Source organism: Streptomyces sp. NRRL WC-3742 (assembly GCF_000720635.1).
Lineage (GTDB): Bacteria > Actinomycetota > Actinomycetes > Streptomycetales > Streptomycetaceae > Kitasatospora.
Window position 1 is genome coordinate 1 of the sequence record NZ_JOCF01000038.1, and the last position, 54,628, is coordinate 54,628.

55 protein-coding genes, 4 tRNA genes and 1 pseudogene (1 of these 60 cut by a window edge) are annotated in these 54,628 nt (G+C 72.2%); 37 read left to right on the plus strand and 23 right to left on the minus strand.

Translation table 11 applies throughout. The features are described 5' to 3' along the window. From IH61_RS48670 to IH61_RS0121520, 3 genes and pseudogenes are all read left to right on the plus strand, one after another. Positions 1-276 (plus strand): annotated as a pseudogene (locus IH61_RS48670) (ATP-binding protein); the annotation flags it as partial. A 52-nt stretch (positions 277-328) separates the two neighbouring features. Then, positions 329-559, plus strand: a complete 231-nt coding sequence (locus IH61_RS0121515; protein WP_031072233.1) for a hypothetical protein — start codon at positions 329-331, stop codon at positions 557-559. A gap of 81 nt (positions 560-640) precedes the next feature. Further along, positions 641-1,885, plus strand: a complete 1,245-nt coding sequence (locus IH61_RS0121520; RefSeq protein ID WP_051837619.1) for an amidase — start codon at positions 641-643, stop codon at positions 1,883-1,885. On the opposite strand, the gene IH61_RS0121525 is transcribed toward IH61_RS0121520, so the two are convergent. Further along, positions 1,882-2,523 (minus strand): TetR/AcrR family transcriptional regulator, encoded by a 642-nt coding sequence (locus IH61_RS0121525; RefSeq protein WP_031072237.1) that lies wholly within the window; start codon positions 2,521-2,523, stop codon positions 1,882-1,884. The genes IH61_RS0121520 and IH61_RS0121525 overlap by 4 nt on opposite strands. Positions 2,524-2,673: 150 nt before the next feature. On the opposite strand from IH61_RS0121525, the gene IH61_RS0121530 reads away from it, so the two are divergent. From IH61_RS0121530 to IH61_RS0121630, 18 genes are all read left to right on the plus strand, one after another. Next, positions 2,674-3,591 (plus strand): alpha/beta hydrolase, encoded by a 918-nt coding sequence (locus IH61_RS0121530; RefSeq protein WP_063763240.1) that lies wholly within the window; start codon positions 2,674-2,676, stop codon positions 3,589-3,591. Further along, positions 3,588-4,232 (plus strand): TIGR03086 family metal-binding protein, encoded by a 645-nt coding sequence (locus IH61_RS41190; protein WP_051837621.1) that lies wholly within the window; start codon positions 3,588-3,590, stop codon positions 4,230-4,232. The genes IH61_RS0121530 and IH61_RS41190 overlap by 4 nt, the downstream gene beginning before the upstream one ends. Before the next feature lie 306 nt (positions 4,233-4,538). Then, positions 4,539-5,360, plus strand: a complete 822-nt coding sequence (locus IH61_RS0121545; RefSeq protein ID WP_031072245.1) for a protein phosphatase 2C domain-containing protein — start codon at positions 4,539-4,541, stop codon at positions 5,358-5,360. Positions 5,361-5,613: 253 nt separating this feature from the next. Beyond that, positions 5,614-5,877, plus strand: coding sequence for a hypothetical protein (locus tag IH61_RS0121550; protein WP_031072247.1), 264 nt, complete (start codon positions 5,614-5,616; stop codon positions 5,875-5,877). A gap of 240 nt (positions 5,878-6,117) precedes the next feature. Further along, positions 6,118-6,837, plus strand: coding sequence for an ABC transporter ATP-binding protein (locus IH61_RS0121560; RefSeq protein WP_051837625.1), 720 nt, complete (start codon positions 6,118-6,120; stop codon positions 6,835-6,837). Continuing rightward, complete coding sequence (locus tag IH61_RS0121570) at positions 6,834-7,628, plus strand: ABC transporter permease (protein ID WP_158845142.1); 795 nt, start codon at positions 6,834-6,836, stop codon at positions 7,626-7,628. Before IH61_RS0121560 ends, IH61_RS0121570 begins: the two co-directional genes overlap by 4 nt. Before the next feature lie 99 nt (positions 7,629-7,727). Then, on the plus strand, positions 7,728-7,877 hold the full coding sequence (locus tag IH61_RS47065; RefSeq protein ID WP_158845145.1) for a daptide-type RiPP: 150 nt from the start codon (positions 7,728-7,730) through the stop codon (positions 7,875-7,877). A 32-nt stretch (positions 7,878-7,909) separates the two neighbouring features. Continuing rightward, the gene (locus IH61_RS47070; RefSeq protein ID WP_158845148.1) at positions 7,910-8,053 is read left to right on the plus strand and encodes a daptide-type RiPP; all 144 of its coding nucleotides are present in this window, start codon (positions 7,910-7,912) and stop codon (positions 8,051-8,053) included. Between the two features lie 58 nt (positions 8,054-8,111). Then, the gene (locus IH61_RS47795; protein ID WP_199823359.1) at positions 8,112-8,261 is read left to right on the plus strand and encodes a daptide-type RiPP; all 150 of its coding nucleotides are present in this window, start codon (positions 8,112-8,114) and stop codon (positions 8,259-8,261) included. A gap of 58 nt (positions 8,262-8,319) precedes the next feature. Further along, positions 8,320-8,469: a hypothetical protein gene (locus IH61_RS47800; protein WP_199823360.1), complete on the plus strand. Its 150-nt coding sequence runs from the start codon at positions 8,320-8,322 to the stop codon at positions 8,467-8,469. A 115-nt stretch (positions 8,470-8,584) separates the two neighbouring features. Then, positions 8,585-8,737, plus strand: coding sequence for a hypothetical protein (locus IH61_RS47075; RefSeq protein ID WP_158845151.1), 153 nt, complete (start codon positions 8,585-8,587; stop codon positions 8,735-8,737). A gap of 92 nt (positions 8,738-8,829) precedes the next feature. Further along, entirely contained in the window at positions 8,830-10,521 is a 1,692-nt protein-coding gene (locus IH61_RS43080; protein ID WP_051837630.1) for a M50 family metallopeptidase, read from the plus strand. 137 nt (positions 10,522-10,658) lie between these two features. Further along, complete coding sequence (gene mpaB / locus IH61_RS43085; protein ID WP_051837632.1) at positions 10,659-11,678, plus strand: daptide biosynthesis RiPP recognition protein; 1,020 nt, start codon at positions 10,659-10,661, stop codon at positions 11,676-11,678. Continuing rightward, positions 11,675-12,550, plus strand: a complete 876-nt coding sequence (gene mpaM, locus IH61_RS49620) for a daptide-type RiPP biosynthesis methyltransferase (protein WP_051837635.1) — start codon at positions 11,675-11,677, stop codon at positions 12,548-12,550. The genes mpaB and mpaM overlap by 4 nt, the downstream gene beginning before the upstream one ends. After that, positions 12,550-13,830 carry a daptide-type RiPP biosynthesis aminotransferase gene (mpaD, locus tag IH61_RS0121615; RefSeq protein WP_078911291.1) on the plus strand — a complete coding sequence of 427 codons (1,281 nt, stop codon included), beginning with the start codon at positions 12,550-12,552 and terminating at the stop codon, positions 13,828-13,830. Before mpaM ends, mpaD begins: the two co-directional genes overlap by 1 nt. Further along, a complete protein-coding gene (locus tag IH61_RS0121620) occupies positions 13,827-15,068 on the plus strand; it encodes an iron-containing alcohol dehydrogenase (protein WP_051837637.1) in 1,242 nt (413 codons plus the stop codon). Before mpaD ends, IH61_RS0121620 begins: the two co-directional genes overlap by 4 nt. Next, positions 15,065-16,342: a YcaO-like family protein gene (locus IH61_RS0121625; protein ID WP_031072263.1), complete on the plus strand. Its 1,278-nt coding sequence runs from the start codon at positions 15,065-15,067 to the stop codon at positions 16,340-16,342. Before IH61_RS0121620 ends, IH61_RS0121625 begins: the two co-directional genes overlap by 4 nt. Positions 16,343-16,407: 65 nt before the next feature. Then, positions 16,408-16,662 (plus strand): hypothetical protein, encoded by a 255-nt coding sequence (locus tag IH61_RS0121630; RefSeq protein WP_031072264.1) that lies wholly within the window; start codon positions 16,408-16,410, stop codon positions 16,660-16,662. Positions 16,663-16,712: 50 nt separating this feature from the next. Here IH61_RS0121630 and IH61_RS0121635 read toward each other — a convergent pair whose 3' ends face one another. The 3 genes from IH61_RS0121635 to IH61_RS0121645 form a co-directional block, all read right to left on the minus strand. Further along, the gene (locus IH61_RS0121635; protein ID WP_158845154.1) at positions 16,713-17,669 is read right to left on the minus strand and encodes a LuxR C-terminal-related transcriptional regulator; all 957 of its coding nucleotides are present in this window, start codon (positions 17,667-17,669) and stop codon (positions 16,713-16,715) included. A gap of 254 nt (positions 17,670-17,923) precedes the next feature. Continuing rightward, a complete protein-coding gene (locus tag IH61_RS0121640; RefSeq protein WP_031072266.1) occupies positions 17,924-18,892 on the minus strand; it encodes a pirin family protein in 969 nt (322 codons plus the stop codon). Positions 18,893-19,017: 125 nt separating this feature from the next. Then, complete coding sequence (locus IH61_RS0121645; RefSeq protein ID WP_031072267.1) at positions 19,018-19,521, minus strand: SseB family protein; 504 nt, start codon at positions 19,519-19,521, stop codon at positions 19,018-19,020. Between the two features lie 214 nt (positions 19,522-19,735). On the opposite strand from IH61_RS0121645, the gene IH61_RS0121650 reads away from it, so the two are divergent. Continuing rightward, positions 19,736-21,565, plus strand: a complete 1,830-nt coding sequence (locus IH61_RS0121650) for an acyl-CoA dehydrogenase (protein WP_031072268.1) — start codon at positions 19,736-19,738, stop codon at positions 21,563-21,565. 285 nt (positions 21,566-21,850) lie between these two features. After that, entirely contained in the window at positions 21,851-23,158 is a 1,308-nt protein-coding gene (locus IH61_RS0121655) for a M18 family aminopeptidase (RefSeq protein ID WP_031072269.1), read from the plus strand. Between the two features lie 96 nt (positions 23,159-23,254). Here IH61_RS0121655 and IH61_RS0121660 read toward each other — a convergent pair whose 3' ends face one another. The 3 genes from IH61_RS0121660 to IH61_RS0121670 form a co-directional block, all read right to left on the minus strand. After that, on the minus strand, positions 23,255-25,069 hold the full coding sequence (locus IH61_RS0121660; protein WP_031072271.1) for an NHL domain-containing thioredoxin family protein: 1,815 nt from the start codon (positions 25,067-25,069) through the stop codon (positions 23,255-23,257). 52 nt (positions 25,070-25,121) lie between these two features. Further along, a complete protein-coding gene (locus IH61_RS0121665) occupies positions 25,122-26,240 on the minus strand; it encodes an acyltransferase family protein (protein ID WP_031072273.1) in 1,119 nt (372 codons plus the stop codon). A gap of 139 nt (positions 26,241-26,379) precedes the next feature. Further along, on the minus strand, positions 26,380-26,907 hold the full coding sequence (locus IH61_RS0121670; RefSeq protein WP_031072275.1) for a GNAT family N-acetyltransferase: 528 nt from the start codon (positions 26,905-26,907) through the stop codon (positions 26,380-26,382). A 102-nt stretch (positions 26,908-27,009) separates the two neighbouring features. On the opposite strand from IH61_RS0121670, the gene IH61_RS0121675 reads away from it, so the two are divergent. The 3 genes from IH61_RS0121675 (at position 27,010) to IH61_RS0121685 (ending at position 29,222) form a co-directional block, all read left to right on the plus strand. Next, positions 27,010-27,498 (plus strand): LURP-one-related/scramblase family protein, encoded by a 489-nt coding sequence (locus IH61_RS0121675; RefSeq protein WP_031072277.1) that lies wholly within the window; start codon positions 27,010-27,012, stop codon positions 27,496-27,498. Between the two features lie 119 nt (positions 27,499-27,617). Continuing rightward, positions 27,618-28,187: a GNAT family N-acetyltransferase gene (locus IH61_RS0121680; RefSeq protein ID WP_078911292.1), complete on the plus strand. Its 570-nt coding sequence runs from the start codon at positions 27,618-27,620 to the stop codon at positions 28,185-28,187. A 132-nt stretch (positions 28,188-28,319) separates the two neighbouring features. Next, positions 28,320-29,222, plus strand: coding sequence for a class I SAM-dependent methyltransferase (locus IH61_RS0121685; protein WP_051837641.1), 903 nt, complete (start codon positions 28,320-28,322; stop codon positions 29,220-29,222). Here the strand turns inward: IH61_RS0121685 and IH61_RS0121690 are convergent. Next, positions 29,219-29,878: a LuxR C-terminal-related transcriptional regulator gene (locus IH61_RS0121690; RefSeq protein WP_031072283.1), complete on the minus strand. Its 660-nt coding sequence runs from the start codon at positions 29,876-29,878 to the stop codon at positions 29,219-29,221. The genes IH61_RS0121685 and IH61_RS0121690 overlap by 4 nt on opposite strands. Continuing rightward, positions 29,842-31,185, minus strand: a complete 1,344-nt coding sequence (locus tag IH61_RS0121695; protein WP_031072285.1) for a sensor histidine kinase — start codon at positions 31,183-31,185, stop codon at positions 29,842-29,844. The genes IH61_RS0121690 and IH61_RS0121695 overlap by 37 nt, the downstream gene beginning before the upstream one ends. Positions 31,186-31,425: 240 nt before the next feature. Between IH61_RS0121695 and IH61_RS0121700 the strand changes: the two genes are divergently transcribed. Continuing rightward, entirely contained in the window at positions 31,426-33,408 is a 1,983-nt protein-coding gene (locus IH61_RS0121700) for a serine hydrolase domain-containing protein (protein WP_051837643.1), read from the plus strand. A gap of 110 nt (positions 33,409-33,518) precedes the next feature. On the opposite strand, the gene IH61_RS0121705 is transcribed toward IH61_RS0121700, so the two are convergent. Further along, entirely contained in the window at positions 33,519-33,719 is a 201-nt protein-coding gene (locus IH61_RS0121705) for a DUF397 domain-containing protein (RefSeq protein WP_031072289.1), read from the minus strand. Beyond that, complete coding sequence (locus IH61_RS0121710; RefSeq protein ID WP_158845158.1) at positions 33,716-34,555, minus strand: helix-turn-helix domain-containing protein; 840 nt, start codon at positions 34,553-34,555, stop codon at positions 33,716-33,718. The genes IH61_RS0121705 and IH61_RS0121710 overlap by 4 nt, the downstream gene beginning before the upstream one ends. 322 nt (positions 34,556-34,877) lie before the next feature. Between IH61_RS0121710 and IH61_RS47080 the strand changes: the two genes are divergently transcribed. Beyond that, on the plus strand, positions 34,878-35,033 hold the full coding sequence (locus tag IH61_RS47080) for a hypothetical protein (RefSeq protein ID WP_158845163.1): 156 nt from the start codon (positions 34,878-34,880) through the stop codon (positions 35,031-35,033). A 77-nt stretch (positions 35,034-35,110) separates the two neighbouring features. On the opposite strand, the gene IH61_RS0121720 is transcribed toward IH61_RS47080, so the two are convergent. Together IH61_RS0121720 and IH61_RS0121725 are read right to left on the minus strand one after the other, a co-directional pair. Then, positions 35,111-35,713: a GNAT family N-acetyltransferase gene (locus IH61_RS0121720; protein WP_031072293.1), complete on the minus strand. Its 603-nt coding sequence runs from the start codon at positions 35,711-35,713 to the stop codon at positions 35,111-35,113. Between the two features lie 138 nt (positions 35,714-35,851). Beyond that, positions 35,852-37,135 (minus strand): adenylosuccinate synthase, encoded by a 1,284-nt coding sequence (locus IH61_RS0121725; RefSeq protein WP_031072295.1) that lies wholly within the window; start codon positions 37,133-37,135, stop codon positions 35,852-35,854. Between the two features lie 126 nt (positions 37,136-37,261). Here IH61_RS0121725 and IH61_RS0121730 point away from each other — a divergent pair, with 126 nt between their 5' ends. The 3 genes from IH61_RS0121730 to purM all read left to right on the plus strand — a co-directional run bounded on the left by IH61_RS0121730 (position 37,262) and on the right by purM (position 41,172). After that, entirely contained in the window at positions 37,262-38,095 is an 834-nt protein-coding gene (locus IH61_RS0121730) for a hypothetical protein (RefSeq protein ID WP_031072297.1), read from the plus strand. Between the two features lie 323 nt (positions 38,096-38,418). Next, a complete protein-coding gene (gene purF / locus IH61_RS0121735; protein WP_031072299.1) occupies positions 38,419-40,002 on the plus strand; it encodes an amidophosphoribosyltransferase in 1,584 nt (527 codons plus the stop codon). An 84-nt stretch (positions 40,003-40,086) separates the two neighbouring features. Then, positions 40,087-41,172: a phosphoribosylformylglycinamidine cyclo-ligase gene (gene purM, locus IH61_RS0121740; protein ID WP_031072300.1), complete on the plus strand. Its 1,086-nt coding sequence runs from the start codon at positions 40,087-40,089 to the stop codon at positions 41,170-41,172. Positions 41,173-41,314: 142 nt separating this feature from the next. Here purM and IH61_RS0121745 read toward each other — a convergent pair whose 3' ends face one another. Both IH61_RS0121745 and IH61_RS0121750 read right to left on the minus strand, forming a co-directional pair. Next, positions 41,315-41,572, minus strand: a complete 258-nt coding sequence (locus tag IH61_RS0121745) for a DUF3073 domain-containing protein (protein WP_031072302.1) — start codon at positions 41,570-41,572, stop codon at positions 41,315-41,317. Between the two features lie 387 nt (positions 41,573-41,959). Next, positions 41,960-43,114: a Glu/Leu/Phe/Val dehydrogenase dimerization domain-containing protein gene (locus IH61_RS0121750; RefSeq protein ID WP_051837648.1), complete on the minus strand. Its 1,155-nt coding sequence runs from the start codon at positions 43,112-43,114 to the stop codon at positions 41,960-41,962. 200 nt (positions 43,115-43,314) lie between these two features. Between IH61_RS0121750 and IH61_RS0121755 the strand changes: the two genes are divergently transcribed. Together IH61_RS0121755 and bldC are read left to right on the plus strand one after the other, a co-directional pair. Further along, the gene (locus IH61_RS0121755) at positions 43,315-44,256 is read left to right on the plus strand and encodes a hypothetical protein (protein ID WP_031072307.1); all 942 of its coding nucleotides are present in this window, start codon (positions 43,315-43,317) and stop codon (positions 44,254-44,256) included. 487 nt (positions 44,257-44,743) lie between these two features. After that, a complete protein-coding gene (bldC, locus tag IH61_RS0121760; RefSeq protein WP_014137253.1) occupies positions 44,744-44,950 on the plus strand; it encodes a developmental transcriptional regulator BldC in 207 nt (68 codons plus the stop codon). Between the two features lie 356 nt (positions 44,951-45,306). Here bldC and IH61_RS0121765 read toward each other — a convergent pair. Both IH61_RS0121765 and hrpA read right to left on the minus strand, forming a co-directional pair. After that, positions 45,307-45,380: transfer RNA gene (locus IH61_RS0121765), tRNA-Asp, on the minus strand. A gap of 106 nt (positions 45,381-45,486) precedes the next feature. Then, the gene (gene hrpA / locus IH61_RS0121770; protein ID WP_078911293.1) at positions 45,487-49,479 is read right to left on the minus strand and encodes an ATP-dependent RNA helicase HrpA; all 3,993 of its coding nucleotides are present in this window, start codon (positions 49,477-49,479) and stop codon (positions 45,487-45,489) included. A gap of 155 nt (positions 49,480-49,634) precedes the next feature. Between hrpA and IH61_RS0121775 the strand changes: the two genes are divergently transcribed. Further along, positions 49,635-50,156, plus strand: coding sequence for a SigE family RNA polymerase sigma factor (locus IH61_RS0121775; RefSeq protein WP_031072317.1), 522 nt, complete (start codon positions 49,635-49,637; stop codon positions 50,154-50,156). Then, entirely contained in the window at positions 50,153-51,088 is a 936-nt protein-coding gene (locus tag IH61_RS0121780) for a hypothetical protein (protein WP_031072319.1), read from the plus strand. Before IH61_RS0121775 ends, IH61_RS0121780 begins: the two co-directional genes overlap by 4 nt. 15 nt (positions 51,089-51,103) lie before the next feature. Here the strand turns inward: IH61_RS0121780 and IH61_RS0121785 are convergent, their stop codons facing one another. Next, a complete protein-coding gene (locus tag IH61_RS0121785) occupies positions 51,104-51,535 on the minus strand; it encodes a nuclear transport factor 2 family protein (protein WP_031072321.1) in 432 nt (143 codons plus the stop codon). Positions 51,536-51,645: 110 nt separating this feature from the next. Then, the gene (locus IH61_RS0121790) at positions 51,646-52,566 is read right to left on the minus strand and encodes a zinc-binding dehydrogenase (protein WP_031072324.1); all 921 of its coding nucleotides are present in this window, start codon (positions 52,564-52,566) and stop codon (positions 51,646-51,648) included. 137 nt (positions 52,567-52,703) lie between these two features. Between IH61_RS0121790 and IH61_RS0121795 the strand changes: the two genes are divergently transcribed. Further along, positions 52,704-53,666 (plus strand): LysR family transcriptional regulator, encoded by a 963-nt coding sequence (locus tag IH61_RS0121795; protein WP_324607612.1) that lies wholly within the window; start codon positions 52,704-52,706, stop codon positions 53,664-53,666. A 96-nt stretch (positions 53,667-53,762) separates the two neighbouring features. Here IH61_RS0121795 and IH61_RS0121800 read toward each other — a convergent pair. The 4 genes from IH61_RS0121800 to IH61_RS0121815 form a co-directional block, all read right to left on the minus strand. Continuing rightward, positions 53,763-53,836, minus strand: a tRNA-Phe gene (locus IH61_RS0121800). A gap of 27 nt (positions 53,837-53,863) precedes the next feature. Continuing rightward, positions 53,864-53,937, minus strand: a tRNA-Asp gene (locus IH61_RS0121805). 59 nt (positions 53,938-53,996) lie between these two features. Then, positions 53,997-54,069, minus strand: a tRNA-Glu gene (locus IH61_RS0121810). Between the two features lie 118 nt (positions 54,070-54,187). Further along, the gene (locus IH61_RS0121815) at positions 54,188-54,532 is read right to left on the minus strand and encodes a metallopeptidase family protein (RefSeq protein ID WP_031072327.1); all 345 of its coding nucleotides are present in this window, start codon (positions 54,530-54,532) and stop codon (positions 54,188-54,190) included. Between the two features lie 70 nt (positions 54,533-54,602). On the opposite strand from IH61_RS0121815, the gene crcB reads away from it, so the two are divergent. Then, positions 54,603-54,628: the start of a fluoride efflux transporter CrcB gene (crcB, locus tag IH61_RS0121820; protein ID WP_051837650.1), read on the plus strand. 454 nt of this gene lie beyond the right edge of the window; the window shows 26 of its 480 coding nt (coding positions 1-26); it begins with the start codon at positions 54,603-54,605; its stop codon lies beyond the right edge, outside the window.

Sequence of the window (54,628 nt, forward strand, 5' to 3'; positions counted from 1 at the left end):
GTGCCCGCCCGCGTGCTCACCGGCCACCGCCCCCGCCGCGACGGCCACCCCTACGACACCCACGTCCTCCCGCACCGCCCCACCACCCCCACGCTGCGCCCCGTCGACCTCGACACCTTCCCCGACCTCACCGCCGAGTCCGGCCGCGGCCTCTTCCTCATCCACGCCCTCACCGACCACGTCCAACTCCGCAACCACCCCCTGCGCGGCGCCATCGTGAGCTTCGACAAGATCCTCAAGTGGCAGGACAACGCCCTCCTGCGGGCCGCGTCCTGATCCGGTGGTCGCGCGGTTGCCGGGGGTCGGGGGTGGACGGACGATGAGGGGCATGAAGCACCAGATGCGAGCCGAGTACGGCGGCAACGGGGTGGCGGGCGGGGTGCGGCTGTGGCACGTGGTCCGGGGGGAGGAGAGCGTGGCGATGTGCGGGCGGGAGCTGGCGGCGGACGCGCGGGTGCGGGAGGCGGTGGACTGGGGGAAGACCGCGGAGCTGTGCTGCCACACCTGCGGGGCGTACTTCCTGCGCGAGGCGCCGTACCTGGCGGACGAGCACCGGTAGCGCGGCACTACCGTGTCCGGAATGGACGAATCCCTGGTCGGGCCACGGTCGTTGATCGCTGAGATCGCTGAGGTCGATGAGATGGGTGGGGCTGCCGCGCGGCCCTCGCCCCGGGAGTACGTCGACGCCTTCCTGGCGCGGCTGGAGCGGGTGGACCCGCTGATCCACGCGTTCGTGCCCGAGCCCGGGCGGGCGGAGCGGCTGCACGCGCAGGTGCGGGAGGCGGCCGGGCGGGGGCCGCTGCACGGGGTGGCGGTGGGGATCAAGGACATCGTGCACGTGGACGGCCTGCCGACGCACGCCGGGTCGGCGCTGCCGCCGGGGGTGCTGGCCGGGCCGCAGGCCGTGGTGGTGGACCGGCTGCTGGCGGCCGGGGCGCTGGTCGCGGGCAAGACGACCACCGCCGAGTTCGCCGGGACCGCCCCGGGCCCGACGCGCAATCCGCACCACCCCGGCCACACCCCCGGCGGCTCCAGCAGCGGTTCGGCGGCCGCGGTCGCGGCGGGGCTGGTGCCGCTGGCCGTGGGCACGCAGACCGTCGGCTCGGTGATCCGCCCGGCCGCGTACTGCGGGGTGGTGGGCTTCCGGCCGACGTACGGGCGGATCCCGTTCGCGGGCGTGATCCCGAACGCGCCGAGCTTCGACACCCTGGGCGTGTTCACCTCCGACCTGGCCGGCGCGGCCCTGGCGGCCTCGCTGGTCTGCGACGACTGGCCGGCAGGCCCCGTGGCGGCGGGGAAGCCCGTGCTCGGGGTGCCGGAGGGGCCGTACCTGGAGCGGGCCGAACCGGAGGCGCTGCGGGCCTTCGAGGGGTGGCTGGCCGGGCTGGAGGCGGCCGGGCTGGTGGTGCGCCGGGTGCCGCTGTTCCCCGACTTCGCGGAGGTCGCACGGCAGTTGCAGGTGATCAACCGTTTCGAGATGGCTCGCAGCCACGCCGACTGGTTCGCCCGGTTCGGGGGCCTGTACCGGCCGGAGACGGTGGCGGGCATCCGCGTCGGCCAGGGCGTCGCGGCCGAGGACCGTACGGCGGCGCTGCAGGCCAGGGAGCGGCTGCGCGAGCGGGTGGCGGCGCGGACGGCCGAGGCGGGGGTGGACCTGTGGCTGGCCCCGTCCGCGACCGGCGGGGCGCCGGAGGGCCTGCACAGCACGGGGGACGGGGTGATGTCGCTGCCGTGGAGCTACCTGGGCCTGCCCGCCCTGAGCCTGCCGGCCGGGCGGACGGCGGCCGGGCTGCCGCTGGGCCTCCAGGTGGTCGGCGCGCGGGGGCGGGACGAGCTGCTGATGGCTCAAGCGGCCGAGCTGGAGCGGGTGTTGGCGGAAGGTTAGGCGAGCGCCGGATCGGCGGGGTCGGTCGCTTCGGCGCGCAGCAGGCGCAGCAGGAGGCGTTCGGCCCGCTGGTACGGGGTGTCCTCCTCGTGCAGTACGGCCTGGGAGTTGGCCGTCTCCAGCACGGAGACGAGGGCGAAGGCGAGGTCCCCGAGGTCGGTGTCGGGCCGCAGGCCCCCGGTGGCGCGGGCCTCGGCGAGGGCGGCGGTCACGGTCTCGTGCCACTCGCGGGCACAGGTGGCGAGGGCGTCGCGGATGGCGCCGGGGCGGGCGTCGAACTCGGCGGTGACCTCGTAGAAGAAGCAGCCGCCGGGGAAGATCCGGGCCCGGGAGTAGGCGAGCCAGCTCTCGCAGAGGGCGCGGGCGTGGACGAGGCCGGGCGGGGTGTCGGCGACGGGGGCGACGACGGCGTCGGCGAAGATCCGCCGGGCGGCGCGGACGGTGGCGAGCTGCAGTTCCTCCTTGGAGCCGAAGCCGGCGAAGACGCCGCTCTTGCTGAGCCCGAGGTCGGTGGCGAGCCGCCCGATGGAGAGGGCTTCGAGGCCCTCGACGGAGGCGATCTCGACGGCACGGCGCAGGACGGCCCGGCGGGTCTCCTCGCCGCGCAGGAGTCGCCTGTCGGTGGTCGGTTCGGCCATCGTCCGCCCCGTTCTGGTCGCCGTGGGTCGCCGTGCTGCCTGCCCAGGGTAGTGCGTGGGCACAGTTGCTCCCCAGGGCGCGCGTCCATGAAACTGTACGAACGGTCGTGCTAGCATCTCGCCCGCAGGAACGAGCGACAGGGAGACCCGATGGACCCCGCCCACGCACTGATCCGCACCGCACTGAACGGCACCGCCGCCCTCGCCCCCGGCCCGGCCGGGCGGGCCGCCTTCGAACTGTTCCGCCGCCCGCTGCGCCGCAGCCGGGTCCGCGGCACCGAGCTGGAGATCCACCGCAGCGCCGCCGTCGAAGCGCTGCGGGTGAACGGCACGTCGGTGGTCGGCTACCGCTGGGGTGACGGCGAGCGGCCCGTCCTGATGCTGCACGGCTGGCGCTCCCGGGCCTCCCGCTTCGCGCCGTACGTGCCCCGGCTGCGCGAACTCGGCCTGAGCGTCCTCGCGTTCGACGCCCCGGGCCACGGCGACTCGGGCGGGCGGGCCACCAGCGTGCTGGAGTACCGCCACCTCGCGCTCCAACTCCAGGACAGGTACGGCCCGTTCGAGGCCGTCCTCGCGCACTCCCTGGGTGTCTGCGCCGCCTTCGGCGCCCTGGCGGACGGCCTGCGGGCGGGCCGGCTGGCCGCCGTGTCCGGGGTGTCCTCGGTCGGGTTCTTCCCGGCGGCGTTCTGCGCCGGGCTCGAGCTGAACGCCGCCGTGGAGCGCCAACTGCGCCTCCGGATCGAGGAGTCGCTGTTCGCGGGGGACGCGGGTGCCTGGGAGCGCTACGACGCGGCCCTGCAGGCGGAGGCCGTCGGCCTGCCCGTCCTGGTGGTGCACGACGAGGACGACCGGGTCGTCCCGCTCGGCCAGGCGCACCGGCTGCACCGCGCGTACGGTGACCGGCTCGACCTGATCGTCACTCAGGGGCTGGGCCACCGAAGGATCGTCACGGAACCGACGATCGTTGATCAGGTGATCGGATTCATCTCCGCCGACACGCCCGCCGACACACCCGCCGACACGGCGCCTGCCGAACCGCCCGCCGACCAGGAGGTCACCACCGCATGACGCCCTACGACATGAAGCACGTGGCCGCGAAGCTCGTCGAGCTGCACGCGCGCTCGCTGGACCTGGCCGCCGAGGTGGTCGACACCGTACGGCCGGAGCACCTCGACCTGCCCTCCCCCTGTGCCGGCTGGACGCTGCGCAAGCTGCTGGAGCACGTCCTCGGCCAGCAGCAGGGCTTCGCCGCGGCCGCCCGCGGCGCCGGGCCGGACCTCGCGCTGTTCGCGGACGCCCCCGTCGGGCCGGACGTGGCCGCCGAGTTCCGCCGCACCGGCGCCGAACTCACCGACGCCTTCCGGGAGGCGGCCGCCGCCGAGCGGGCGCTCTGGCTGCCCGAGATCCGCGACGGAGGCCCCTTCCCGATCACCCAGGCCGTGGGCTTCCACCTGCTCGACACCCTGGTCCACGGCTGGGACGTCGCCGCCGCCCTCGGCACGGCGGACGCCCTGGTCGCGACGGTGGAGGCCGACGACGCCCTGGTCGGCACGCTGCTCAAGGTCACCGAGGCCGTCCCGGACACCCCGGAGGCCCGGGCACCCGGCCTGGCCTTCGGCCCCGGCCTGGAACCGGGCGAAGGCGGCGGCCGCTTCGCCCGTTCCCTCGCCCTGCTCGGCCGCGACCCGCTCTGGAAGGCCGCTGGCTAGGAGGACTTCTCGTCCGGGAAGCGCGGCCCGCCGATCAGGAAGAGCAGCGCGGCGGCGGGAAACCCGAGCGAGGCGGCGAGCACCACGATGAACTGCCAGAACATGATCCGCTCCTCGTCAGTCCAGGGCCGCACGGGCACCCGAAGGTGAACCCAAACCCGGCAGGCCCGAATTGGCCGAAACGTCCAGCCGGTATCCGACGCTATGGCCGATTCGCCCCCGCTGCCACCGGACACCGCCCCCGATCCGCGCCACACCGGCGCACGGGTCTGGGCGCGGGCCGGGGGCGGCGTCCACACTGTCGGGATGCAGCTACAGCTCGCGGGTGAAGCACAGCGGCCCGACCGGGAGAGCGAGGACTTCGCGGCGGCCTCACCGGAAGCCCTGGTCCTGCTGGACGGCTCCAGTTCACCGGCCGGGATGGAGTCCGGCTGTCGGCACGGGACGGCCTGGTACGTGCGCAGACTCGGGGTGCACCTGCTCGCCCGGCTCACCGACCGCGCCGACCGCTCGATCGCCGAGTGCCTGGCCGACGCCATCGTGGAGACGGCCGCGCTGCACGGCGGCCGCTGCGACCTCGGCCACCCCAACACCCCCGCCGCGACGGTGGTCGCCGCCCGGCGGCACGGGGAGTCGCTGGAGTACCTGGTGCTCGGCGACTCCCTGCTGGTGCTGGAGTTCACCGACGGCCCGCCCAGGGTGATCGGGGACAACCAGCGCTTCCCGGACGGCGAGGAGCTGCGCCGCCAGGTCTGGTCCACCGTCCCCGGCTCCGCCGAACGGGCCGCGCTGCACCTGGAGTACGCGCTGGCCGTCCGCGCCGCCCGCAACCGCGGGGACGGCCCCTGGATCGCCGCCGCCAGCCCCCGCGCGGCCGGCCACGCCGAGACGGGCTTCGTCCGGCTCGACGGGCTGCGCGCCCTGGCCGCCCTGACGGACGGCGCCTCGCGCTACACCGAGCGCTTCGGCCTGGGCAGCTGGGCCGACGCCCTGCGCCTGCTGGCCGAGGCCGGCCCGGCCGAACTGATCGCCCAGGTCCGTGCCGTGGAACGCGCCGACGACCGGTGCGAACGCTGGCCGCGCGGCAAGGCGTACGACGACGCCTCCGCCGTCTACGCGCTGCTGTAGACGATCGATCGGCGGCGGTCCCGTCCCCAGGGGCCGCCGCCCTCCCGGGACGCCCGCGCGCCCGCTTCGGTTCCCCGGACCGTGCCCGTCACTTGTTGCATCGTGCTGCAGCGCAACTCTGCAAGATGCTGCACCCGAACTCCCTGGAAGCGGCCCTCGCCGGCTGGCATATTTCTCGTTGTCAGCAGCAAGCGGAAACGCAAAGGCAACGGGAGTGAAAGTGGCTCGGTCGGGGGAAAAGATGAAGCGGCGAATGATCGGCCAGATTTCCGGGATCGCACTCGCGGGGTCTTTCGCGGTCAGCGGCCTGGTGCTGGGGAGCGCCGGTTCGGCGCAGGCCGTGACCACGAATCAGGCGGGCATCAACTGTCCGCTCGGGGTCACCGCCGCCATCGGCGACAGCTCCGTCTCTCTGGCCGCCCCGGTGCTGCCGACCCGTCCGACCTGCCCGATCATCGGCCCGCTGCCGGTCGTCAAGGCGGGAGCGGCCACGGCGCACACGGCCGCCTGGGACTAGTCCCGGCCCGTGCTGGGCCCGCGCGGCAAAAGCCCTGGGAAACAGCGAATTCAAGGAAAGAAACATGCGGACGATGCGGACGAAGTTTTCAGTGGCGGCTGCGGGAATTCTCGTGGTCATGGCGGCCTGCGGAGGCTTGCTGATCCGGTCGGAATCCGAATCCAAGGGAATCGGTTACGCGTTTCTCGGGCTGGTTTTCGTCGGGGCCATCGCGGTGGGGACCATGATGAGGGGGAAGCGATGACCGGCCCGGGGCTCGACATCGTCTTCGACGCGGTCACCAAGGAGTTCGGGGGCCGCCGGGCGCTGGACGAGGTGTCGTTCACCGCGCGGGCCGGCCGGGTCACCGGTTTCGTCGGACGCAACGGCGCGGGCAAGACCACCGCGATGCGCATCCTGCTCGGGCTGGCCGAGCCCGGCAGCGGCACGGCCACCATCGGGGGCCTCCCGCACCGGCAGCTTCGGCCCGGGACCGTCGGCCACCTGCTGGACTCGGCGTTCCACCCCGGCCGGACCGGGCGGGCGCACCTGGAGATCCAGGCCGCCGCACTCGGACTCGACCGCAGCGGGATCGACGACGTCCTGCGGGACGTCGGCCTCCAGGACGCGGCCGGCCGCCGCACCCGTGGCTACTCGCTGGGCATGCGCCAGCGCCTGGGCCTGGCACGGGCCCTGCTGGGCTCGCCCGAGGTGCTCGTCCTGGACGAGCCCACCAACGGCCTGGACCCGGACGGCATCCTCTGGCTGCGCGAGCGGCTGCGCCGGGCCGCCGACGACGGCGCCACGGTGCTGGTCAGCAGTCATCTGCTGGGCGAACTCGATCAGTTGGTCGACGACGTGGTGTTCCTCCAGGGCCGGGTGGTCTGGCAGGGCACGCACGGCGACGCGGCCGAGGAGTCAACCGACGGAAGTCTGGAGCAGCTGTACCGTCAGCTGGTCGGAACGGGAGCGGCAGCATGAGCGCTGCAGTGGCCATCGGATCGATGGCGGTCGACGGCGCCACGCTGAAGCGTGCGACGGCGGCCGAGTGGGTGCGGGTCCGTACGACCCGGACCTGGTGGGGGCTGCTGCTGGGCGCGATGGGCATGCCCGCGATGTCCACGCTGGGTGCGGTCAGCACCGTCGGCAAGCCCGGCGGGATCGACGCCGGCACCCCCGAGGGCCTGCACCAGGCGCTGAGCAACGGGTTCAGTTCCGCGCTGCTCGCCGCCGTGCTCGGCGCGCTGCTCGTCACGACCGAGTACCGCCACCGCACCGCCGGTGACTCGATCACCCTGCTGCCGGGCCGCGGAACGTGGCTGCTGGCGAAGGCCGTGGTCGCCTCGGTCCTGGGACTGGTGTACACGATCGTCGGACAGCTGACCGTCCTCGCCATCGGGGTGCCGATGCTGGGATCGAAGGGCGTGGACGTCGACCTCTGGCACGGCGACCTCTTCGGGACGATCTGGGGCACCTGTCTGCTCGGGCCGTTCGCCGCCGTCTTCGGCGTGGGGATCGGGGCGCTGGTGCGCAATCAGGTCGCCTCCGTGGCCGGTCTGGTGATCTACACCATCCTGCTGGAGGGCGCCCTGGTGAAGTTCCTCCCGGAGGTCGGCAGGTACCTGCCCGGCGGCGCCATCGCGGCGATCGCCCTGGACCCCGGAGTGGACCACGTGCCGATGGCAGCGGGCTTCCTGCTCTACGCCGCCTGGGCGGGAGCGGCCCTGTACGTCGGCGCCCGGCGCCTGGCCGCGCAGGACGTGGCCGGCTGAGGCCGGCCCCAAGAGACTTCCCCGCCGTACGGCGGGGGGAGAGCGCCTGCCACATCCGTGGCGGGCGGTGGAGAAGAACACTGAAAGGTGGTGACCAGCATGCGTAACGACATGAACGTGATGGAGCTGGTTGAGGTCGAGGAGCTGGAGGAGCTTCAGGCTCCGGGCTTCTGGGACACGGCGGCGGGCTTCGCGGTCGGTGCCGGTGTGGTCGGCGGTGGCCTGGCCATCGGCATCGCGATCACCTGATCCGACCTCCTACAGAAACCGAGGAACAGCACATGACTGAGCTGAACCCTGTCGGCGCCGTGGACCTCGCCCTCGTGGTCGAGGAGCTCGAGGCGCTGGAGGCCCCGGGCTGGGGCTGGCCCGAGTGGACCGCGGTGGGCACGACCATCATCGCCGGTGGCATCGTTCTCACCTGATCCGGTCAACTGTCCTGCCTCTGGCGGGAGTTGGAGTGCGGGAGAGGAGGTGAAAACAATGCAGAACAACATCGACGTGGTGGAGCTGGTCGAGGTCGAGGAGCTCGAGGAGCTTCAGGCCCCGGGCTTCTGGGACACGGCGGCGGGCTTCGCTGTCGGTGCCGGTGTGGTCGGCGGTGGCCTGGCCATCGGCATCGCGATCACCTGATCCGGTCAACTGTCCTGCTTCTGGCGGGAGTTCGAGTGCAGGCGAGGAGGTGAAAACAATGCAGAACAACATCGACGTGGTGGAGCTGGTCGAGGTCGAGGAGCTCGAGGAGCTTCAGGCCCCGGGCTTCTGGGACGGCGTGGCCCTCGGTGGCACCTTCGCTGGTGCCGTCGGCGCCGGCATCGGCATCGGCATCGCGATCACCTGATCCGGCCACTGACCGAACAGGCAAGAAAAAAGCGCCCCCTGAAAGAGTCGCAAGCCTGGCAGCTAGAGACGACTCGAACAGGAAGCGCAAAGAACGATCAAAGGAAGGATACCTCATGACGCTGGAACTGATCCAGAGCGAGTCCGAGCTGGTCGTCGAGGAGCTGGAGGAGCTGCAGGCTCCGGGCTTCTGGGACGGCGTGGCCCTCGGTGGCGCCTTCGCTGGTGCCGTCGGCGCCGGCATCGGCATCGGCATCGCGATCACCTGATCGGCACGGGGCGGTGACCGCAGGGTGAGAAACCCGGGCGGTCGCCGCCCCGCCCCACGTCTGAGCAGATCCCCAAGACTTCCGGAGGAACAGTGAGCGCGGTACAGGCCACGGCCACGGTGACCGGCCGTGCGCACGACGAGATCCCCGACCACGACGAGATCCGCGGCGGCGACGCATTCCACCTGGTCATGCGTCCCGGCCTCGACTTCGTCCCCGACAGCGACGGCCGCCGGGTGATCGTGGTGGACCGGGTGAACGGCCGCCAGCTGCGGATGGCGCCCAGCGCCGCCGATCTGCTCCGCTCCCTGGACGGCACCCACACCCGGGCCTCCCTGGCCGCGGACCTCGGGGTCGCCGATCCGGCCGTGGTGGACCGGGCACTGGCCAGGTTCGCGGAGCTGGAGCTGACCACCACCATCGCCGACGCGGCCCGCCTGCCCGAGCCGAAGGCGCCCCGCCGCTGGGGCTACCGACCGCCGGGCATCCTGGAACTGACCATCCTCAACCCGGCCCGCCTGCTCGCGGCCTGCGCCCCGGTCGGGCGCGCGCTGGCCTCCCGGGCCGGCGCGGCCCTGGGCGCCGCGGTGACCGTCGGCGGTCTCGCCCACTTCGCGCTGGCCGGTGCCGGCGCGCTCCACGAACTCGACCGGCCCGCGAGCCTGCCCGTCCTGGTGGCCCTACTGGTCGCGATGGTCACGACCACCTTCGTCCACGAGCTCGGCCACGGCCTCTCGCTGGTGCGCGGTGGCGGCCGGGTCCACCGGCTGGGCGTGATGCTGATGTACGGCAGCCCCGCGATGTTCTGCGACGTCAGCGAGGCATGGCGGCTGCCCCGCAGGGAGCGGCTGCTGGTGGCGCTGGCCGGCATCCGGGTCCACCTGGCCACCGCCGGGCTGTCCGGGGCGATCGCCCCGCTGCTGCCGCACGGCGGCGCACGGCAGCTCGCCGCGGCGCTGGTGGTCTCCAACCTGCTGATGGGCGCCGTCAACCTGTGCCCGTTCGTGAAGTTCGACGGCTACCTGGCCCTGATCGGCTGGCTCGACCGGCCCAACCTGCGCTCCCAGTCCATGGAGGACGCCGGACGGGCCGCCGCCGTGGCGGTGTTCGGCGGTCGGCTCGACAGGCGTCCGAGCCTGCGCCGGGTGCTGTTCGGCGCGGCCTGCGCCGTCACCGCGCCCGCCCTGGTCACCTCGGCGTTCCTCAACTACCAGGCGTTCGCCCTGGTGGTGCTCGGCCCGGTCGGCAGCGTGCTCGTCCTCGCGGTGGTGGGCTTGGCCGGCTTCCTCGGGCTGCGCAAGGCGGTCCGCTGGTTCCGGCTGGCGGGCGAGCACGGCGCGGGTCCGCTCCGGCGCTCGGCCGGGGCGCTCGCCCTGGCGGCCCTGGTCGCGGCGGTGCTGTACGGGGTCACCGTCCCGCGCACCGTGACCTCGGTGTACGCCTCCACCCCGCAGGGCCCGGTGATGGTGCTGCCTGCCGACACCGGCGCCGACCGGCTGGCCGGACACCGGGTGAGCCTGCAGGCATCGGGCATGGTGCTGCACCCCGGGACGGGGGAGGCCGTCGTCTGCGGCGGCGCCGTCAGCCGTCCGGTCTCCGCGTCGGCCGGCTCGCCGGTGGTGATCGGCGTCGACGCACAGATCTCCCGCACGGTGGTGCCGCTCTGCACGGACGGCCCGCCCGCGCGCTCCGACGGCCTGACCTCCGTGCACCTGGACGATGTCCCGCTCGGGTCCTGGCTGGTCGGCACCTTCCTCGCGCCGGCCTGGTCGCAGCTGTTCTGAACCGCTCGCCCCGAACCGCGCGCGACACCCCGAACCGCGTGCGACACCCCGAGCCACGCGTGACGCACTGAGCCCGACGCACCGAACCACCGCGGCACCGCCGCCCCACGACGTACCTGGAACCACTGGAGACTCCCATGACCATGCTCGACGCCGGGCCGACCCCGGAGCTCATGTCCGAAGCCGCCCTGCGGCTGCAGCGCTGGGTCTCCGGCTGCTACCCGGGGCCGCGCGACACCGCGCTGGAGATCGTCGCCGAGCCCGGCGCCGACCTGGGCCCCCTGCTCGGCTCGGGTCTCGTCACCGAGGACACCTGGATCTTCGCCGACCGGGACACCGCCGCCGGCCTCGCCGACGCCACCCCGGCGACCGTGATCCCCACCGACGGCAGCTTCCGGTACAGCGGTGACGAGATCGTCCTGGCCGACGAGATCTACATCCAGGTCTTCGACTACTCCTCGATCGGCTTCCTCACCGTGGCCGGCCCGACCGTCGTGCGGATCACCGGTGACGAGGACCTCGCCGCCTTCCTCGCCGACGCCGACCGGGCCGTCGCCGAGGGCGTCTTCCCCGAGCAGCTGGCCCACCCGTCGGTCCAGCTGGCCGACCTGACCGCGCTGGCGGCATCCGAGGTGCTCGGCGGCGTGTCCCGGCTGCACCTGGACGTGGACGGCACCCTGCGGACCGGGCCGGGCGCCCCGGCCGGGGCCGAGGCGCCGGAGGCCGTGGCGGCGCTGGACGGCGTCCTCACCCCGGGCCTGCTCGCCGAGGCCCACGCCGAGCGTCCCTGGCTGGCCCGCTACGTCCGGGCGCTGGACGCCGTCCGGCGGCTGAACAGCCGACGCCCGGGCAGCGTCCAGGTCTCCGGCTTCGGCGTCCGGTTCTGCGACGGGCTGCCCGCCGGCCCGGTCGAGGACGTGGACGCGCCGCTGGCGGTCGCCGTCGACGGCCGGCCGCACCTGCTGCTCGGGGCCGAGCTGAGGATGTTCCGGGTGAACCGCGAGGCCGCGGTCGTCTTCGACGCGTACAACGCGGTGGCCCCGGAGGAGGCGGAGCAGCTCGCCGCGCAGGCGCTCGGTCTCCTGCCCGAGGCGGTCCGGCAGCTGCACACCGCGGTGACCGAGCGGCTGGGCCTCCCGACGGGCGGTGCCGCGTGACCACCGCCCTCGCACCGACCCCCGCACCCGCTGTCGACGAGCCCGGCACCGACGCACTCGCCGACCTGCCCGGCACCGCCCGCCGACTGGCGGCCGAACTCGGCCCCGACCTGATCGTCGCCGACATGTACAGCGACCACGGCGGCCCGGTCTACCACGCGCTCTCCGCCGCCGACACGGTCGAGATCCCCGACCTGCTCGCCGCCTTCCGCGGCCTGCGCGGCCCGCTGCTCGAACTCGCCTGCGGCTCCGGCAGGTTGACGATCCCGCTGCTCGCCGCCGGACACCGGGTGACCGGCATCGACAACTCCCGTTCGCTGCTCGACGTGCTGAGTGGCCGACTGCTGGCCCCGCAGGGCGCCCGGCTGGCCGAGCGGCTGACCGTGGTCGAGGCCGACATGCGCGACCTCGCCCTGGGCAAGGTCTTCGCCGGCGCCCTGCTGGGCACCACCACCGTCGGCCTGCTCGACCCGGCCCTGCGGCCCGAGGTCTTCCGCTCGGTCCGCCGCCACCTGGCCCCCGGCGCGCCGTTCGTCCTCACGGTCCACCTCCCCGAGGAGTCCGGCGCCGGTACCCGGGCCCTGGGCGCCGAGCCCGCGGAGACCGTCCGCACGTCCGAACTCGGCGACGCGCAGTGCACGGTGATCTCCCACCTGGTCGCCGACCGCTCCCGCCGCTACGTCACCGTGCTGAGGACGGCCGCCGGCCGGCCGCCGGTCCTGCTGACCTCCGTGGTCCACCTCCCCACCGCCGACGAACTGGCCGCGGAACTCGCCGACGCCGGCTTCGAGGCCGAAACCACCCGTCCCGTCCGGGCCGCCGCCACCGAGGACGGCTCCGTCCACTCCCTGATCATCGCGAGGAGCATCTGATGGCCGACCGCGCGGACCGCCCGTACCCGCTGTGGGAGATGCTCGTCCCGCCGAGCCAGTTCGACCGCCCCGACCGGCAGTTGGCCAGTGCCGCGGGCAGCCGCCTGCGGTTCGCCGACGGCCACGAGGTGATGGACGCGACCAGCGGCCTGTGGAACGTCAACCTCGGCTACGGCAACGCGGCCATCGCCGCCGCCATCGGCGAGGCCCTCACCGAGGCTTCGTACCTGAGCCTGTTCCGCTTCGGCCACCGCTACGCCGTCGACGCCGCCGCCCGCCTGGTGGCCGCGGCCGGCGCCGACACCTACCGCCGGGTGCTCTACTCGACCTCGGGCGGCTCCGGCAACGACCTGGTCATGAAGCTCGCCCGCCAGTACGCCGTGCTGAACGGCGACACCCGGCGCACCCTGGTGGTCGGCTTCAAGGGCAGCTACCACGGCCTGACGTACGGGGCGTTCGCGGTGAGCGGCGAGGACCTCGGGCAGCAGATGTACGGCGTCGACGTCCGGCAGGTCCGGCACGTCAGCCCCGAGCGTCCGGACGAGCTGGTCCGCCTGATGGAGCGCGAGGGCCACCGGGTCGCCGCCGTCGTGTGCGAGCCGGTCCTCGGCTCCGGGACCCACGTGGTGGCTCCGGAGATGATCGAGGCGCTGCTCAAGCTCCGCGCGGAGTACGGCTTCCTGCTCGTCGCCGACGAGGTCGCCACCGGCTTCGGCCGGACCGGCCCGCTGTTCGCCTCCGGCCTCTGGGCGGACGCGCCGGACCTGCTGCTGACCTCCAAGGGCCTGACCAACGGCACCTGCGCGGCCTCGGCCGTCCTGGTCTCCCACCGGGTGGCGGCCGCCTTCGAGGAGAAGGACGCGATCCTGGTGCACGGCGAGACCCAGGCCGGCTCGCCCAGCACCTGTGCGGCGATCTCGGCGACCCTGGACGAGTTCACCCGGCTGGACGCCCTCGCCGCGGGCGCCCGTACGGCGGACAGGCTCGACACGATCCTCCGCACGCTACTCGACACCCTGCCCGGCGCCGCCGGCGTCACCGGCACGGGCTGCTTCCGCTCGCTCCGGCTGACCGACGCCGACGGCCTCCCGCTGGACGCGGCACAGATCCAGCGGACCATCTCGCTGATCCGCCTGGAGGGCGCGCTGGTCTACCCGGGCCCCGGCTGCATCCAGCTGATCCCGCCGCTGACCAGCAGCGACGCGGACCTGGACGACCTCGAGCGTGCCCTGCGCACCGGGCTGGCGACCGCCGCGCGAGAGGTCGGGAACCACCGGTGAACACCGCGACCCTGCCCCCCATGGCGATGTGGCAGCGCCGCACCCGCCTGCACCTGGGGGCGGAGTCGGGCGTCCGGACGCTGGCCCAGGGCCCGTCGGCGGACACCGTCCTGATGACCGACCGCGACCTGCCCGAGGCCGTGACCGGCCCGCTGGCCGAGGCCGCCCGGGTGGCCTCGGGCGGCCGGCTGCGGACGGTCACGCTCGACCCGCGGGCCCTCACCCTGGACGCGGTCGAGGAACTCGCCGACACCGTCAGGGGATCGACCCGGCTGGTCGCCGTCGGCGGCGGCAGCGTCCTGGACGCCGCGGCCCTGGCCCGGCTGCTGAGCACCGACGGCCAGGCCGCCCGCCGCATCCGGCACGGCGGCCCCCGCCCCGGCCTGGTCGCCCTGGCCGGCGCCCCCGCCGCCACGGCCCCGCACGAGGGCGGCCCGGAGCTGGTGGCCGTGCCGACCACGGTCGGGACCGCCGCCGAGGTCAGCTCCGCGGCGACCGTCCTGGTCGACGGCGCCCGCAAGCTCGTCATGGCCGAACCGCTGGCCGCCGACCTCGCGGTCCTCGACCCGCAGGCCACCGCGACCCTGCCCACCGGGCTGCTGCTGGAGGGCGTCCTGGAGGCGCTGTGCCGGCTGCTGAACACCTACCTCCCCGAACCGGGCCCGCACGTCCCGCGGGCGGGCGACGCCGAGGCGTGCTCGCTGCTCGTCCGGCTCGCCGGAGCCGGCCACGAGGCCGCCCCCGGACAGGGCCTCGCGCCCGCCGCCGCGCCGCCGGAACTGCGCACCGAACTCGCCCTGCTCAGCGCGCAGACGGTGCTCGGCTGGTCGATGCTGGGCCGCGACCCGTTCGTCGGCAAGGTCTGGTACCTGGCCAACGAGCTGTCCCTCGCGACCGGCGCCCGCAAGATGTCCGCCACCGTCCTCGTGCTGCCCGCCGTCTGGGCCCGCGTCCTGGCCGGGGACACCCGTCTCGGCGACGCCGGCCGGCTGCGGACCGCCTGGCAGGCCGTCCGTACGGGCATCCCGGACCTGCCGGAGGACCCGCCGGCCGGAATCGCCGAACTGGCCCGGCGCTGGGGCGTCCCGGCCTGCCGGACGGACGGTCAGGACCCGGCCGTGCTGGCCGCCCGCGCCGCCCGGGTCTGGGGAGCGGGTCTGCCGATGCTCGGGGCCTTCCGCACCGCCGAACTGACCGAGCTCTACACCGACGTCCTGGAAGGGGCCCCCGCAGCATGATCGACTTCACCCTGACCCTGGCCCCGGAGGCCGGCCTCGCGCGGGCCAGCGAGCTGCGGCCGCCGCGCGGTTCCGAGGAGCCGCTCTGGCAGGGCCTGGTGGAACTCGCCTGGCAGCAGGACGAGTCCTCCTCGGCCGAGCGGACCATCTCCCCCGAGGTGGTCGGCGCGTGCGGGGTGGCCCGCAGCGACGTGGTGGTCCGGGCCGCCGGCGAGGCCGTCGAGCGGTTCGCGCTGCGCCCCTCGCCCGCCGACCGGGAGGTCTGGAGCGCGGCCGCGGACGCCGAGCACCTCGACTTCGCCGCACCTCCGATCGCCCTCGGCAGTGCCGACGCCACGGTCCTCGGCCGCTGTCCTGCCCGCCGCCTCGCCGACGACACGGAGGTCCTGGTGCCGGCCGGCCTGGTCGACTACCCGGTGGCCGGCCCGGAGGCGGCCGGCTTCGACCCGTCCCCGTCCGGCGCGGCTTCCGGCGACGGCCTCGACATGGCGCTGCGCTCCGCCCTGCTGGAGGTGATCGAGCGGGACGCGGTGATGGTCGCCTGGGCCCGGCGCCTCGCCCTGCCCCGGGTGGACCTCGACGCGAGCCTGCGCGACGCCCCGGCCACCCCCGCCTGGCGCCGGCTGCGGACCGCCCTGGACCTGGCCCGTGACAGCGGGGTGGAGCCGGTGCTCGCCCGGATTCCGACCGGTGTGCCGGGCGTGGTCTGCGCGGTGGGGATCGTGCTGGACAGCTGCGACGGCCGTCCGCTCGCGGCCGTGGGGTGCAACGCCTCCACCGACTGGGGCCGGACGCTGGCCGGGGCGCTCCAGGAGGCGCTCCAGATCCGGACCGTCCTGCGGCTCACCCGCCGGGCCCCGCAGGACGGGCCCACCCCGTCCGTCGTCACCGAGGACGTCGAACGCGCCCGCTACTTCGCCGACGCGCCCGGCGCCGACGCGGCCGCGCTGTGGTGCGCGGGCTTCGGCGACCCGCAGCCCGTCGGTCCCGAGCCCTCCGGCGAGCCCGTCACGGTCGCACACCTGGTGAGCGCTCTGCGGGAGCAGGGGGCGGACCCGCTCGCCGTCGACCTCTCGCACCGGCTGCCCGCCGCCCTGCGCCGGATGGGCTGGGCGGCGGTCAAGGTCGTCCCGGTCGGCCTCCAGCCGCTGCGGATGGACGAGCGCACGCAGTTCGGCTGGAACCACCCCCGACTGGACTCGGCGGAACAGCGCACCGGCATCAGCGCCCTGAACAATGGTGAACCCCTGTGGGCCCCGCATCCGCTGATCTAGAGTGTGCAGCTGCTCGACCCCGCCTTTCCCCCCGGCCGGTGACATTCCCTTAGGAGCAAGCGGTCATGGCGACCCTGACAATTCGTGTCCTCGCCGACCAGGCGTCGGACGCAGCGTTCTCGCCCCCCGAGACGGCTTCTATCCGCCTGGTCGCGCTGCTGCCCGCCCAGTGGCGGTGCACACCGGTGATGGCGGGCGGCGGGTTCACCCTCGAGATCGAGACACCGGACGGGGAGCCGCCGACGGCGGACACGCAGGCGATCGACCGTGCCTTCGCGGAAGCCGGGCTGAGCGGGTGGTACCTGGCGGAGGTCTCCTGATCCCCGTCCTTGATCCCCGCCCTTGAACCCTGCGCCGGAGCCCCCCCGGCTCAGATCCACCCACGTTCCCGGGCGGCGAGCGCGCCCTGGACCCGACTGGTGGCGCCCAGGCGGCGCATCAGTTCCGCGACGTGGCCGCGGTAGGTACGCACGGAGATGTTCAGCTCCCGTGCGCCGACCTCGTCCTTGTCGACCTTCACCATGATCCGCAGCACCCGCTGCTCGATCTCGCTCAGCCGCTCCTCGTCCAGGCTGGTCGCGCCCTCCCAGAACCGTTCGAACAGCGCGAGCAGGCTCGACAGCATGCCGGCCTGGTGCACCACCAGCGCGCCCTTCGAGCTGTCCTGCGGGTCGATCGGGACGAGGGCCGTCCGCCGGTCGAAGATCAGCATGCGTTCCAGCGGACCGTCCGCGGCGCGTATCCGCACCCCCTGGGAGGTGAGTTCCCGCAGGTAGTCCGCAGTGAGTCGGTCGTCCAGGGCGTTGGCGTGGACGACCGTGCGCATCTCGACGCCGCGTCGCAGGCAGCGCAGGTCCACCTCCCGGGTCGCCTCGATCGCCGCCGGGGACAGCACGCCCTTCGCCTGGACGGAGAGCAGCTCGTGGTGGGTGAAGAAGGTCAACTCGTCGATGCGCGCGCGGACGTCGTCGAGCCCCTCGATCCGCTCCACACCCGCGGGCACCGCGTTGCGCACGCCGTCCTGCTGGTCCTTGAGCAGCACGTTCGCCACGTGGCGGGAGGAGATCACCTCCCGCAGCTCGTCCTGGAGCTCGGCCAGCCGCTGCTCCACGAGCCGCTCGACCACCACCGCCGCATCGGTGGCGCTGAGCCGCTGCTGCCGGTCGAGCTTGATCATTCCCCGCTCCTGCAGCCGGTCGACGACCGGCCGCAGGGCGTCCGGGTCCAGCGCGCAGCTCAGGGCGAGGGCCTCCAGCCCGAGGCCCGGGGCGCAGAGAACCGCCCGGTAGATCCGTTCCTCATCCGGCGACACCGCCAGATGCGTCAAAACGCCGTGCTCCATAACGCCCCCGAGGTATAACAAAGCAGAGGGCCTCGTCCCAGGCCCCCCTGTTCTCGCCAGTCGATCGTATTCCACTGGGTGGACATTCAAGATCGCTGTCGCGGGGTAATTTCCGGAGCGTCGATAAATGATGACGCATCAGTAATATCTCATCGGAAATAGCGGGGAGCGCCCCGCCGTTTTCCCGGCTTCCGCCGTTCTTCCGGCGAGGTGCTCCCCGCTCCGGGGTGGGCCCGGCGTCAGCTCGGCAGGTGCGCGTTCGCCGGTATGGTGCCGAGGCGGCCGGCCTGGAAGTCGTCCATGGCCTGCTGGAGTTCGTGGTGGCTGTTCATCACGAACGGGCCGTACCAGGCGACGGGTTCGCGGATCGGCAGGCCACCGAGGAGGACGACCTCGAAGGTGGAACTGCGCGAGTCCTGCTTGTCGTCGGCGCGGATGGTGAGGGAGTCCCCGTCGCCGAAGACCACGGCCTGGCCCATGTGGAAGGGGCGGCGCTCCTCGCCCGCCGAGCCGCTGCCGGCCAGGCCGTAGGCGAGGGCGTTGAAGTCCCGGCGCCAGGGCAGGGTGACGGAGGCGCCGGGGTTCACGGACACGTGGGCCATGACGATCGGGGTGTGGGTGGTGCCCGGGCCCTGGTGGCCGTCGATCTCGCCCGCGATGACGCGGATGAGCGCGCCGCCGTCCTCGGAGCTGAGCAGCTTGACGCTGCCGCCGCGGATGTCCTGGTACTTCGGGGCGATCATCTTGTCCGAGGCGGGCAGGTTCACCCACAGCTGGAGGCCGTGGAAGAGGCCGCCGGACATCACCAGCGACTCCGGCGGGGTCTCGATGTGCAGCAGGCCCGAGCCGGCGGTCATCCACTGGGTGTCGCCGTCGGTGATGGTGCCGCCGCCGCCGTGCGAGTCCTGGTGGATGAACGTTCCGTCGATGATGTAGGTGACCGTCTCGAAGCCGCGGTGCGGGTGCCAGGGGGTCCCCTTCGGCTCACCGGCCTCGTAGTCCACCTCGCCCATCTGGTCCATCATGATGAACGGGTCGAGGTACTTGGTGTTGATCTTGGCGAAGGCGCGGCGGACGGGGAATCCCTCGCCCTCGAAGCCCTCGGGGGCGGTGGCCACCGTCAGCGCCGGGCGGGCGGTCGAAGCGGCGGCGTCCGGGGTGGTCACGCGCGGCAGGGTCAGCGGGTTCTCGACGGTCACGGCGGGCATGTCGGCCTCCTTCGGGGGGTCCTCTCGGCCTTCGTCCACGAGGTTAGTTCAATACTCAACAACAAGCAAGTTGAAAGTTGAACCAAATAGTGACGAGGGAGCCATGGGCTCCTCCCCAGGATGGGTCAGCCGTACATCCGGCGCATGGTGAAGTCGACCATCTGTTCCACCGCCTTGGCGTCGAACACCATCCGGTGCTCGCCCTCCATGTCCAGGGCGAAGCCGTAGCCGGTCGGCAGCAGGTCCAGGACCTCGGCGCCCGTGACGGTGAAGTGCTTGGACTCCTTGCCGGCGTAGCGGCGCAGCTCCTTGAGCGAGCTGAACATCGGGATCACCGGCGTGGGGGTGTTGTGCAGCGCCAGGAAGCCGGGGCGCTCGCCGCGCGGGCAGTGGACCTTGGAGGTGATGAAGATCGCCTGGAAGTCCTCGACCGCCATCGAGCCCGTCGTGAAGGCCCGGACCGCGTCCGCGAGTGAGGGCGGCGAGGGCTCGGGGTAGAGGGACTGCTGGGGGGCCTGTCCCTGTGCGCCGTAGGCGTCCGGTCCGGGCATGCCGCCCATGCCCGGCTGCGGACCCGCCTGCTGCTGGTAGGGGTCGCCCGGGTATGCGTTCTGGTCATATCCGTACACACGGACAGGCTAGCGGGAGCGCACCCGCCTGTGCGGGCGTCGATCCTGACAAGGAGTGGTCGTCCCGCCTTGTGGGACGTGACCACGTTCATATCGGATTTGCCGTCAGGGGCTTGCCCAAGTTACCGCCGGGTAGCATCATGATGCCTACTGGTGGGTACGGGACGCCCGAACGCGGCGGTCTCCCGGAAGCGACGAACCGGAGAAAACGGCCATGGGTCACTACAAGTCCAACCTGCGGGACGTGGAGTTCAACCTCTTCGAGGTGTTCGGCCGCGAGCAGGTCTACGGCACCGGACCGTTCGCGGACATGGACGTCGAGACCGCGAAGGAGATCCTGAGCGAGATCGCGCGCCTTTCCGAGAACGACCTCGCCGCGTCCTTCGCCGACACCGACCGCAACCCGCCGGTCTTCGACCCGGAGACCAACACCGCCCCGATCCCGGCCTCGTTCAAGAAGAGCTACCAGACCTACATGGACGCCGAGTGGTGGCGCCTGGGCATCCCGGAGTCCATCGGCGGCCAGGTCACCCCGAGCTCCCTGATCTGGGCCTTCGCCGAGCAGATCCTGGGCTCCAACCCCGCCATCTGGATGTACTCCTCCGGCCCGGCCTTCGCCGGCGTCATCGCCGAGGAGGGCACCGAGGCGCAGCTCGAGGTCGCCAAGCGGATGACCGACCGCCTGTGGGGCTCCACCATGGTCCTCACCGAGCCCGACGCGGGCTCCGACGTGGGCGCCGGCCGCACCAAGGCGATCCAGCAGGAGGACGGCTCCTGGCACATCGAGGGTGTGAAGCGCTTCATCACCTCGGGCGAGCACGACATGTCCGAGAACATCATCCACATGGTGCTGGCCCGCCCCGAGGGCGGTAAGCCGGGCACCAAGGGCCTGGGCCTGTTCATCGTCCCCAAGTTCGACTTCGACTGGGAGACCGGCGAGCTCGGCGAGCGCAACGGCGTCTACGCCACCAACGTCGAGCACAAGATGGGCCTCAAGGCGTCCAACACCTGCGAGATGACCTTCGGCGCCAAGCACCCGGCCAAGGGCTGGCTGCTCGGCGACAAGGTCGACGGCATCCGCCAGATGTTCAAGATCATCGAGTTCGCCCGCATGATGGTCGGCACGAAGGCCATCGCCACCCTCTCCACCGGCTACCTGAACGCGCTGGAGTACGCCAAGGAGCGCGTGCAGGGCGCCGACATCTCGCAGTTCCTGGACAAGACCGCCCCGCGCGTCACCATCACCCACCACCCCGACGTGCGCCGCTCGCTGCTGACGCAGAAGGCTTACGCCGAGGGCATGCGCGCGCTGGTCCTGTTCACCGCGTCCACCCAGGACGACATGATGATCGCCAAGCTGCGCGGCGAGCGCGACGAGGCCGCCGAGCGCCTCAACGACCTGCTCCTGCCGATCGTCAAGGGCTACGGCTCCGAGAAGTCGTACGAGCAGCTCGCCCAGTCGCTGCAGACCTTCGGCGGCTCCGGGTACCTGCAGGAGTACCCGATCGAGCAGTACATCCGCGACGCCAAGATCGACACCCTCTACGAGGGCACCACGGCGATCCAGGGCCAGGACTTCTTCTTCCGCAAGATCGTCAAGGACGGCGGCCAGGCGCTGACCGCCCTGTCCGAGCAGATCCAGAAGTTCCTGGGCTCCGCCGAGGGCGGCGACGCCCTGGCCGCCGAGCGCGACCTGCTGGCCAAGGCCGCGGGCGACCTGGAGGCCATCGTCGGCAAGCTGCTGGCGGACCTGACCTCGGTCGAGCAGGACGTCAAGAACATGTACAAGGTGGGCCTCAACACCACCCGCCTGCTGATGGTCTCCGGCGACGTCGTCATCGGCTGGCTGCTGCTGCGCCAGGCCGCGGTGGCCCTGGCCAAGCTGGAGGCCGGCGCCTCGGAGAAGGACGTGCCGTTCTACCAGGGCAAGGTCGCGGCGGCCCGCTTCTTCGCCAAGAACATCCTCCCGACCGTCGCCCCCCAGCGGGTGATCGCCGAGGGCATCGACAACGAGATCATGGACCTGGCGGAGGAGGCTTTCTAAGCCCTCCCCTTTCTGGACTGCCTGACGAAACCCTCACACCGAAGGGCCCGGCTGCCACCGGGCCCTTCGGTGTTTTCAGCTACGCCGCGGTGCCTTCGGCGCCGGGCCGCGGAATCGGTCACTCAGGGTGATGAACGAAGAGGGGGTGTTCCGACGTGGTCGGCATTGTGTCCGTGTTCTGCATCCTCTGGGATGTTCCGAATGTCCTGTCCGTGTACGGGCATATGCTCAAGGTGCCATGCCGACTTCCCAACCGGCCCCGGCTCCCCTCGACCCAGGAGCAGCATGTCGACCGCCGCCCACCAGGCTTTCTTCGACCGCACGCACAGTGACGACCTGATCGCGTTCCTCGGGACCTCCCCGTCCCCGTACCACGCGGTCGCGAGCGCCGCCGAGCGGCTGGAGAAGGCTGGCTTCCGGCAGGTCGCCGAGACGGACGCCTGGGACGACGCCCCCGGGGGGCGCTACCTGATCCGCGGGGGCGCGCTGATGGCCTGGTACCTCCCGGAGGGCGTGGGGCCGGAGACGCCGTTCCGCGTGGTCGGCACCCACACCGACTCGCCCAACCTGCGCGTCAAGCCGGTGCCGGACACCGGCTCGGCCGGCTGGCGGCAGGTCGCCGTGGAGATCTACGGCGGCGTCCCGCTGAACACCTGGCTCGACCGCGACCTCGGCCTCTCCGGAAGACTCGTCCTGAAGGACGGTACGGCGCGGCTCGTCCAGCTGGACGAGCCGCTGCTGCGCGTGCCGCAGCTCGCCATCCACCTGGACCGCTCGGTCAACGACGGGATGAAGCTGGACCGCCAGCGCCACCTCACCCCGATCTGGGGCCTCGGCCCGGTCGACGAGGGCTCGCTGATCTCCTACGTCGCCGAGCGGGCCGGTCTGGCCGCCGAGGACGTGGCCGGCTGGGACCTCATGACGCACGACGTGCAGCCCGCCTCCTACCTCGGCCGTGACCGCGAACTGCTGGCCGCCCCGCGCCTGGACAACCTGCTGTCCGTCCACGCCGCCACCGCCGCGCTCGCCGCCGTCGCCTCCGGGCCCGACGCCGCCGACCTGCCGTACGTCCCGGTGCTCGCCGCCTTCGACCACGAGGAGACCGGCAGCGAGTCCGACACCGGCGCGCAGAGCCCGCTGCTCGGCAACGTCCTCGACCGGACGATCCACGCGCGCGGCGGGAACGCCGAGGACCGCGCCCGGGCGCTGGCCGGCACGGTCTGCCTCTCCTCGGACATGGGCCACGCCGTGCACCCCAACTACGTCGAGCGGCACGAGCCGGGCCACCACCCGGTGCCCAACGGCGGGCCGATCCTCAAGGTCAACGTCAACAACCGCTACGCCACGGACGGCGTCGGCCGGGCGGTGTTCGCGGCGGCCTGCGAGAAGGCGGGCGTGCCGTGGCAGTCCTTCGTCTCCAACAACGCCGTGGCCTGCGGGACGACGATCGGCCCGATCACGGCGGCCCGCCTGGGCATCAGGACGGTGGACTGCGGCATCGCGGCGCTGTCCATGCACTCGGCGCGGGAGCTGTGCGGGGCGGAGGACCCGTACCTGCTGGCGAGCGCGATCAAGGCGTTCCTGGAGGGCTGAGGTGACGCGGAAGGGGCCCGGCGGCAGCTGCCACCGGGCCCCTCCTCCGTTGTCCTGCTCCGGACCGGCTGTTCCGTCCCGGCTACTCCACCTCGGCTATTCCATACCGGCGAGGACCAGCGGCAGCCGCCGGGCGCCGTCGGCGACGAGCTTCACCGGCACGCCCCAGTCCTGCTGGTGCACGTGGCAGGCCGGGTACTCGATCTCCGGGTCGTCGTCGCAGGAGGCGGCCATCGCGGAGACGTGCAGCACGCCCTCGGCGACCTCCCCGGAGAGCACCAGCTCGCGGGAGAGCGCGGAGTCCGCGCCCGCGCCGGAGACCAGCAGCTCGGGCGGGGTGGAGCTGACCAGCAGGCGGGTGGACGGGCCGTAGCGCTCGTCCAGCTTCTGGCCGCTGGGCGCCTCGAAGACCACGTCCAGTCGGAAGGCACCCGGCGCGACCTCGGTGGCCGCACGCTGGGTGCGGTGCGCCACCGACTCGACGCGGACGGCCTCCTCGGGCAGCCGCAGCCTGGTCAGCCGGTGCCGGGCCGACTCGACCACCACGAGGTCCCCGTCCACCAGGACGGCGCCGGAGGGCTCGCGCAGGTCGGTGGCCAGGGTGCTGACCTCGCCGGAGGCGGGGTCGAAGCGGCGCAGCGCGTGGTTGTAGGTGTCGGCGACGGCCACCGAGCCGTCCGGTAGGACGGTGACGCCCAGCGGGTGCTGGAACAGCGCCTGCTCGGCGGCGCCGTCGCGGTGGCCGAAGTCGAACAGGCCCGTGCCGACGGCGGTGTGGACGGCCTTCGTCTCGCGTGCGACGAACCGCAGCGCCGAGGTCTCGGAGTCCGCGACCCAGAGCCGCTCGCCGTCCGCCGAGACCGCCAGGCCCGACGGCTGGGCGAACCAGGCTTCGCCCACGGGCCCGTCCACCAGGCCCTCGTTGGTGGTGCCGGCCGCGACGCGGACCGTCCCGGTGGCCGGGTCGTAGGCCCACAGCTGGTGCACGCCCGCCATGGCGATCCAGACCTCGCCGTCGAACCAGGCGACGTCCCAGGGGGAGGAGAGGTCCACCCCCAGGGCCGGGCCCTCGGTGGCGGAGCCCTGCCACCACTGGCGGCCGGTGCCGGCCAGGGTGGTCACGCTGCCGTCGGCCAGGCGGACGCCGCGCAGGGCGTGGTTGACGGTGTCCGCCACCACCACGTCGTACGGGTGGCCCTGCGGCAGCAGCGCCAGGCCCTGCGGCTCGCTGAACCGGGGGTCGGTGCCGTCGACCAGCCCGCGCTGCCCGTCGCCGATGCGGCGCACCACCGTCTCGCCGTCCTCGGCCAGCTCCACCAGGCTGTGGTGGCCCGAGTCCGCGACCAGGAAGTTCCCGCTCGGCAGGCGCACCGCCTTGCCGGGGAACTTGAGGTCGCCGGCGGTCGGCTCCGGCGGCACGTACGGGCCGTCGCCCCGGCGCAGCGTGCCCTTCGCGGCGTGCTCCGCCTCCAGCTCCTCCACCAGCCGCTCGATCGCGTGGGCGTGACCCTCACCGGCGTGCTGGGCCACCACGTAGCCCTCGGGGTCGATCACCACCAGCGTCGGCCAGGCCCGGACGGCGTACTGCTTCCAGGTGGCCAGCGCCGGGTCGTCCAGCACGGGGTGGTGCACCTCGTAGCGCGCGACGGCGTCCACCACGGCCTGGTGGTCGGCCTCGTGGACGAACTTCGGCGAGTGCACCCCGACGATCACCACGGTGTCGCGGTGCTTCTCCTCCAGCTCGCGCAGCTCGTCCAGGACGTGCAGGCAGTTGATGCAGCAGAAGGTCCAGAAGTCCAGGACGGTGATCTTGCCCCGGAAGTCGGCGAGGGTCAGTTCCTTGCCGCCGGTGTTCAGCCAGCCGCCTGCGCCGACGAGTTCGGGGGCGCGTACACGTGCACGAGAGGTCATGCCCCAATCCAACCCCATGCCCGGATTGCGCATTCCGGCGGCCGGAGCCGCCTCAGCGGCCGACCGGCTCGGGGACGGCCCCGGAGGAGGTGGACGGCTCGCTCGCGGGGGCCGGGACGGGGGCGGGGCGCTTGGGGACGTACCGCTTGATCACGGTGCGGCCGAGGTTGATCATGGGCTGCTCGAGGCGCTTGTACAGGTAGTCGGCCACGAGCAGGCTGACCAGGACGACGGCCGTCCCGTGGCGCAGGTTGCCCGCGCTCGCCCAGGGGGTCAGTACGGCGGCCAGCCCGGCGGCGATGGCCTGGAACAGGTACAGGCCGTAGGAGCGCTCGCCGATGTAGACCAGCGGCCGCAGCGAGAGCAGCCAGCGGCCCGGCCCGGGGGCCAGCAGGGAGGGCATGACCAGGGCCAGGGCGAGCGCGTAGACGAAGATCGCGTGCTCCTGGTCGCCCAGGCGCACCGTGAGGCCGGGGATGTGCATGTGCAGGAAGACGAAGGCGATCGCCGCCGCGACCCCGGCCACCGGGTGGGTGAGCGGCCGCATCAGGGCGTAGCCGCGCGGGGAGTGCAGCACCAGCGCCAGCAGGGCGCCGATCAGCAGGACCGAGTAGTGGATGCCGGGCCAGGCGTCCGAGTAGGGGACCAGCACGAGGGCGATGGCGGCGATGCCCAGCGGGATGCGCAGCTTGGTGGAGATCGCGCTGACACCGATCAGGACGATCGGCCAGACCATGTAGAACTTCCACTCGATGCCGATGGTCCACGAGTGCAGGAACGGTTCGTTGCCCTGCAGGTGGTACTCGTTCATGAACAGCAGGAAGTGGGGCAGGTGCTTCGTCAGCGCGTCCCAGGCGCCGCTCTGGTAGGCGGCCACGGCGGAGACGAAGAGCGCCAGGTAGTAGAGCGGCCAGATCCGGAAGATCCGGCGGAGGTAGAACGCGCGCAGGGATATTCGCCCGGTGCGGTCCCGCTCGCGCAGCATCAGGGTGGTGATCAGGAAGCCCGAGACCACGAAAAAGATGTGTACGCCGATCCAGCCCGACAGCCCGTCGGCCCAGGGCCTCGCGTAGTGGAAGAAGACGACCATGACGGCCGCCAGGGCCCGGAGGCCGTCCAGCGCGTCGAACCGCCGTAGGGCGAGGAACTCGGCATGGGTCATGGTGCGCATGAGTGGGCTCTCTCCGGGCGGTCCAGGTAGACAGCGCCCGGATCGTACGGAAACCGTGTGGGCGCGCAGCGGCCGACATTATCGCCGACCGCCGTCGGGCATTTCCAGTCGCACCCCGGTGCTGGGTGGTCAGTCTCGGTCAGAAGGTGGCCTGCCAGCGGGTTTCGCCGTCCACGGTGTGCGGGGTCGGGTGCAGGCCCAGGGTGCGGGCGACGGCGGCGGAGGCGTGGTGGTCGGGGTGGATGTGGGCGACGGCGGTGGTGACGCCTCCGGCGGTGAGGTGGGCGAGGAGGGTACGGGCGGCCTCGGTGGCCAGGCCCCGGCCCTGCCAGGCGGTGCCGACCACCCAGGCGAGTTCGGCGGCCCCGGGTCGGAGGGTGGCCTGGACGTAGCCGACGAGTTCGCCGGACCCGCGCAGCCGCAGGGCCCAGTTGCCCCAGGCTTCGGCCGGGTCGGGGGAGCCGGAGGCGAGCCGGGCGTAGCGGGCGCGCAGCTCGTCGGCGGTGGCGGGGGCGCCGCCGGTGAAGGCGTGCAGGGCCGGGTCGTCGAGGGCGGCGGCCATCGCGTCGGCGTGCTCGGGGCCGATCGGGGGTAGGTCGAGGCGGGCGCTGTGCAGGGTGGCGGTGAGGTCGGGTCGCATGGGGGGCACGGAGGGCATGGAGGTCATGGAGGTATCGAACCGTAGCGGCGGTGGTGCTTCCCCGGGAGTGGGGGCATCGGGTCGAATGGGACCCGACGCCTGCACGGACCTACACGGAGGAGACCCACGGTGCGGTACCTGGTCAGGGAGAAGCTGTTCGCGGTCGGCGACGACTACTGGATCGAGGACGACCACGGGCACAAGTCGTACCTGGTCGACGGCAAGGTGCTGAGGCTGCGGCACACCTTCGAGCTGAAGGACGCGCACGGGAACGTGGTCGCGGTGGTGAAGGAGAAGATGCTCACCGTCCGCGACGCGATGAAGATCGAGGACGCGAACGGCGACGTCGTGGCGACCGTCCGGGAGAAGCTGTTCACGCCGTTCCGTGACAAGTACCTGGTGGAGCTGGCCCACGGCGGCGAGCTGAAGATCCACGGCAACCTGATCGACAAGGACTACCGGATCGAGAACCACCACGGCGACGAGCTGGCGCGGATCTCCCGCAAGTGGTTCCGCATCCGTGACACGTACGGGGTGGAGATCGCCGACGGCGCGGACACCGGGCTGCTGCTGGCCGTCGCGGCCTGCGTGGACCACCTGGCGCACGAGGAGGACTGATCCCGGCACTTTCGGGTGTGATCGCCCGAAGTGGCACAAGTGTCAGTCTCGTGCGAGTAGTTGACGGAATGTCCGGCCGAACCGCTGCGCCGCGGTGGCTCGGCCGGTAACGTACCGGCATGGCTGACCTTGAAGAACGCGCCAACGTCGTCGCGTCCGACCTTCGGCGGTCCGAGGAGGTGGCGTCCGTACGCAGGCGCCGCCCCGGGGACCTCGCCGACTGCGTCCGGGTGCTCGGCGACGTCCACGCCGCCGACCGCTACCCCGCCGACTGGCCCGACCACCCCGCATCCTGGCTCACCCCGGACGGCCTACTGGCCGCCTGGGTCGCCGAGGCGGACGGCCGGATCGTCGGCCACATCGGCCTGAGCCGCAGCTGCCCGGGCGACGCCGCCCCGGCCCTGTGGAGCCACCGCACGGGCGGGCGCCCGGAGTTGACCGCCGTGATCGCCCGCTTCTACGTCGCCCCCACGGCCCGCGGCCACCACCTGGGCGCACGACTCCTCACCCACGCCGTGGCCCACGCCCGGGCACTCGGCCTCCACCCCGTCCTCGACGTGCTGCCCACCGACACCGCCGCCGTCGCCCTCTACCGTCACCAGGGCTGGACCCTCCTCGGCGCCACCGCCCAGCACTGGCCCTCCGGCCGCACCGTCGACGTCCACTCCTTCGCCGCCCCGAGGGCGTAGGCCGTGTCTTTCGGCCGGAACCCTCGGAGGTTTGCCGGGACGGCAACAAAGCTTGCCGCAGCGGGCAGGTGGTCCCAGCCTGGCGGTGGAGGTGAGCGCCACCTGCCGCCGCATTCCTCGGAAGGGAATCCCATGCACAAGGACCAGCACCAAGACCAGCACCAGGACCAGGACCAGCACCGGCACGCGGGCCACCACCACGGCGTCCCCGCCGCCGACATGGACTGGGACGCGCTCGCCGCCCACCTGGAGCGGGAGGCCGAACTGCGCGGCGGCGCCGTCGACGAGGCGGCCCGGTGGCTCGCGGGCCTGCACGACGGAGCGGTGCGCCGCGTCCTGGACGTCGGCAGCGGCCCCGGCGTCATCGCCGCGATGCTCGCCGAGGTCTTCACCGGGGCTGAGGTCGTCGCCGTGGACCGGTCCGCCGCGCTGCTGGAGCGCGCCGGGGCCCGCTCGGGCGGCCGGCTCTCCGTCCAGCAGGCGGACCTGCCCGCCGAGTTCGGCAAGCTCGGCGAGGCCGACCTGATCTGGTCCGGCAACGCGATCCACCACCTCGGCGACCAGCAGGCCGCGCTCGCCTCCCTCGCCGGGGTGCTGAGCCCCGGCGGGCTGCTCGCCGTCGCCGAGAGCGGCCTGCCGCCGCGCTACCTTCCGCGCCACTTCGGCCTCGGCCGGCCCGGCTTCCAGGCCCGGATGGACGCGGTGCAGGAGGACGGCTTCGCCGCGATGCGCGCCGAACTGCCCGGCGCCGTCGAGGAGGTGGAGGACTGGGCGGCGATGCTGGAGCGCGCCGGGCTGACCCCGAGCGGCACCCGCACCTTCCTGGTCGAGCACCGGGCCCCGCTCGCCCGGCCGGTGCGCGAGTACCTGCACACCCAGCTCGACCGCCGCCGCGAGCAGCTCGCCGAGCACCTCGACCCCGAGGACCGCGCCACCCTGGACGCCCTCCTCGCCGACGCCCCCACCGGCGTCCTGCACCGCCCCGACGCCTTCTACCTCTCGGCGATGACGGTCCACACCGCCCGCAAGTCCTAACCGGCGGAGGGCGCGACGTCGAGGAAGGCGAGGACCGCCAGCACCCGCCGGTGGTCCTCCTCGGAGGGCGGCAGGTCGAGCTTGAGGAAGATGTTGGCGGTGTGCTTCTTCACCGCCCGCTCGGTGATCACCATCCGTTCGGCGATCGCCCCGTTGGAGCGGCCCTCCGCCATCAGCTCCAGCACCTCGCGCTCACGCGGCGTCAACCGGGCCAGCGGCTTGGTGCGTTCGGTGTTGCTGACCAGCGTGGCGATGACCTGCGGGTCCAGCGCCGTGCCGCCGGCGGCCACCCGCCGGACGGTCGCCACGAACTCGTCGGGGTCGAAGACCCGGTCCTTCAGCAGGTACCCGATCGCCCCGCTGCCGTCCGCGAGCAACTCCTTGGCGTAGAGCTGCTCGACGTACTGGGAGAGCACGAGCACCGGCAGGCCGGGTATTTGCCGGCGCGCCTCCAGAGCCGCCTGAAGGCCCTCGTCGGTGAACGTCGGGGGCAGTCGCACGTCGACGACGGCCACGTCCGGGCGTTCGGTGAGGAGGGCCTGCAGGAGGTCGGGTCCGGTGTCCACCGCGGCCACGACCTCGAAGTCGTACGCCTGCAGCATCCGGACCAGACCGTCCCTCAGGAGGAAGAGGTCCTCGGCGAGTACAACTCGCACGGCAGCTCCATCGTCAGAGTCGTGGGGCCGCCGAGCGGGCTGCGGACGGCCAAGATCCCGTCGAAGGTAGCAAGTCGCCGTTCCAGGCCCCGCAGGCCGCTGCCGCGCGAGGGGTCGGCGCCCCCGGTGCCGTCGTCGGTGACCTGGGCCCGCAGCTTGCCGTCCTCGTACCAGAGTTGGACGTCGACGCGGTCGGCGCCGGAGTGCTTGGCCGCGTTGGTGAGGGCCTCGGAGACGGCGAAGTAGATCGCGGACTCGACGGGTGCCTCGGGCCGGCCGGGCAGGTCGGCGGTGACGGCGACGTCGAGCGGGCTGTCCAGGCCCAGGGCCCGTACGGCGTCGGCGAGTCCGCGGTCGGCGAGGACCGGCGGGTGGATGCCGCGCACCAGGTCGCGCAGTTCGCCGAGCGCGGCCGCGGAAGCCTGGCGGGTCTCGGCGAGCAGTTCCTTCGCGGCCTTCGGGTCCCGCTCGAGGAGCCGCTCGGCGACGCCGATGTTCATCCCCATGGCGACGAGCCGGGCCTGCGCGCCGTCGTGCAGGTCCCGTTCGATGCGGCGCAGTTCGGCGGCCTGGGTGGTCAGCGCGTCGCGCCTGGTCTCGGTGAGGTGGGCGACCTTGCGCTCGGCGGCCAGGGCCTCGGCGCGGGCCGTCGGGCCGAGCAGGGTCCTGGCGAAGAGGCCGTGGCCGCGCAGCACGGCGGGGGCCATGGCCAGGCCGGCGGCGATCAGCGGCAGGCCGTGCACGGTGCAGAGCAGGGCCCTGCTGTCGTCGGTCACCTTCACCCACAGGTACCAGTCGTTGCCGCCGTTGTTGACGATCGGCTCCCAGACCCAGGGCATGGCCAGGCCGAACAGGCCGTAGACGATGAACGAGAGGGGGAGGATCGCCAGGGTGAAGCCGATCACCGAGTCGGCGAGCAGCCAGGCGATGTCCCGCCAGGTGGCCGGGTCGCCGAGGACGCTCTGGCAGCGCTGCCACAGGCTCCGGAGGCCCGGCTCGGCCTCGGGCATCGGCAGGTACGGCTCGGGGATCTCGACGCCGGACCAGTTGGCGGCCAACTCCCGCCGCAGCGAGGTGACTCGGCGCACCGCCAGGAAGGTCGGCAGCACGAGCAGCAGGCCGACGCCCAGGCCCACCAGCGAGGCGGTGAGGGAGACGGCCGTCAGCACCACCATCTGCGGCACGATGAACGCGGCCAGCGCGGTGCTGAGTGCCGTGGCCCGCAGGGCCCGCCCGATCCGGGCGATCAGGCCCGATCCTCCGCCCCGCGTCCTGCTCCCGATCCCACCGCTGATGTCGCTCGCCATGGTGCCCGACCCCCCTGGTTCCTGCTGATCGCCTGCTGACAGGCTCAAGACTGCCGCGTCCCCCCGCGGAGAACACTGGGCCCAGGACCCCTGTCAGGGGTACCTGGGTACACCATCCAATCCACGTCCAGAGTCCCTGTCTACGAACAGTTCCCGTCCGTAGCGTTTCCGGTGTCGGGAAGCGGCCCGCGGCACAGCGCCGGTGCTTCCACAACCACCTTGCTACGAACGGGAGTTCCGATGAAGAAGTACGTCCGGCTGCTGCTCGTCCTGGCCGCGATCGGCCTCTTCCTCTACGGCCTCACCCCGGCCCGCGCCGAGGCGGCCACGACCGGCACCCCCGCCCCGTCCCCCTCCGAGGTCAAGCGGCTGCTCGACGAGACCGTCCCGAAGCTGCTGGCCGAGCACCATGTCCCCGGCGCCACGGTGACGGTGGTCGGCGGGGGCCGGGAGCTGTACTCCGCGGGCTACGGCGTCTCGGACGTGCCGGCCGGCAGGCCGGTGGACCCGGCGAGGACGGCCTTCTTCATGGGCTCCGACGCCAAGCTGTTCACCGCGATCGCCGTCCTCCAGCAGGTCCACGCCGGAAAGCTGGACCTGAACACCGACGTCAACCGCTACCTGACCGCCTTCAGGATCAGGGACACCTACCCGGGCCACCCCGTCACCGTCGAGAACCTCCTCACCCACACCGGCGGCTTCGACGACACCTTCATGGGCCTGGCCCAGGCCCGCCCCGAGCAGGTCGGCGCCCTCGGCGCCACCCTCGCCGCCCACCAGCCGGAGCGGGTGCGCGCCCCGGGCACCGCCGCCGCGTACGACAACTACGGCGTCGCGCTGGCCGGTTACCTGGTCGAGGTGGTCTCCGGCCAGCCGTACGACCAGTACCTGAGCGAGCACGTGCTGCGCCCGCTCGGCATGGACCGCACCAGCTTCGCCCAGCCCCACCCCGCCCCGATCGACGCCGAACTCGCCCACGGCTACCGCCCCGAGGGCTCCGGCCAGACCGAGACCGAGGGCCTCTACGGCCCGCTGACCCCCACCGGCGCCGCCGCCGTCACCACCGCCTCCGACATGTCCAGGCTGCTGCTCGCCCTGCTCCAGGGCGGCTCCGTCGACGGCCGGCAGATCCTCGACCCGGCCACCACCGCCCGGCTGCTCGACCGCCACTACGGCCCCGACCCCCGCCTGCCCGGCATGGCGTACCTGCTGGAGCAGCGCGACCGCAACGGCCTGCGCCTCCTGGTCAAGGACGGCGACGTGCCCGGCTTCCACACCAACGTGGCGCTGCTGCCCGGACAGGGCGTCGGCCTCTACGTGAGCGTCAACGGCGACGGCGAGGACTCCACCGGCGGCTGGACCACCCAGCAGGTCCTCAACGCCTTCCTCGACCGCTTCTACCCGGCTCCGCCCGCCCCGGCCGCGCCGGCCCTCACCTCCGGCCTGGACGCCTACACCGGCGACTACCGCTCCACCCGGACCAGCCAGTCCACGCTGACCAGGGCCTCCGCCCTGATGGGCTCCCTGCACGTCACCGCCGATGGCGGCCGGCTGACGGTCTCCGGCCCGCTCTCCCGCGACCCGCAGGTCACCGAGACGCACTGGCAGCAGATCGAGCCGGGCCTGTTCCAGGAGGTCGGCGGCGGCTCCCGGATCGCCTTCCGGAGGGACGCGGGCGGCAAGGTGGTCTCCCTGCTCAGCGACGCCGACCCGACCGTCGCCTACGAGCTGCTCGCCTGGTACCAGGCCCCGGGCCTGCACCAGGTCGTGATGGTCGTCAGCCTGGCCGTCCTCGTGCTGAGCCTGATCGGCTGGGCGGTGGCCGCGGCCGTGCGACTGCTGCGCCGCCGGGGCCGGACCACTGGGGACACCGCCCGGCCCGCCGCCCCGACCGCCGTGCGGCTGCTCGGCTGGGTGACCGCCCTGCTGCTGACCGCCGCCACCTGCGGATTCGCGATGCTGACGGCCGATCCCAACGCGCTCAACCAGACGCTGTTCCTGGGCGATTCGCCGCTGCTGACCGTCGTGCCGGTGCTGATCCTCACCGCCCTGGCCCTGGCCGTCCCGATGACGGTCTGCACGGTGCTGGCCTGGGTCAAGGGCTGGTGGGGCGTGCTCGGCCGGGTGCACTACACCGGGGTGACGCTGTCGGCGCTGTTCTTCCTGCTGCTGGCCGGGGCGTACGACCTGGCCAACACCGGGGCGCTGGACCTGATCGGCTGAGGGGGCCGGTCAGCGAGGGGGAGAAGGGGAGGGGACGGCTGCGGGGCCCGGGGACACGATCCCGGGCCCCGCAGCCGTTCGCGCAGTGATCCCCTCCGGCCGCCGCGGCTTCACGGCTGGCCGAAGTCCCCGTAGCGGTCGAACTCGCCGGCCTTCACCCCGCGGACGAAGGCGGCCCACTTGCGCGGCGTCGTCCGCACCACGACCTCGGGCCAGTCCGACTCGCGGATCTCCACCACCCCGCCCATCGCCCTGACTTCGACGCATTCGCCCTGCTCGCCGCTGGTCGACGCCTTTCTCCACGTGCTCATGAGAAGTCTTTCGCTAAGGCCCGGATGAAGTCCCGGGACTCCTCCGCGCCGATCGCGATCGCTGTGGCCTCCTCCTTGATCCGGCGGTAGGTGGCCAGTTCGGCCTCGGCGTGGACGAACTTCGGCCCGTTGGAGAGGTCGATCTGGACGGTGTCGAGCTCCGGCACCGGCCCTCGGGCGAGGTAGAGACTGCTCTCGTTGGAACCCCGGTAGTTGGGGACGCTGAACGGGATCACCCGGATGTCCAGCCCCGGCTGCTCCGACTTCTCCAGCAGCGCGATCAGCTGCTCCCGCTGCACCTCCGGCCCGCCGAACTGCATGCGCAGCGAGGACTCGTGGAGGATCGCGCAGTACGGCTTCGGGTGGTCGACGAAGATCCGCTGGCGCCGGAGCCGGAACTCCGCCCGCACCGGCGCGTCCTGCCGCATCTGCGGGGGCAGGCGCTCGAACACCGCCGCGGCGTAGGCCGGGGTCTGCAACAGGCCGGGGATGAAGGTGGTGTTGAGGATGGACAGCGACTCGGCGTGGTGCTCCATCTCCGCGATGTCGACGATGGCGCTCGGCATCCGGCCGCGGAAGCCGTCCCACCAGTACTTGCGCCGGTCCTGCGTCATGGCGAGCAGGGCGTCGAGGTACGGCCCGTCCGGGCAGTCGCAGGTACGGGCCCAGATGCGCAGCCGCTCGGCGCTGATGCCGGACTTGCCGTTCTCCATCTGGGAGATCTTGGGCAGGTCGGTTCCGAGCGTGGCGGCCAGGTTCTTGGGCGTCACGCCCACGCGGTCGCGCATCTTGCGCAGTTCGATCCCGAGGCGCTGCTGGCGCACGGTGGGCGACAAGCGGGGTGGCATTGTCTCTACTCTCCGGATCGCGGGCTTCGGTCGATGCTTCCGGTGAAGTGTGCCGCGCGTAACCGGACGTAGCTACTGAAATGGGGGATACCCCACGATGGAGTGAACGTCCACGGCCTCGGTAGCAAGTCTTGCACCTCGACTCTAGGGTCTTCCGTGTCACTCGCTGACTTGTTGTCGGCTGAACAGTCCACAATCCAGCCGTAGAACACACCGGTTGCATGGCCCAGTGCGCCCGACATCAACGACCGGAGACGCCCGTGCCCCTTTCTCCCACTCCCCGCCCCCACCTGGGCAGTCGATCACCCTGGTGAATGCCCTCCTGGTCGGCGGACTGTCCGCCCTGCTGCTCGCCGTGCTTTTCGTCGGCTGGCTGGTCTGGTTGGTGAACTGCCAGCCGCGCGAACGCCGTTCCCCCAATTCCGAGTTCCCCGTCCGTCATTCCCGGCCCGCCGAGCGCAAATGACCCCACGCCCCGCTCGGGGCATTTCGCGTTTGCGGAAGAGGAGGGCCGTCCGGTCCCCCCTTCCGTGCGGCCCGGTCTCAGCCGCGCGAAAGGCGTTCGGTGAGACGGGACTTGGCCTCGGGCCACTCGTCGGCGAGCATCGCGAAGTAGGCGGTGTCGCGCCAGGTGCCGGTGGGGCGCAGACGGTTGCGGCGCTGGACTCCCTCGAACTCGGCGCCGAGGCGCTGGATGGCGTTGCGGGAGCGTTCGTTGAGGGCGTCGGTCTTCCAGTAGACCCGGCCCATGCCCAGTTCCTCGAAGGCGTGGGTGAGCAGCAGCAGCTTGGCCTCGGTGTTGACCGCCGTGCGCCAGACCGAGCGGGCGTACAGGGTGGCGCCGATCTCCAGGTACTCGTCCTGCGCGCTGAAGTCGTGGTAGCCGGTCATGCCGACGGCCCGGCCGCTCGCGAGGTCGACGGCGGTGAAGTGGACCGACGTGCCCGTGGCCGCCTCCGCGATCCTCGTGTCGAGGATCCGGCCCAGCTCCTCCTCCGAGGCGGGCGGGAGGTCCATGGTCCAGCGCCAGACCTCGGGGTCGGAGCCGACGGTGGCCCAGAGGTCGGCGAGGTGGCGGCGCTCCAGCGGCTCCAGGCGGATGTGGCGGCCGGTGAGGGTGACGGGGGCGGGAAGCTTCGCGGTCATGGTGCGAACATAAACGCGTTTTGCACTAGAGGCAAGAGGTCTCTGCCTTAGTGCAAAGATCGGAAGGTGGGCAGAACGAAGGCCCGGCGGGAGGTTCCCGCCGGGCCTTCGTCTCAACTACTCGATTCAACTACTCGATCAGATGAACGAGTTGATCTGGATCGTCTCGTCACGGCCGGGGCCGACACCGATCGCCGAGATCGGGGCGCCGGACATCTCCTCCAGCGCCTTCACGTACGCCTGGGCGTTCTTCGGCAGGTCGGCGAAGGTCTTCGCCTTGCTGATGTCCTCGGTCCAGCCGGGCAGCGTCTCGTAGATCGGCTTGGCGTGGTGGAAGTCGGACTGGTTGTACGGGAGTTCCTCGACGCGCTTGCCGTCGATCTCGTACGCGACGCAGACCGGGATCTGCTCCCAGCCGGTGAGCACGTCGAGCTTGGTGAGGAAGAAGTCCGTCAGGCCGTTGACGCGGGTCGCGTAGCGCGCGATCACGGCGTCGAACCAGCCGCAGCGGCGGTCGCGACCGGTGGTCACACCGCGCTCGCCGCCGATGCGGCGCAGGGCCTCGCCGTCCTCGTCGAGCAGCTCGGTCGGGAACGGGCCCGAGCCGACGCGGGTGGTGTACGCCTTGAGGATGCCGATGACCCGGTCGATCTTGGTCGGGCCGATGCCGGCACCGGTGCAGGCGCCGCCCGAGGTCGGGTTCGAGGAGGTCACGAAGGGGTACGTGCCGTGGTCGACGTCGAGCAGGGTGCCCTGGCCGCCCTCCAGCAGGACGACCTTGTTCGCCTTGAGCGCCTCGTCCAGGACGAGGGTGGTGTCGGCGAGGAAGGGGCGGATCTTCTCCGCGTAGCCCAGGTACTCCTCGACCACCAGGTCGGCCGGCATCGCGCGGCGGTTGTACAGCTTGACCAGGATCTGGTTCTTGTCGTGCAGCGCCGCCTCGATCTTCTGGCGCAGGATCGACTCGTCGAACAGGTCCTGGACCCGGATGCCGATGCGGTTGATCTTGTCCGCGTAGGCGGGGCCGATACCGCGGCCGGTGGTGCCGATCTTGCGCTTGCCGAGGAAGCGCTCGGTCACCTTGTCGATGGTGCGGTGGTACGGGGTGATCAGGTGGGCGTTGCCCGAGATCAGCAGCTTCGAGGTGTCGATGCCGCGCTCGTTCAGGCCGGCCAGCTCGGAGAGCAGCACGCCCGGGTCGATCACGACGCCGTTGCCGATGACCGGCGTGACGTTCGGGCTGAGGATGCCGGAGGGGAGCAGGTGCAGGGCGTACTTCTGGTCGCCGATGACCACCGTGTGACCGGCGTTGTTGCCGCCCTGGTAGCGGACGACGTAGTCGACGGAGCCGCCGAGGAGGTCGGTGGCCTTCCCCTTGCCCTCGTCCCCCCACTGAGCGCCAACGAGCACGAGTGCCGGCACAGGCGTACACCCCTTCCGGTTGGGGCATCCTGCGTAGGCCGCAGTCTGCCCCGAGATAGACGAAGCCCCTGGCGCAGTAGCGCAAGGGGCTCTTGCACCGAGAGATTACCTGAGGAAGGACCGGTCGTGTCGTCCCAGTCCACGCCCGTGAACGGCGGCCCCGAGCCGATCCTGCTGCTCCTCGACCCGGTGGCCCGGCAGGTGGACGGTGAGTCGGTGCGGATCGCGAAGGACGTGCTCTGCGGAGGCGCGGACGTCAAGGTGGCCCATCCGGAGACCCCGTCCGAACTCGACCGGCTGCTTTCGCACCGGGGTCGGAGACGACCGGTGGTGATCGGTTCCGACCTCGCGCTCCAGCGGGTGCTGCAAGCCCTGTACCGCCAGCGTGAGCTGGGCGCCGATCCGGTGGGCATGGTTCCGGTCGGCCGCGCCGAGGAGGTGGCGGCGGCCCGCGCGCTGGGCGTGCCGGTGGAGCCGGTGCGGGCCGCGCGGGCGGTGCTGTCCGGCATGGCGCGCAGGCTGGACCTGCTGGTGGACGACGGCGGCGGAGTGGCCCTGGGTGGGGTGCGGATCATCGGGGGCGGCGCCCGGCGTCCGGTGGGCCGAACAGGTGGCTGGCGTTCGCTATGGGCGAAATTGGCTGCGGCCGAGCAGGCGAACGCACTCACCACCGAAGCCGTGGTGGACCACAGCCCCCGCGTCCGGGTCGAGGCGGACGGGCGGCTGCTGGCCGACGTCCACCGCCCGGTCCGACTGGTCGAGCTCACCCTGCCGGCGGACGGTGTCCTGGAGGTGGTGGTCCGCGCCCCCGGTGCGGAGGTGCGCGCCAGGGCGGCCAGTGTCTCGGTGGTCGGCCGGGGCTTCGGCTACGAGGCGGACGGCCACCCCGTCGGCCCGGTCCGCGCCCGGACGTGGACGGCCCACCCCGGAGCCTGGGACCTGCTGCTCCCCGCCGCCTGAAGGGGCACCCTGAACGGCCGTCCGATCGGTCCCCTTTTCGGCCCCCTGATCGCCCCCGCGCTCCGGCGGGCCCCCGTATGACGCCGAGGTGAACCCCGGGTGAGCAGGCTCACTTTCGCGCCCGCCCCGCCGGCCCCCGTCGCGCGTCCCCGAATCCCCAACGGGCGCGAACCACAAGGCCAACCGCCCTCCGCCGGAATTCCCCCCACCCGAATTCCCCGCCCCGTAAGGGGTTTTGTCTACGCGCGTCGCCAGTCCCCGGCCCGCTGATCAGGGCATCCCGCGTTCCGGAAGCCCTGGTCAACTGCCCTAGACTCGAAGGCGTGCCACGTGGTGACGGAAGACTCAACCACGATCTTCTTCCCGGCGAGAAAGGCCCCCAGGACGCTTGCGGCGTCTTCGGTGTCTGGGCTCCCGGCGAGGAGGTCGCCAAGCTCACGTTCTTCGGCCTTTACGCCCTGCAGCACCGCGGTCAGGAATCCGCGGGCATCGCAGTGAGCAACGGCTCCCAGATTCTCGTCTTCAAGGACATGGGGCTCGTCTCCCAGGTCTTCGACGAGGCTTCCCTGGGGTCGTTGCACGGGCATATCGCCGTCGGACACGCCCGCTACTCGACCACCGGGTCCTCGGTCTGGGAGAACGCCCAGCCGACCTTCCGCGCGACCGTTCACGGTTCGCTGGCCCTCGGGCACAACGGAAACCTGGTGAACACCGCCGAACTGGCGGCCATGGTCGCCGACCTGCCCGGTGAGGAGCACATCTCGCGCTCCGGCCGGACGGCCGCGACCAACGACACCGACCTGGTGACCGCCCTCCTGGCCGGCCACCCGGACCTCTCCATCGAGGAGACGGCCAAGGTCGTCCTGCCCAAGGTCAAGGGCGCCTTCTCGCTCGTCTTCATGGACGAGCACACGCTCTACGCCGCCCGCGACCCGCAGGGCATCCGCCCGCTGGTCCTCGGCCGGCTGGAGCGCGGCTGGGTGGTCGCCTCCGAGACGGCGGCGCTGGACATCTGCGGCGCCTCCTTCATCCGCGAGGTCGAGCCCGGCGAGCTCATCGCCATCGACGAGAACGGCATGCGCAGCAGCCGCTTCGCCGAGGCCAAGCCCAAGGGCTGCGTCTTCGAGTACGTCTACCTGGCCCGCCCCGACACCTCCATCGCCGGCCGCAACGTGCACCTCTCCCGCGTGGAGATGGGCCGCCGCCTGGCGAAGGAGGCCCCCGTCGAGGCCGACCTGGTGATAGCGACGCCCGAGTCCGGCACCCCCGCCGCGATCGGGTACGCCGAGGCCAGCGGCATCCCGTACGGCTCCGGCCTGGTGAAGAACGCCTACGTGGGCCGCACCTTCATCCAGCCCAGCCAGACCATCCGCCAGCTCGGCATCCGCCTCAAGCTCAACCCGCTGCGCGAGGTCATCGCCGGCAAGCGCCTGGTGGTCGTCGACGACTCGATCGTCCGCGGCAACACCCAGCGCGCGCTGGTGAAGATGCTGCGCGAGGCGGGCGCCGCCGAGGTGCACATCCGCATCTCCTCGCCGCCGGTGAAGTGGCCCTGCTTCTTCGGCATCGACTTCGCCACCCGCGCGGAGCTGATCGCCAACGGCATGACCATCGAGGAGATCGGCCGCACCCTCGGCGCGGACTCGCTCTCCTACATCTCGATCGACGGCATGATCGAGGCCACCAAGCAACCCAAGGACAAGCTCTGCCGGGCCTGCTTCGACGGCGAGTACCCGATGGAGCTGCCGGACCCGGCGCTGCTCGGCAAGCTCCTGCTGGAGGCCGAGATCAAGGGCGGCCAGCAGCAGCCCGCCGTCCGCGGCAAGCCGACCAGCGGCAGCGACCTGGACGGCGTCCAGTCGCTGTTCGGCGGGGCGGGCGCGGCCGACGCGCTGCGCCGCCCGTAAGAACGCACGGTGGGGTCCCGCGAACCGGGGCCCCACCGCTGTTTCGAGAACCACCCCCCACCTGACCCGAAAGGGCCGCACGCAGTGACCAGCAACCAGAACGGCGCCACCTACGCCGCCGCCGGTGTCGACATCGAGGCGGGCGACCGCGCCGTCGAGCTCATGAAGCAGTGGGTGAAGAAGGCCAACCGCCCCGAGGTGGTCGGCGGTCTCGGCGGCTTCGCCGGCCTCTTCGACGTCTCCGCCTTCAAGGACTACGAGCGTCCGCTGCTGGCCTCGGCCACCGACGGCGTGGGGACGAAGGTCGCCATCGCCGCGGCCATGGACAAGCACGACACCATCGGCCACGACCTGGTCGGCATGGTTGTGGACGACATCGTGGTCTGCGGCGCGGAGCCGCTGTTCATGACCGACTACATCTGTGTCGGCAAGGTCGTCCCGGAGCGCGTCGCCTCGATCGTCAAGGGCATCGCCGAGGGCTGCGCCCTGGCCGGCTGCGCCCTGGTCGGCGGCGAGACCGCCGAGCACCCGGGCCTGCTCGGGCCGGACGAGTACGACGTCGCGGGCGCCGGCACCGGCGTGGTCGAGGCCGACGCGCTGCTGGGCGCCGAGCGCGTGCGCGCGGGCGACGTGGTGATCGCCATGGCCGCCTCCGGTCTGCACTCCAACGGCTACTCGCTGGTCCGCCACGTGCTGCTGAACGAGGCCGGCTGGAAGCTGGACCGCAGGGTCGAGGAGTTCGGCCGCACCCTCGGCGAGGAGCTGCTGGAGCCGACCCGGATCTACTCGCTGGACTGCCTGGCCCTGATCCGCGCCACCGAGGTGCACGCCTTCTCGCACGTCACCGGCGGCGGCCTGGCGGCCAACCTGGCCCGGGTCATCCCGCAGGGCCTGCACGCCCGCCTGGACCGCGGCACCTGGACCCCGCTGCCCGTCTTCCGCACCGTCGCCGAGGTCGGCCAGGTGGCCACCCTGGAGATCGAGAAGACGCTGAACATGGGCGTCGGCATGGTCGCCGTCGTCCCGCCGCACTCGGTGGACGCGGTGCTGTCGATCCTCGAGGACCGCGGCGTCGAGTCCTGGCTGCTGGGCGACATCGTCGAGCGCACCGACGAGCACGACGGCGGCGCGGCCCTGTACAACGCCTACGAGGGCTTCGCGACCCGCTGACCCGTCCGGTGACGTACGGAGAGGGCCCCCGCGGCACGCGCCGCGGGGGCCCTCTCCGTACGTTCAGGAGCCCGGTCGTGCGGGAACGCCGAAGACCGGCCCGGCGCCCAGGGCGCCCGGACCGGTCCGGCGAAGCTACGGGTTACGAGCGGCTGCGGGCCTGCGAGGGCCCGGTGCCCGGCTCGGTGTCGTCCTCGTCGTCGAGGTCGGCGTAGCGGGCGGCGTACTCCGCGTACGGGTCGTCGTCCTCCTCCTCCTCGATCGGCTCCGGCTCGATCGAAGCGGTGGACGGCGATACGCCCAGCTCGTTGGACAGACGGTTAGCGTCGAACCCGCCGCTGTTGTACTTCAGCTCGCGGGCGACCTTCGTCTGCTTGGCCTTGGCCCGGCCGCGCCCCATGGGTCGACCCCCTCAACGATGGGGCTCACGGCCCCGAGTCTGACACGTGTTCATGTTCAGGACCGGCCGCGCCCGAATGGGAGGACCGTCCCTTGGAGCATTAACGGTACCCGTTTCCGCCGCTGGACGGTACGTCGTCAGTGTGACGTGGCGCGCACCGACCGCATCCGTGGCCAGGTCTTCCCAGGTCAGAGGAGGTTTTGCGGCGGTTTGCACGCTGTTCGGTGGTGGCTCGGGTCCGTCGTTCCGAGAACGATTATCCCCCCTAGGGGGACGTGGGATCACCCGTTCGGGCGGAGAAGTGAGAATCCGGTTCCACATCGTGATGCGCGGGGGGCGGGTGGGGGTCGCCCGACGGGGGCCCCCCGCGCAGCGCGGGGTTCGGGATCAGGCGCGGCGGGCGGCCGGCAGCAGGACGGTGCGCAGGGCGCTGATCTCGCGCATCCGCTTCTCCGCCAGGCGGTCGGCGGCGACGGCCGGGGGGACGCCGTCGGAGGCGGCGCGGGTGAAGATCTCGAGGGTGGTGTCGAAGATCTTCGTGGCCTTGTTCTTGGCCCGCTCGAAGTTGAAGCCGTCGATCTCGTCGGCGACCTGGATCACGCCGCCGGAGTTCACCAGGTAGTCCGGGGCGTAGAGGATGCCGCGGTCGGCGAGGTCCTTCTCGACGCCCGGGTGGGCCAGCTGGTTGTTGGCCGCGCCGCAGACCACGGAGGTGCCGAACTCGCCCAGGGCCGCGACGACGTCGTCGGTCAGCGCGCCGCCGAGGGCGCAGGGGGCGTAGACGTCCAGCTTGGCCTGGAGCAGGGCGGTGGTGTCGGCGACGACCTCCACCTCCGGGTGGGCGGCGCGCACGCGGTTGACGGCGGCCTCGAAGGGGTCGGTGACGACGACGGTGGCGCCGTCCGCGACCAGGTGGCCGACGAGGTAGTGGCCGACCTTGCCGACGCCCGCGACGCCGACGCGCTTGCCGCGCAGGGTCGGCTGGCCCCAGCGGGCCTGGGCGGAGGCGCGCATGCCCTGGAAGACGCCGAAGGCGGTCAGGATGGACGAGTCGCCGGCGCCGCCGTGCTCGGGCGAACGGCCCGTCACGAACGAGGTCTCGCGGGCGAGAACGTCCATGTCCTGCACGTAGGTGCCCACGTCGCAGGCGGTGATGTAGCGGCCGCGCAGGGACTCCACGAAGCGGCCGTACGCGCGGAGCATCGCCTCGTTCTTGTCCTTGTTGGGGTCGCCGATGATGACGGCCTTGCCGCCGCCGAGGTCGAGCCCGGCGAGCGCGTTCTTGTAGGACATGCCGCGCGAGAGGTTGAGCGCATCCTCCAGGGCCGCCTCCTCGGAGGCGTACGGGAAGAAGCGGGTGCCGCCGAGGGCGGGGCCGAGCGCGGTGGAGTGGATGGCGATGATCGCCTTCAGACCGGAGCTGCGGTCGTGGCAGAGGACGACCTGCTCGTGGCCGTCGCCGGCGCCGTCCTGCTCCGTGCGGAAGATCCTGCTGAGCACGCCGGGTGCGGGGTGCGTTGCCGGGGTCTGTACGTCGGTCACTGTGGTGACTCCAGTATCGAAAGGCCCGCTGCTGTGGTGCGGGCGCCCTACGGCGAAGAGTAGTCGCGCGCGGGCGGCCGATCCCCGGTTCCGTCCGAGGTGGGGGCGGTTGTCCGAGGGATGAGACGTGAGGGGGTGCGGAGTGTGGGCGCGAACGGTTCGGGTCCGCGCCCTCCCGGGCGTCGGTGGTGCGTGCGACCATGCAGGACGTGACCGTCGTGCGCACGTCCGTACAGCCGCCCTACGCCGCCCACCTGCGGGTGTACGAGCCGCTGGCGGCCTATCCGGAGCCCGAGCGCGGGCACTGGCAGGCGTACGCGGCCGAGCACGGGCCGGACGCGACGGGGGCCGGGCAGCCGGTGGCCGGGGCGGTGCTGGAGGAGCAGCGGGAGGCGCTCGCGGAGCTGGCCTCGCGCACGCCGAGGGCGCTGCCGGAGCGGGAGAGCGAGCGGGCGTTCCTGCGGGTGCTGGACGGCGTCCTCTACGTCTGCCCGTGGGCGACGCGGCTGCGCAGCTGGCAGGCGCTGGAGGGCCTGCGGGAGGCGGCGCCGGTGGCGTTGCTGGAGACGGCCCTGCCGGCGGCGGTGCGGGAGGCGGCCGAGGCGGACCGGGAGCGCTGGAAGGCCGAGCACCCGGACGCGCGGCCGTGGATCCTCACCAGCCGGTGGGAGGTCCCGGTGCGGTGGTTCCTGCCCTTCGGGGACGAGGACCGCTGCTTCCTGCCGCCAGAACCGCCGGAGCCGCCGGAGCAGCAGGAGCAGCAGGATGTGGTGAAGGGGGCGGACGGGCGGGTGCGGGCGGCGGCGCTGTACTACCTGGTGCCGATGGCGCAGGCGCGCCGCCGGGTGGCGCGGGCGTACCGGGCGCTGCGCGAGTGGGTGCCGGAGGGGGAGCTGGCGCGGGGGGCCGAGCGGACCGGGCGGTGGCTGGAGGAGTTCCACCCGCGCTCGCTGGTGGAGTTGGACTACGGGGGCCTGGTGCACCTGCTGGGGCCCGAGCGGTTGTCGGCGGACCGGTCGGCGGGGGAACTGGAGGAGGGGCTGAGGGCGCTGCGGGCGGGGAACCCGGCGGAGGCGCTGCGGGTGTACGGGGAACTGACGGTGCGCTGGCGCGGGGTGCTGGCGCTCAGACACGCGAACTGACGTCCGAGCAGCCGTGTTTGACTGTAAGGGCCCTACGTCCTCGGGAACCGATGACCAAGGTCCCGGTTCGGGTCAATACCTGTCGAACGTGACACTACTCACCGTTGACGCGAACTAACCCCTATGTGCAAAAATGGGACAACCAGCCCAACTTCACGTGAGCGTGCCCACTTTTGGGTGGTTCTGGAGTCGATGCGTGCTTTGCGGGGAAACGGAGGGTCTGGTCCCACCGTAACCGGTCGTCATCACCGAGTGACTGTCCGTTATGGGGTGGTCCATCGCCATCCGTCGGCCTTGAACCCGTGAGGGGTCAATTTTGGCGGTTTGGTCGATAGGGCTGGACGGATGGTGTAGTTGTAGACACCAGGACAAGCCGTTCGTCCTATAACCGACTCGGCCCGTCTATGCCATTTCGGGCATCGCGGGCCAAGGTGCAGAATTTGAAGGATAGAACCGCCCTGGTTCGGTTCTCCCGAGGAGGCCGCTCATGACCGCTCGTACCCCTGATGCTGAGCCCCTGCTGACGCCGGCAGAGGTTGCCACCATGTTCCGCGTTGACCCGAAGACGGTCACCCGCTGGGCCAAGGCGGGCAAGCTGACGTCGATCCGCACGCTCGGTGGTCACCGCCGTTACCGCGAGGCGGAGGTGCGTGCTCTGCTGGCCGGGATTCCCGCCCAGCGCACCGAGGCATAGCCGCTGCCAGCGGCCTAAGGCTCTTTAAAGGGGCCGCTTACCGGACTCCGCCGGGTCCGGTAAGCGGCCCCTTTGTCGTACCCGGCGCCGGTGTCCCAGGTGACGGAATGTTGAACTCCGGATAACGATTCGATGCGCGTGATGCGGGGGGGATTTACAGTGAATATCAGTGCAATTTTACATATTAAATTAACGGCGCCTCGGATGGGGCGGAGGACGCCCGTTCTCCGGAGGGGTCGGGTGACGACCGTCACGCGCACCGTGTCTTGTGGTCTAGACCTAGTCCGGGGTACAAGCCGGAGTGTCAAAAAGCCGGAGGCCCGGAACCTGACGGTTCCGGGCCTCCGGCACTACGGCGATCCTGACGGGACTTGAACCCGCGACCTCCACCTTGACAGGGTGGCGAGCTAACCAACTGCTCCACAGGACCAGAGTGTTCTGATCTCGTTCACTCGCTTGCCGCGCTGCGAACAAGACAGATCGTAGCCCATGGTGGGCCTCCAGGTCGAACTGGCCCCTGGAGGCCCACCCGCAGCTCAGAGCGCTGCCCGGGCAGCCTCCATCGCCTTCATGATCCGCTTCTCCGAGACCGGGCTCGGCGTCCCCAGTCCCTGGGCGAAGAAGCTGACCCGCAGCTCCTCGATCATCCAGCGGATCGCCCGCACCTCCTCGGAGGGCTGCCGGCCCGCCGGCACGGCCGCCAGCAGCTCCCCGTACGCCTGCTGCACCTGCTGCACCTTCAGCAGCTGCTGGGCGTCGCGCTGCGGGTGGTTGGGCAGCGCCTCCAGGCGGCGGTCCACCGCCAGCAGGTAGCGCTTGAGGTCCGGCAGCCGCTGCCAGGTGGTGGCCGTCACGAAGCCGGGGTGCACCAGGGAGGCCAGGTGCAGCCGGACGTCGTTCACCGCGTTCAGCAGCACCGGGCTGCTCACCGACTTCAGCCGGGTCGACGCCTTGTGGAAGGCGATCAGCGCCGTCGCCGTCTTCAGGGTGGTGTCGGCGGACAGGTCGTACAGGTCCGCGCGCACCTTGTCGTGGAGCTTGTCGAAGGCCGCCTCGTCCCAGGCCGGGCCGCCGGCCAGGGCCGTCAGCCGGTCCGTCGCGGCGGCGACCACGTCCTCGAACAGGGCAGCGATCGAGCCGTGGGGGCTGTGCGAGAGCGCCAGCTTGGCCTGGTTGCCCAGGCGGCCCTGGATGGACTTCGCGGGGGAGGTGGTGGTCAGCATCAGCAGCCGCCGGGTGCCCTCCCACATCGCCTGCTGCTGCGCCTCCGGGGTGTCGAACAGCTTCACGCCCACCGAGGCGCCCTCGTCCACCAGTGCCGGGTAGGCGCGCAGCGAGTGGCCCTTGGAGCGCTGCTCGAAGGTGCGCTGCAGCACCGGCAGCGAGGCCGGCCAGGCCGTCAGCCCGCTCTGCTCGATGCCCCGGCCCGAAGCGGCCGAGGAGAGCGTCTCCTTGAGCTTGGGCTTGAGCCTGAGCCGCAGCTCCTCCAGGTCCTTGGACTCGGCGAGCCTGCGCTTGCCGTCCACCACCCGGAAGGTCACCTTGAGGTGGTCCGGCACCCGGGAGTCGTCCCAGGCGTCCGGGGGCACGGTGATCGCCGTCAGGCGCTTCAGGGCGTGCTCCAGGGCCGGGAGCAGCGGCTCCTGGCGGTCCTTCACCGCGCGCAGCGCCGCCTTGGCGAAGTCCGGCGCGGGGACGAAGTTGCGCCGGATCGCCTTCGGCAGCGACTTGATGTAGGCGGTGACCAGTTCCTCCCGCAGGCCCGGGATCTGCCAGTCGAAGCCCTCCGCGGTGACCTGGTTGAGCACCGGCAGCGGGATGTGGACGGTCACGCCGTCCGCGTCGCTGCCCGGCTCGAACTGGTACGTCAGCTGGAAGCGCAGCTTGCCCTGCTGCCAGTGGTCCGGGTAGTCGGCCTCGGTGACGCCGCCGGCGGCGTCGTTGATCAGCATCGACTTCTCGAAGTTCAGCAGGTCCGGCTGGTCGTGCCGGGCCTTCTTCCACCAGGAGTCGAAGTGCCGGGTGGAGACGACGTCCTCGGGCAGCCGGGCGTCGTAGAAGTCGAAGAGGGTCTGGTCGTCCACCATGATGTCGCGGCGGCGGGCCCGGTTCTCCAGCTCCTCGACCTCGCCGAGCAGCTTGCGGTTCTCCGCGAAGAAGCGGTGGTGGGTCTCCCAGTCGCCCTCGACCAGGGCGTTGCGGATGAACAGCTCGCGGCACAGCTCCGCGTCGATCCTGCCGTAGTTGACCTTGCGCTGGGCGACGACCGGCATCCCGTACAGGGTGACCTTCTCGTACGCCAGGACGGCGCCGGCCTTCTTCTCCCAGTGCGGCTCGCTGTAGCTGCGCTTGATCAGGTGGCCGGCGAGCGGCTCGACCCACTCCGGCTCGATCTTGGCGTTGATCCGCGCCCAGAGGCGGGAGGTCTCCACCAGCTCGGCGGACATCACCCAGCGCGGGGGCTTCTTGAACAGGCCCGAGCCCGGGAACACCGCGAAGCGGGCGCCGCGGGCGCCGCCGTACTCGCGCTTCTCCACGTCGTACAGGCCGATGTGGGAGAGCAGGCCGGCCAGCAGCGACTGGTGGATGCGGTCCGCGTCCGGCTCGGCGTCGGGGTGGGGCTCCTCGATGGTGACGCCCAACTGCTTCGCCACCGTACGGAGTTGGGTGTAGATGTCCTGCCACTCCCGTATCCGGAGGTAGTTCAGGAACTCCGACTTGCACATCCGGCGGAACGCGGAGGAGGACAACTCCCGCTGCTGCTCGCGCACGTAGCGCCACATCGAGAGGAAGGAGAGGAAGTCCGAGGTCTCCGAGTTGAAGCGGCGGTGCCGCTCGTCGGCGGCCTGGCGCTTCTCCGCCGGGCGCTCGCGCGGGTCCTGGATGGAGAGCGCGGCGGCGATCACCATCACGTCGCGCACGCAGCCGTTCCTGTCGGCCTCCAGCACCATGCGGGCCATCCGCGGGTCCACCGGGAGCTGGGCCAGCTTGCGGCCCAGGGTGGTGAGGCGCTTGCGCGGGTCCTTCTCCTCCGGGTCGAGGGCGCCCAGTTCGTGCAGCAGGTGGACGCCGTCCTTGATGTTGCGCGAGTCCGGCGGGTCCAGGAACGGGAAGGCGGCGATGTCGCCGAGGCCCGCCGCCGTCATCTGCAGGATCACCGAGGCCAGGTTGGTGCGCAGGATCTCGGCGTCGGTGAACTCGGGGCGGGAGAGGAAGTCCTCCTCCGAGTACAGCCGGATGCAGATGCCGTCCGAGGTGCGGCCGCAGCGGCCCTTGCGCTGGTTGGCGCTGGCCTGGCTGATCGCCTCGATCGGCAGCCGCTGCACCTTGGTGCGGTGGCTGTAGCGGGAGATGCGGGCCGTGCCCGGGTCGATCACGTACTTGATGCCGGGGACGGTCAGCGAGGTCTCGGCCACGTTGGTGGCCAGGACGATCCGGCGGCTGGTGGAGCGCTGGAACACCCGGTGCTGCTCGGCGGAGCTGAGGCGGGCGTACAGGGGGAGGATCTCGGTGTTCCTCAGCTTCAGCTTGGTGAGGGCGTCGGCGGTGTCGCGGATCTCCCGCTCGCCGGAGAGGAAGACCAGGATGTCGCCCGGGCCCTCGGCCTGGAGCTCCTCGGCGGCCTCGCAGATCGCCTGCACCTGGTCGCGGTCGCGGTCCGCGTCGTCGGATTCGTCCTCGTCGTTCTCCTCGACGATCGGGCGGTAGCGGACCTCCACCGGGTAGGTGCGGCCGGAGACCTCGACGATCGGGGCGTCGCCGAAGTGGCGGGCGAAGCGCTCCGGGTCGATGGTCGCGGAGGTGATCACGACCTTGAGGTCGGGGCGGCGGGGGAGCAGCTGCTTGAGGTAGCCGAGCAGGAAGTCGATGTTGAGGCTGCGCTCGTGCGCCTCGTCGATGATCAGGGTGTCGTACTGGTGAAGATCGCGGTCCGTCTGGATCTCCGCCAGCAGGATGCCGTCCGTCATCAGCTTGACCAGCGTCTGCGGGCCGACCTGGTCGGTGAACCGGACCTTCCAGCCGACCGCCTCGCCCAGCGGGGTGTTCAGCTCCTCCGCGACGCGGTCGGCCACCGTACGGGCCGCGATCCGGCGCGGCTGGGTGTGGCCCACCAGGCCGCGCACGCCGCGGCCAAGCTCCAGACAGATCTTCGGGATCTGCGTCGTCTTGCCGGAACCGGTCTCGCCCGCGACGATCACCACCTGGTGGTCGCGGATCGCCGCCAGGATCTCGTCCTTCTTCTGGCTGACCGGAAGCTCGGCGGGATAGCTGATCCTCGGCACGGCGCCGCGGCGCTGCTCCAGCAGCAGCTCGGCGCGGTCGATCTCGCCGGCGATCTCGTCGGCGATCTTCTGCCGGGCCTCCGGCTTGCGGACCCGGCGGGCCCCCTCCAGCCGGCGCCCGATCCGCACCTGGTCGCGCAGGGTCAGTTCGGGCAGACGGGCGGCCAGCTCACCGATGCCGGGCCCGGCGGTCTGCACGGTGTCGGCGGAGGTGGACTGGGCTGCGGGAGAACTCACTGCGGGCATCCCTCTAGGTTCGCAAGGAGGCACGGTGGCGCGCACCTCGGTTTTCGAGCCCCTCCAGTGTCACAGCCTCCGCCGGGCTCCCGCGAACAGCGCCCGTCCGCCGGGATGCAACGGTTCGCGGGGCGGACGGGATCGGAGGGGGTGAGGAGGTGCCCATGGAAGCCCAGAAGAGCGCACGGGACGAGGAGTTCCGGGCGTTCGCCGGCGGGGTGTGGAGCAGGCTGTACCGATCGGCCTATCTGCTCGCGGGGGAACGCCACGGGGCGGAGGACCTGGTCCAGCAGGCGATGGAGCGGGCGTACGTCGCCTGGGGAAGGGTCCGGGCGGCCGACGATCCGTACGCGTACGTGTGCCGCATCCTGATCAACGAGCACGCCAGACGGTTCCGGCGGCGCCGGCCCCCCGAACAGCTGGTCACCGACGTCCCCGACCGGCCCGCGCCGGCCGGGCCGGACACCGAGGACCGGGCCGCGCTGCTCGCCGCCCTCGGCACGCTGCCGCCCGGGCAGCGGCAGGCCGTGGTGCTGCGGTACTGGGAGGACCTCTCCGAGACCCAGACCGCGGCGGCCATGGGCTGCTCGGTCGGCACGGTGAAGAGCCAGGCCGCGCGCGGGCTGGCCAAGCTGCGGGGGGTCTCCTCGCTCAGTGGACTGACCAACGTCGGAGGTGGGAGATGAACGAGGAGTCCGTGTTCGGAGCCGGGAAGCCCGAGGGGGCTTCGGAGGCATCCGCGGCCGCCGAGGCTTCGGCCCGGCTGGGGGAGCTGGCCGGCAGCGTGGAGATCGGGCCGGTGCCGTACGACCGGCTGGTCGCCGGGGGCCGGCGGCGGCTGCTGCGCCGTCGCCTGGTGACCGCCGGGGCGGCCGCGGCGCTGGTGGCGGCGGTCGGCGGGGGGGTGGTGTTCGCGACCGGACGGGGGTCGGGCGCGGACGTCACCGTGGCCGCCGCGCCGACCACGGTTGCCGCACCCGTCACGCCCGGCTCCGTGCCCAGCGCCACGCCCACGCCCGCACGGGACCCGTACACCCCGATCCGGGTGAAGCTCGGCGAGGGCACCCGGGACGGCCACACCTGGCAGGCGTGGGCCGCGCTGTGGCCCGCCGCCCCCACCAAGGAGGCCGCCCACCGGCAGGCGCAGCTGATCTTCGAGGACCGGCACGCGGCCATCCCGCAGCTGCCGCCGCTCACCGAGGCCCAGATCGACCGCTCCTGGCGGCCCGACATGGACCAGGTGAACCACTACCTCACCGTGGACGGCAAGCGGCAGGTGGACGACTCCACGCACCCGGTCCCCGCCCCCGGCACCCCCGGCGCCCGCGACGGCTCCAGCAGCCCCACCGACGTCGGCGGATCGATGCTCGGCTTCAAGGGCGGGGAGATGGGCGACTCGCCGGTGGTCGTCGCCGGGGTCAAGCCCAAGGTCGCCAGGATCGTCGTCACCTGGCGCACCGGGGGCGCCACCGAGGCGGTGCCCGTCGCCGTCGCGGACTCCGGCACCCGGTGGTTCGCCATCGCCAAGAAGCCCGGCTCGGACGCGGAGACCTTCACCTACTACGGTGCGGACGGCGCGGTGCTGGGCACCGACACCGGGTGGTTCCGCAGCTCCTGACCCCTCTGGTCGCGGTCAGGCGTCGGGGCCCTCGGGCCGCGGGCCCGCGAACAGGGTGCGCTCGGCGTGCTGGGTGTCCAGGTACTCGCGGACGGCGGTGATCACCCCGCCCCGGACGGTGAAGATGCCCAGGCAGGCGTTGTCGTAGCGGTGGCCGTGCAGGGTGGTGCCCTTCGCGGTCCACTCGGCGACGACCTGCTCGCCGTCGGCGATCACGTTGGTCAGCTCGATCTCGACCGTGGTGCCGGGGGCGAGGAGGGTGGCGCCCGAGCCGAGGAAGTCGTTGACGACGGCGTCGCGGCCGCGCCACACGCCGGTCATCGGGAGGTCCCCGGGGTAGGTCCAGGTCACGTCCTCGGCGAAGCTGGCGAGGATGGTCGGCAGGTCGCCCTCGGCGACGGCGTTGACGTAGTCGGCGACGACGGTGCGGGGGTCACGGGTGGTCATCTCGGGCTCCTCGAGCGTGAGTTCGGTGGGTCGGGTCGGGTCGGGTCGGTTCGGGAGGGTTCGGTTCTGGAGGGTTCGGTGCGGGAGGGTTCGGTTCAGGAGGGTTCGGTTCAGGAGAGGGTGAGGACGGCGTTGCCGCGGACGCGGCGCTCGCGCAGGTCCTCGAGGACCTCGGCCGTGCGGCTCCAGTCCTCCACCCGGCCGATCTCCGGGTGCAGCCGGCCCTCGGCGACCAGCCGGACCAGGGTCTCCAGGTCGGCGGCGTACGGCTGGTCGGAGTCGGCGTAGCTGAAGTGCCGTACGGTCGCGGAGGCCGGGCCGGCGAAGAAGGCGAAGAAGTCCAGCTCCACGGGCTTCCGGCTGGCCTGGCCGAACCAGATCAGCTCGCCGCGCGGCGCCAGCCGGGCGAGGGCGAGCGGGAGGTTCGCGCCGCCGGTCGACTCCAGCACCAGGTCGAAGGGGCCCTCGGCCTCCTCGACCCGCCGGACGACCGAGGCCGCCCCGAGCTCCGCCAGCCGCTCGCCGCGCTCCGTCGAGGAGCTCACCGCCGTCACCAGGGCCCCTGCGGCGGCGGCGAGTTCCACGAGGTAGTGGCCGACGCCGCCGGAGGCCCCGGTCAGCAGGACGCGCTTGCCGGTGACGCTGCCCGCCGCGCGCAGCAGGCGCAGGGCGGTGATCCCCGCCAGCGGCAGGGCGGCGGCCTGGGCCGCCGTGACCCGCTCGGGCAGCCGGGCCAGCGAACCGGTCGGCACGGCGACGTACTCGGCCCAGCCCGCGGCCGGCGGGTGGGCGACCACCCGCCGGCCGACCGCGGGCCCCGACCCGTCGGCGGCCGCCTGGACGACCAGGCCCGCGACGTCCTTGCCCGGCCGCCAGCCGGGAGGCGGGCTCTCCAGCTGGAAGGTCTCGCCCCGGTTCACGGAGTACGCGTCGACCTTGACCAGGGCTTCGTCCGCCCTCGGCTCGGGCACCTCCACCTCGGCGAACTCCACCGTCCGGTCGGACCGTCCGGTCGCCACAAACGCCTTCATCTCCACGGCCCTTCGCTCGTTCCCCGCCGGTCCCCTTCCGGCCGGGCATCAGCAAACCCCCGGGGCCGGGGCGGCGGCCAACAACCGGACACCGCTTTCGACAGCCGTCGGTTGTCAGCTGTCGGCTGTCAGGGATGATGGCTCCCGTGGACCTCGACCTCGCCCAGGTGCGCGCCTTCGTGGCGGCCGCCGAGCACCTGCACTTCCGCCGGGCGGCGGAGTCGCTCTCGCTCACCCAGCAGGGCCTGTCCAAGCGCGTCGCCCGGCTGGAGGAGGCCCTCGGCACCCGGCTCCTCGACCGCGACCGCAGCGGCGTCCGGCTCACGCCCGCCGGAGCCCGGTTCCTCACCCCCGCCCGCGCCGCGCTCGACGCGGGGGCGGCGGCGGTGGAGGCGGTGCGCCAGGGCGGGCGTCCGACCAGGCTCGACGTGTGGGGGCACCTGTACGCGCCGCTGCGTACCGTGCGCGAAGCCCTGGACGCCGCCGCCGGTCTGCACGTCGAGGTCGGGCCCGGACGCGACCTGCCGGGCGTGGCGGCGGCCCTGGCCCGCGGGGAGGTCGGCGCCGGATTCGGCCGGTTCCACACCTTCGGTGAGAGCCTCGACGAGGGCCTCGCCCACCGCCTCGTCCGGCTGGAACCGGTGGACGCGGTGATCGCCTCCGACCACCCGCTGGCGGCCGAGCCCGAACTGCGGCCCGCCCGGCTCTCGGCCCTGCGGCTGATCCTCCCCGCGGCGGCCGGACGGCTGGACTTCCTGGGCCGCTTCGCCGAGCAGTTCGACGTCCCCGTCCTCCCGGGCGAGGCCAACCTCGGGCTGGACCACCTCCTCGACCAGGTCCGCACCACCCCCGACGGCTTCACCCTGCTGCCCTCGGAGCTGCCCCTGGCCCCCGGCCGGGGCCTCACCGTCGTCCCCCTGACCGACCCGACCCCGCTCTACGCCTGGTCCCTCGTCTGGCGCCGCGACCGCCCCGACCCCGCCGTCCCCGCCCTCCTCCACGCCTTCGCCACCACCGGCCGCACCCGCCGCTGGCTCGAATACGACCCCGCCCGCGACTGGCTCCCCGAAGCCGACGCCACCGAAGCCCTCGCCGGGTGAGAACCAGGCGGGAACGGGACTGAGAACCAGGCTGAGAACGAGGCCGGGAACGGCGAAAGGCCCCGGAGAGTGATCTCTCCGGGGCCTTCCTCACTGTGGCCAGGGCCGGGGTCGAACCGGCGACCTTCCGCTTTTCAGGCGGACGCTCGTACCAACTGAGCTACCTGGCCGTACTGCACCGTCTCCTGAGAGACGAGCGATCCCGACGGGACTTGAACCCGCGACCTCCACCTTGACAGGGTGGCGAGCTAACCAACTGCTCCACGGGACCTTGAAGTGGTGGGAACCACTCAGGTCTTGCGGCACTGCACTTTTTCATACGGTACTACGTGCCCCCAACGGGATTCGAACCCGTGCTACCGCCTTGAAAGGGCGGCGTCCTGGGCCACTAGACGATGAGGGCTTGCGGCCGTTCCTTGTGCCGTTTCCGGCGTTCGGGGACGTCGAGAAGCATATGGGATGCCGGGCGGATCGCCAAAACGGGTTTCGGCCGGGTGGGGGTGGGGTGGCCGGGGAGAGGGTCAGGACCAGCCGAGTTCGTCGAGCTCGTGGTCGTCGAAGCCGAAGTGGTGGGCGACCTCGTGGATCACGGTGGTGCGGACCTCCTCGACCACCTGCTCGCGGGTGTCGCAGAAGCGCAGGGTGGGGCCGCGGTAGATCAGGATGCGGTCGGGCAGGACGCCCGCGTACCACTCGCCGCGCTCGGTGAGGGGGGTGCCCTCGTAGAGGCCGAGGAGTTCGGGGTCGCCCGGGTCCTCGGGTTCGTCCTCGACGAAGACCGCGACGTTGTCCATCATGGCCGCGAGCTGCGGGGGAATCTGGTCCAGCGCATCGCTGACCAGCGTCTCGAACTCTTCCCGGGTCATCTCCACCGGAACATTGTCGGGTCTGCGGTGACGGTGTGCCAGGCGGTCGGGGCCGGTGTTTGATGGGGCTGTGACGACCTCGGAGGACGTGGTGGA

Bases quoted from the DNA above. Each gene is read 5' to 3' on its own strand.
- IH61_RS0121515 (WP_031072233.1), top strand. From the start codon at position 329: ATGAAGCACCAGATGCGAGCCGAGTACGGCGGCAACGGGGTGGCGGGC.
- IH61_RS0121520 (WP_051837619.1), top strand. From the start codon at position 641: ATGGGTGGGGCTGCCGCGCGGCCCTCGCCCCGGGAGTACGTCGACGCC.
- IH61_RS0121525 (WP_031072237.1), bottom strand. From the start codon at position 2,523: ATGGCCGAACCGACCACCGACAGGCGACTCCTGCGCGGCGAGGAGACC.
- IH61_RS0121530 (WP_063763240.1), top strand. From the start codon at position 2,674: ATGGACCCCGCCCACGCACTGATCCGCACCGCACTGAACGGCACCGCC.
- IH61_RS41190 (WP_051837621.1), top strand. From the start codon at position 3,588: ATGACGCCCTACGACATGAAGCACGTGGCCGCGAAGCTCGTCGAGCTG.
- IH61_RS0121545 (WP_031072245.1), top strand. From the start codon at position 4,539: ATGCAGCTACAGCTCGCGGGTGAAGCACAGCGGCCCGACCGGGAGAGC.
- IH61_RS0121550 (WP_031072247.1), top strand. From the start codon at position 5,614: ATGATCGGCCAGATTTCCGGGATCGCACTCGCGGGGTCTTTCGCGGTC.
- IH61_RS0121560 (WP_051837625.1), top strand. From the start codon at position 6,118: ATGACCGGCCCGGGGCTCGACATCGTCTTCGACGCGGTCACCAAGGAG.
- IH61_RS0121570 (WP_158845142.1), top strand. From the start codon at position 6,834: ATGAGCGCTGCAGTGGCCATCGGATCGATGGCGGTCGACGGCGCCACG.
- IH61_RS47065 (WP_158845145.1), top strand. From the start codon at position 7,728: ATGCGTAACGACATGAACGTGATGGAGCTGGTTGAGGTCGAGGAGCTG.
- IH61_RS47070 (WP_158845148.1), top strand. From the start codon at position 7,910: ATGACTGAGCTGAACCCTGTCGGCGCCGTGGACCTCGCCCTCGTGGTC.
- IH61_RS47795 (WP_199823359.1), top strand. From the start codon at position 8,112: ATGCAGAACAACATCGACGTGGTGGAGCTGGTCGAGGTCGAGGAGCTC.
- IH61_RS47800 (WP_199823360.1), top strand. From the start codon at position 8,320: ATGCAGAACAACATCGACGTGGTGGAGCTGGTCGAGGTCGAGGAGCTC.
- IH61_RS47075 (WP_158845151.1), top strand. From the start codon at position 8,585: ATGACGCTGGAACTGATCCAGAGCGAGTCCGAGCTGGTCGTCGAGGAG.
- mpaB (WP_051837632.1), top strand. From the start codon at position 10,659: ATGACCATGCTCGACGCCGGGCCGACCCCGGAGCTCATGTCCGAAGCC.
- mpaD (WP_078911291.1), top strand. From the start codon at position 12,550: ATGGCCGACCGCGCGGACCGCCCGTACCCGCTGTGGGAGATGCTCGTC.
- IH61_RS0121625 (WP_031072263.1), top strand. From the start codon at position 15,065: ATGATCGACTTCACCCTGACCCTGGCCCCGGAGGCCGGCCTCGCGCGG.
- IH61_RS0121630 (WP_031072264.1), top strand. From the start codon at position 16,408: ATGGCGACCCTGACAATTCGTGTCCTCGCCGACCAGGCGTCGGACGCA.
- IH61_RS0121640 (WP_031072266.1), bottom strand. From the start codon at position 18,892: ATGCCCGCCGTGACCGTCGAGAACCCGCTGACCCTGCCGCGCGTGACC.
- IH61_RS0121650 (WP_031072268.1), top strand. From the start codon at position 19,736: ATGGGTCACTACAAGTCCAACCTGCGGGACGTGGAGTTCAACCTCTTC.
- IH61_RS0121655 (WP_031072269.1), top strand. From the start codon at position 21,851: ATGTCGACCGCCGCCCACCAGGCTTTCTTCGACCGCACGCACAGTGAC.
- IH61_RS0121660 (WP_031072271.1), bottom strand. From the start codon at position 25,069: ATGACCTCTCGTGCACGTGTACGCGCCCCCGAACTCGTCGGCGCAGGC.
- IH61_RS0121665 (WP_031072273.1), bottom strand. From the start codon at position 26,240: ATGCGCACCATGACCCATGCCGAGTTCCTCGCCCTACGGCGGTTCGAC.
- IH61_RS0121670 (WP_031072275.1), bottom strand. From the start codon at position 26,907: ATGACCTCCATGCCCTCCGTGCCCCCCATGCGACCCGACCTCACCGCC.
- IH61_RS0121680 (WP_078911292.1), top strand. From the start codon at position 27,618: ATGGCTGACCTTGAAGAACGCGCCAACGTCGTCGCGTCCGACCTTCGG.
- IH61_RS0121685 (WP_051837641.1), top strand. From the start codon at position 28,320: ATGCACAAGGACCAGCACCAAGACCAGCACCAGGACCAGGACCAGCAC.
- IH61_RS0121695 (WP_031072285.1), bottom strand. From the start codon at position 31,185: ATGGCGAGCGACATCAGCGGTGGGATCGGGAGCAGGACGCGGGGCGGA.
- IH61_RS0121700 (WP_051837643.1), top strand. From the start codon at position 31,426: ATGAAGAAGTACGTCCGGCTGCTGCTCGTCCTGGCCGCGATCGGCCTC.
- IH61_RS0121705 (WP_031072289.1), bottom strand. From the start codon at position 33,719: ATGAGCACGTGGAGAAAGGCGTCGACCAGCGGCGAGCAGGGCGAATGC.
- IH61_RS0121720 (WP_031072293.1), bottom strand. From the start codon at position 35,713: ATGACCGCGAAGCTTCCCGCCCCCGTCACCCTCACCGGCCGCCACATC.
- IH61_RS0121745 (WP_031072302.1), bottom strand. From the start codon at position 41,572: ATGGGGCGCGGCCGGGCCAAGGCCAAGCAGACGAAGGTCGCCCGCGAG.
- IH61_RS0121755 (WP_031072307.1), top strand. From the start codon at position 43,315: ATGCAGGACGTGACCGTCGTGCGCACGTCCGTACAGCCGCCCTACGCC.
- bldC (WP_014137253.1), top strand. From the start codon at position 44,744: ATGACCGCTCGTACCCCTGATGCTGAGCCCCTGCTGACGCCGGCAGAG.
- hrpA (WP_078911293.1), bottom strand. From the start codon at position 49,479: ATGCCCGCAGTGAGTTCTCCCGCAGCCCAGTCCACCTCCGCCGACACC.
- IH61_RS0121775 (WP_031072317.1), top strand. From the start codon at position 49,635: ATGGAAGCCCAGAAGAGCGCACGGGACGAGGAGTTCCGGGCGTTCGCC.
- IH61_RS0121780 (WP_031072319.1), top strand. From the start codon at position 50,153: ATGAACGAGGAGTCCGTGTTCGGAGCCGGGAAGCCCGAGGGGGCTTCG.
- IH61_RS0121785 (WP_031072321.1), bottom strand. From the start codon at position 51,535: ATGACCACCCGTGACCCCCGCACCGTCGTCGCCGACTACGTCAACGCC.
- IH61_RS0121790 (WP_031072324.1), bottom strand. From the start codon at position 52,566: ATGAAGGCGTTTGTGGCGACCGGACGGTCCGACCGGACGGTGGAGTTC.
- IH61_RS0121795 (WP_324607612.1), top strand. From the start codon at position 52,704: ATGGCTCCCGTGGACCTCGACCTCGCCCAGGTGCGCGCCTTCGTGGCG.
- IH61_RS0121815 (WP_031072327.1), bottom strand. From the start codon at position 54,532: ATGACCCGGGAAGAGTTCGAGACGCTGGTCAGCGATGCGCTGGACCAG.